This is a genomic window from Streptomyces sp. NPDC019396, assembly GCF_040632375.1.
Lineage (GTDB): Bacteria > Actinomycetota > Actinomycetes > Streptomycetales > Streptomycetaceae > Streptomyces.
In genome coordinates, this window is record NZ_JBEYBS010000005.1 from 281,376 (window position 1) to 329,004 (window position 47,629).

Genomic DNA, 47,629 nt, shown 5'->3' on the forward strand with positions numbered 1-47,629 from the left:
CGTGGATCTCGTACTGCCTGGTCTGCTCCTCCTGGAGGGCCACAGGGGTGACGTGGTCCCGGTCGGGGGAGGGGGCGGAAGCGGCGGTGGCGGTGAAGGGCGCGGCCACGGCGAGCGCGAGCAAAGTCGCGAAGGCGGCGGACCGTGTGGCTGACCTTCTGCCACTGCCGCGGATACGAAGTCGCATGCTGGCTCCTGGGTAGGGAGTGTGGGGGTTGCTCTGCGACGTGCGGGTGTGACGGGCACATGGTGAGGGCGTGGCATGCTCCGGTCAAGGCTCTCCGCCGGACGTTCGACGCATTCGGCCATTGGGCCATGAGCCCGACGACGAGTGGGGAAGGCGGAATCTCGACCATGACGGACACCCAGGCGGAAGGCGCGCGGACACCGGCGGCCCGGACCCGGACCCGCAAGGCGAGTTGGCAGCATATCGGCGCCGGCATCGCTGTCGCGGCAACCGGCGCGCCGGTGCTGAGGGTGCGACAGGGGCATGAACAGCCCAGGCGGTAGGACCGTCATACTGGCGCTCATGACGTACGGCGGCGCCCACCACCCGGACCAGCAGCACCCCCAGGGCTTCGGCCCCCCGATCCCGCCGCAGCCGGGATACGGAGCGGGCTACGGGCCGGGCGCGCCGCACGGTGCACCGCATCCTCCCGTCCCGCGGGCGCCCGTGCCGGACGGCCCGGAGTTCATCGCACACGACCGCCGGAACTCCGTAATCGTCGACATCAACGGCGTGGCGCTCGAGATCCAGGGCCAGATCATGGAGTTCCCCTGGTCCGCGATCGCCACGGTCCACTTCGCCCCCGCACCGTTCGGCACGGTCCTGATGGTGGCCGTCTCACACGCGAGCGGCCTGCTCTACGAGTGCCGCGTCACCGCCCGCCGCCAGCCGCAGCTCCAGCAGTGGCTGGCCGGGATCGGCCCCGTGCTGCACTACTACCTGGCGAACCGGCCCCCCGCCTACTGACCCGCCTCCCGGCCTGCCGGCCGCCTGCCCTCTGTCGTTCGCCGCCTCCGCCCTCCGCCTCCGCCCTCCGCCGTCCGGGTGTCCTCGTCACGCCGGTACGCGGCATTTCATACCGCCGTGCGCGCCGCCGGCCGCGGATGGCGAGACGTAAAAAGAGGAATCGTTAATTCGCGCGCGCATTACAGGAGTTAACTCGTGACGCCTTCGTCCGGCTTTGCCTGTGTGCAAGTCGTGAGTGTCCACCCTTGGAGATCAAAGGGTGTTCTCTGCGCCGTGTGACGTCGATAGAGTGCGGGGGCAGGAGCACGAACAGAGAGCCAGCGAGCACGGCAGTTGCCGGGAGTTCCGGCGGCTGGAGCCGAACGGGGAATGAGCGTGCCGACCGCAATAGCCGTAACCAGTGCTGACCTGGTGCTGCCGCCAACGGATCAGCACACGCCCACGGCGGCGCTGGTGCCGCCGCCCGATGTGCAGCCACTGGACGCGGCGCTCGCGGACACGCAGGTGCTTCTCGAACAGCACGGCCATCTCATCGTGCTCTACCCCGACTCGATTCCGGCCGCTCATGAGCGAAGACTGCACACCGTGCGTTCCGTACTGGAAAGCGATCGTGTCGCCCTGCTGAAACTGGAGCTGCCGCCCCTCGGGATCGCCGTCCTGGTGCGGCAGCTGAGGCAGCTCTCCATCTGCGACTTCGGTGCCGGAGTCGTGGCCTCCGCCGCACGGCTGCTCTCGCACTACGTCTACGCGGGCGCGGTGCTCAACTCGGTCGCCCGGCTCGACCGGGTGCCGGTGAGCCTCAGGTCGCACGCCAAGTCCTGGGTTCCCGGGACACAGTTCGGCGTGCTCGCCAACCCCGTCCCCCAGGTGATCAGGATCGGCGGCCAGGACAAGCTTCCGGGCCCCGAGTTCGGTACCGAGCTCCTGGTCGCGCCGGGACAACTGCAAAGTGACTGGGTCACCTCGACCCTGGCTCCCGAGTGGCGTGTCCTGAACGTCAAGCAGGCCGTTTTACCTGCTGATTCGGCACGTTGGTGGGGCACCGCAAGGATGATCGAATTTGCTGCGTTTCTTCCGGACATCTCCGTCGTCTACCAGCTCGTTGCGTCCGTCCGGCGGGAGAGGTGCTCCTGGTGCGGAATCGAACTCATCGGGGATCGCTGCGGATTCTGTTCCGCGCCTCTTCTACGACCGGAGAACCAAGCGCACGGGCAGAGTGTCATGAACCACGGAACACCTTTGCCACACGGGTCGTAGCTGCCCGCGGCGGGGCGTTCGGGCAGGTGACGGGACAGCCCCGGACCCGGCCCGTACCCGGTCCGCCAGCACCGTCTGCTCCGTCAGTCCACGTCTCCCATCGAGGTTGTCCCGCCCATGAATTCACGGCAACGCCGCGGTGTCATTCTTCTCCTCCTCTCGATCATCTGTGCTTTCGCCGCGTTCATCGGCGTGGTGTCGGTGATCAGCGATGTGAATTCGAAGGTCGGACCCGAGGTCACGGCGTATCGCGTCAAGTCGGACGTTCCTCCGTACACGGCGCTCCAGGCGGTTCAATTCGAAAAGATCTCGATGCCGAAGCGCTGGCTGTCGCAGAACGCCGTGACCGACATATCGGTGATCGACGGCAAGATCGCCGTCACCCAGCTCAGGCAGGGCTCGCTGCTCCAGGAAGACATGATCGTCAACCGGCCCGAGCTGAAGCCCGGTGAGCAGGAGATCGCCATCATGATCGACGCAGCGACCGGTGTCGCCGGAAAGATCACTCCGGGCGACCTGGTCAACATCTACGCCACGTTCGGCGGCGAGGGCGGCCAGGGCGAGAACAAGGCGCAGTCCGCCGAATCCCGCCTCATCGTCCCCAACGCCAAGGTCATCGACGTCGGCAAGCTGACGGCCCTGGAACCGAGGGGGGACGACCGCGACCGAGCGGTCACCGAGGCGGTGCCCATCACCTTCGCCCTGAGCACCGTGGACGCCCAGCGCGTCGCCTACGCCGAGTCGTTCGCCGTACACGTACGACTCGCGCTCCTCGCCAAGGGCAGCCCGACCACGCTCCGGCCGGGTGACGGCAAATACACCCTGGACGAGGACAGGGACAAGTGAGGACCGCATGAGTACCAGAATCCTCCCGGCCGTCTCGGACGCCGACGCCGCCCGGTCCATCACCACGCTGCTCAGCCAGCTCCCCGAGGCGGATCCGGCGGGGCCGGTCGGTGATTCCACCTCACTGCTGGACTCCCTCGCCCGGCTCGCGGCCGAGTCGGTCGAGGAGCTCCCCGAGGTCGTGCTGGTGCACGAACGGATCGGCCCGGTACCGGCACTTGAGCTGATCCGGGAGGTGGCCCTGCGCTTTCCTTCGGTCGGGGTGGTCCTGGTCACCGCTGACGCGAGCCCCAGCCTCTACTCGGCGGCCATGGACTCGGGAGCACGGGGCCTGGCGGGGCTGCCGCTCTCGTACGAGGAACTCGCCCAGCGCGTGCAGGCCGCCGCGTCCTGGTCCGTGGGCGTCCGCCGCCACCTCGGTCAGGGCGGTGAGGCGTTCACCGGGCCCGGCGGAACGGTGGTCACGGTCACCGGAGCCAAGGGAGGCGTGGGCACCACACTCACCGCCGTCCAGCTCGCCCTGGCCGCCCGGGCTTCGGGCATGACCACGGCGCTGGTCGACATGGATCTGCAGGCGGGCGATGTGGCGTCCTACCTGGACGTCCAGTTCCGCCGCTCGGTCGTCGACCTGGCGAGCATCCAGGACATCTCACCCCGGGTGCTCCAGGACGTCGTCTTCAGCCATCAGACCGGCATCGGCCTGCTGCTGGCCCCCGGCGAGGGCGAACGGGGCGAAGAGGTCAGCGACCGTGCCGTGCGCCAGATCGTGAGCGCTCTGCGAAGCCGGTACGAGGTCGTGGTCATCGACTGCGGCACACAGCTGAACGGTGCGAACGCGGCGGCCATCGAGATGGCCGACATCACCCTCCTGGTGACCACCCCGGACGTGGTGTCCGTGCGGGCGGCCAAGAGGATGACCAGGCTCTGGGGCCGACTCCAGATCCGCAAGGCCGAGGAGACGGTCACGGTGGTCAACCGGTTCATCCGGAACACGGAGATCCAGCCACCTCTCGTGGAGCGGATCACCGGAACGCGCGTGGCCCGCACGGTGATCCCGGCCAACTTCAAGGAGCTGCACGCCGCTGTCGACGCCGGCCGTATGCAGGACCTGGAGAGCAAGTCCACGGTGAAGCAGGCCCTGTGGGGCCTGGCCGGGGAGCTGGGAATCGTCAGGGCACCCGAGGGCAGCGAGAAGGCGGGCAAGCTCCGGGGCGACCGGGGTTCCGCCGGGGGCAGGCGCCGGCGCGGCAGCCGGTTCGAGGGGGAGAGTTGACCGATGCGCGTGCTGAGTGCACCACGTGATGTCCACCCCGCCGGAGACGGCCCCCACGGCCCCCACGGCCGCCGGGGGTGGGACCGCGGGCAGATCGCCGTCGAGTTCCTCGGCATGTTCCCGCTGATCGCGATCGTCTGCGTCCTGCTGTGGCAGTGCGCCCTGCTGGGCTACACCTACGTCCTCGCGGGCAACGCGGCCGACGAGGCCGCCCGGGCCGGGGCGGTGGCCGAGTTCGCGGCCGACGCCAAGTGCCAGAGCGCGGCCAGGGAGGACCTGGGCTCCTGGCGGCAGGGCGCGGCGGTGGCGTGCGGCGGCAGCCGGTCCGACGGCCTCTACACGGCCAGCGTCAGGCTGGAGGTGCCGGTCCTCTTCCCCGGCACGGTGAGTTTCCCCCTCAGCGCCGAGGGTGAAGCCGCCTTCGTCAAGGAGGGCTGACAGCCATGCGTTCATCCGACCACCGCCGGCCCGACCGGGGCAGCGTGGCCCTTGAGTTCGCCGGGTTCCTGCCGCTGCTGCTGCTGCTCGGGCTCGCCGCTGTGCAACTCGGCATCGCCGCGTACGCCGCCTCGCAGGCGGGCACCGCCGCCCGGGCCGGCGCGCGCGCCGAGACCGACGCCGACTTCCCGACACAGGGGGCATGGGCAGCGCGGCACGCCGTCAGCGGCTGGCTGCAGGACGGCCACGACGAGTTCTCCTACGCGCGGTCGTCCGGCGGCGGCGAGGTGACGGTCACCGTGTCGATCAGGATCCCCTCGCTGATGCCGGGGATCCAGGACTGGGGGCATGTCGAGCGCAGCTCCACCATGCCCAGCGACTGATCCCGGGAGCACCGGTGCAGAGAACGACCGAGGAGTTACGCACATGAGCCTGCGGGCACGCATCACCGCCCCCGAGGAGCGCGGAGGAGGCCGGGACGACGGCCACCTGGTGGCCACCTACCGGGCCAAGCTCCTCGAGGAGATCGACCTCGCGGAGATGTCGGCGCTGGCCGCGGCCGAGCGGCGGGCCCGGCTCGAGCGGGTGCTCGGTCACATCATCAGCCGGGAAGGCCCCGTCCTCTCCGCGGCCGAGCGGGCGCAGCTCATCCGGCGCGTCGTCGACGAGGCGCTCGGACTGGGTGTCCTGGAACCGCTGCTGGAGGACGCGTCCATCACCGAGATCATGGTGAACGGACCGGACCAGATCTTTGTCGAGCGGGGCGGCAGGGTCGAACTGCTCCCGTTGCGGTTCGCCTCCGGTGAGCAGCTCATGCAGACCATCGAACGCATCGTCTCCACCGTCAACCGCCGCGTGGACGAGGCGAATCCGATGGTCGACGCCCGACTGCCCTCGGGTGAGCGCGTGAATGTGATCATCCCCCCGCTGTCCCTTTCCGGGGCCACCCTCACGATCCGGCGCTTCCCCCGGGCCTTCAACCTGACCGAGATGGTGGGCTTCGGATCGCTGGACGAGTCGATGGTCTATCTGCTCGCGGCGCTGGTGCAGGCCAGGCTGAACATCATCGTCTCGGGAGCCACCGGCACGGGCAAGACGACTCTGCTCAACGCACTGTCCGGGCTGATCCCCGAGGGGGAGCGGGTCATCACCATCGAGGACTCCGCCGAACTCCAGCTGCAGCAGCAGCATGTGATCCGGCTGGAGTCCCGCCCGGCGAACGTCGAGGGCAAGGGCCAGATCACCATCCGGGACCTGGTCCGCAACTCGCTGCGCATGCGTCCCGACCGCATCGTCGTGGGTGAGGTCCGTGGCGGCGAAACGCTTGACATGCTCCAGGCAATGTCAACCGGTCACGACGGTTCGCTGGCCACCGTCCACGCCAACAACGCCGAAGACGCGATCATGAGGCTTCAGACCCTGGCCTCCATGTCCGAGGTGAAGATCCCCTTCGAGGCGCTGAGCGACCAGATCAACAGCGCGGTCGACTGCGTCGTTCAGCTGACACGCAACGCCGACGGGACCCGGAAGATCACCGAGATCGCCCTGCTCGACTCACGCGGCCGGGAACCCTTCAGGCTGGCCACCGTCGCCCGGTTCGACGCCGAGCCGCTGGCCGCCGACGGGCAGGTGCGTGGCGTGTTCCGCCACTTCCCGCTCCCACGACGCCTCGCCGAACGCCTCTACATGGCCGGCCAGCCCATCCCGCAGGCCTTCGGCGTCGCGACGCACGTGGACCAGCTCGCCCTCCGAGAGGCCAGGTAGGAAGACGCGACATGACGAATACCGCTCTGCTGACGATGGGGGCCACGCTGCTGTGCGGCGTGCTCGGAATCATCGGTGTGCACGCCTACGCGACGGGCCGGGCCCAGCGGCAGGCACTGGTCGACCGGCTGTCCCAGACGGGTCAGCCGGCAGCCGTCACCGGGCGGCGCAAGCGGTTCCGGGGCATCGACCGCAGGCTGCGGCGAACGGCCCTGGGCAGGAAGATCGAGTTCCGGCTCGCCGCGACCGGCCTGGACCTCACCCCCGGAGAGTTCCTCGTCTCCATGCTGACCCTCATCGCCGGGCTCTGGATCACCGCCCAGGCGGTGTTCTCCGCATTCTTCGGGCCCATCGCCGGACTGCTGGGCATAGGGGTCGCGTTCGGCTTCCTGAACTGGCAGCGCAACAAGCGCATCGAGAAGTTCATCAACCAGCTGCCGGAACTCTCGCGCATCCTCGCCAACGCCACCCAGGCCGGGCTCGCGCTGCGCACCGCCCTGTCGATGGCCGCGGAGGAACTCGAGGCACCGGCCGGTGAAGAGCTCGGACGGGTCGCCGACCGGCTCGCCGTCGGACAGTCCATCGACGAGGCACTCGACGAGCTGGCACGGCGACTGCCCTCACGCGAACTCGTCGTTCTCGTCACGACCCTGGTCCTGTCCAACCGGGCCGGCGGCACCGTGGTCGGCTCCCTGCGCAACCTCACCGAGACGCTGGAGGAGCGCAAGGAGACACGGCGCGAAGTCCGCACCCAGCTCTCGCAGGTCAACCTGACCGCGTACGCGGTACCCGTCATGGGCCTCGGGGCGCTGCTGCTCCTGGACAGGGTGATGCCCGGCGCGATCGACCGGATGACGGCCTCGTTCCTCGGCCAGGCCGCGGTCGTCGTCGCCCTCGTCCTGTACGGAGTGGGGGTTTTCGTGATCCGACGCCTCTCCAAGATCGACGTCTGACGGGAAGGACCCGAAACCATGATCGGACTCCTCCTCGCCCTCGCGCTGGCACTCGCGGTCGCCGGTGCCTTCCTGGGCCTTCGGATGTACCGGGCCGATGCCAGGCTCCCCGGCGACCTCGCCATCGCCCTGGAGGTAGGCGCCACCCGCACCACGGCCGTCGGCTCCGCCGTCGACCGCCTCGGCATGCGCTATGCGCCCTCGGTGCTGCGCATGATGGGGCCCGACAGGGTCAACAAGGTGCGCCGGCGGATCGACCTCGCGGGCAACCCGGGTGGCCTGACCCTGGACCGGTACGCCGCACGCCGCGCCGTCTACGGATTCCTCGGTCTGCTCGGCGCACTCGTGATGCTGCTGCGCGGCCAGACCTTCCTGGCCCTCTTCATGATCGCCTTCGGTGCCTTCTGGGTGGAGGTCGGGATCTACGCGGCCATCCGCCAGCGCAAGGATGAGATCGAGCGCACCCTCCCCGACTTCCTCGACGTCCTCGCCGTCGTCGTCAGCGCAGGACTCGGATTCCGGGAGGCCCTGGAGCGTGTCGCGGAGAAGTACGCGGGGCCCTGGGCCGACGAACTGCGCATCACCCTGCGCCAGATGGACATGGGAGTGAGCCGCCGGCAGGCCTTCGAGGAGCTTCGCAGGCGCAATGACTCCGAGCAGGTGGCCCAGTTCGTCACCGCGCTCCAGCAGGGCGAGGAGCTCGGCGCCCCGATCGTCGACACCCTCATCCAGATCGCCAACGACATGCGCCGTACCGACGCGCAGAACGCCCGCCGCCGAGCAGCCAAGGCCGTTCCCAAGGCCACGCTCACCATCACATCGGTCATGGTCCCCGCCACCATGATCCTGCTCATCGCGGCGTTCGTGTACGGCGCCAACGCCGACTTCAGCTCCATCGGAGGCTGAACGTGACAGCTGAGGGGGAACAGCAGTGGCGCTGCACTTAGGGAGGATCGGCGCGGGCCTGGGCACGGGCCCACTCGCCCGCGCCGCCGACGGCCCGGAACGCACACCGACCCTGGCGATCCAGGTCAACGCGCTCCAGGCACTGTGCCGTCAGGTCTTCGGCTTCCGGCTGGCGATGATCGCACTTGCCACCCCGCTCGCACTCGGATCGGCGAGCGCCGGACTCGCCACCTATCTCGTCGCATCCGCCGTGCTGGTCACCTTCATGGGCTCATACGTCCTCTTCCGCGACTGGGAACGGTTCGGCCCCCTCCTGCTGCGCCACCCGGCACTGCTGGCAGCCGACGCCCTCTTCGGCTCCCTGCTGCTGATCACGGCAGGGCCCGACAGCACTCTGGGTTATGTCACCATCTGCACGCCCCTGCTGGCCGGGCTGGTCTACGGATGGCGCGGAGCGGGCGTGTTCGCCTGCCTCCAGGCGCTGATCCTGTTCGCCGTCCACGGTGCCGACTCCGGCGCACGGACCACGATCCACACCTCCCTGCTCCTGCCCGGGCTCTGTGTCGTGGCCGGCGCGGCCGGTGTGACACTGCGCAATCTGCTGCTGCGCTTCGGCTCGGCCAGCCAGGCGCTGACCGAGGCGCGGGCCCGCCTCGCCGTCAACGAGGCGGTGGGCGGCGAACGGGCCCGGCTCGCACGCGAGATGCACGACTCCGTGGCCAAGACCCTGCACGGTCTGGCACTCGCCGCCGACGGCCTGGCCACTTCGGCGGACCGGATGGATCCATCCACCGTCAGGCACCAGGCCGAGCTGGTGGCCCGCTCCGCGCGCCGGGCCGCGGCGGAGTCCCGCGAACTGCTCAGCGATCTGCGCCGGCAGGGCGACCTCCAGGGCACGGGCATGGACATCGCCGCCGAACTCGGCACCCGTGCTTCCGACTTCCAGCAGCGCACCGGCATCACCACCGGGCTCCGGCGCACCGGAAACGCGCCGCTGCCACCCGTGCCGTACGCCGTCGCCCGGCAGATGCTCAACATCACCTCCGAGGCGCTGGAGAACGCCCACAGGCATGCCCACGCCACACAGGTGACCGTGGAGACAGGGATCGTCGACCGGGCACTGCGTATCAGCGTCCGGGACGACGGCCACGGCCTGCCGCCCGGCACCACACTCGAACAGCTCCGCAGAGCCGGGCACTTCGGTCTGGTCGGCATGGTGGAACGTGCCGCAGGGATCGGCGCCCGGATACGTATCGGCCGGGGCCGCACCACTTCAGGCACCGAGGTACGTCTCGAGCTGCCCGTCGCCGCGATCCTGCCGGCCGACCCCACGGCGCCCCCCGCTGCCGAGGGGTGAACCCACCCCACCGTCTCCCGAGAATCCCCACGACACCAGGACCACTGAGAGGAGGCCCCAGGATGCCGGACGACGACTCCCGGACTTCGGGGCAGCAGCTCGTCCCCCCACCGGCCCAGTCCTTTCCCGCCCACCCCCGGATGCCCGCTGCCCAGACACCTCTGCGGGTGGTCATAGCCGACGACAACCCCGTGGTCAGGGCGGGCCTGACGGTGCTGCTGGGGGGACGCGACGACATCCAGGTCGTGGCCGAGGCGGTGGACGGCCAGCAGGCCCTGCACGCCGCGGAGCGGCACCGGCCGGACGTGATCCTGCTCGATGTCCGCATGCCCGGTGTCGACGGCATCTCGGCCCTGCCTCATCTCGTGCGGGCGGCACCCGTGATGATGCTGACCTACAGCCGCGAGAGCGAGGTCGTGCGGGAGGCCCTGCGCCTGGGCGCCGGGGGCTACCTGGTGCACGGCGAGTTCACGGCTGATCAGCTCATCGCGGCCGTACGGGACGTGAAGGAGGGCCGCGCCCACTTCACCGCCACCGCCGCCAACGCCCTTCTCGCACAGCTGCGCCGCGGCGACGCCGAAGCGCCGGGGGAGCACCGGCTGCCGGACGGTCTCGGGACGGCTTACCGCGGTGTTCCCCAGGGAGACGGACAGGGTGTGCAGCTGCCGGGTGTACCCCGTCAGCCCATGCCAAGTGTCTTGACTTCCACCAACTCGGGTGAAAGTGCTTCGCATCTGCAATCAAATGTGGCACAGTCTCTGCCGCGGCAGGTGACCGCGCGGGACATCCGGCCCCCGGATCCCCAACCAGCTTGCGTCCAGGCGGAGTTCGGTCTGAGTTCACGGGAGGTGGAGGTGATGGACCTGATCTCGTCGGGTATGAGTAATCAGCAGATCGCCGCCGCATGCTTCATCAGTGAGAAGACCGTGAAGAACCACATCAACCGCATCTTCGCGAAGCTTCATGCCGTGAGCAGGAGCGAGGCCATCGCGGTGTGGCTGGGAACGTCACACACCGGTACCGGATCAGGAAGGGGGTGAGCTGCCGTGGCCGACCGTACGGGCAGCCGGCTGGGCCGCCGGACCCAGACCCCGGCAGCGAGGGCCCAGCTCGTGCTTTGGGTCTGCGATTGGGCCCTGGGGCCCTCTCCTGGGTCCCCTTCCCCGGCGTACGTTTCCCGTGTCGAAAGCGGCACCGGCCAGGAGGAAGCCGGTAACGCCGAGTACACCCGAGAGACTTACGCGTCGGCCGGCATGCGGTCGGCCGAACCCGGAGGGGAGCACCATGTCGAACGAGACGCTGCTGAAGGCCGCCGTCGGCACCCAGATCCGCATCAACGGGTGGAAGAACACCGTCGTCAGCCGCATGACCGACCGCGAGCGGTCCAAGGGCCAGACGGCGCTGGAGTACCTGGGCATCATCATGGTGGTCGTGGTGATCATCGGCGCGATCGTCGGTACCGGGATCGGCGGCAAGATCACGCAGAAGATCAACGAGCAGATCGACAAGATCAAGGCCGGCTGAGCCGACTGCCGAACCGCACGTCGCAGGACCGAGGGCAGGCCTTCCCCATCTATGTCGTGATGGTGGCGGGCCTGCTCTTCCTTGCGTTCGCCTTCTTTGCGGTCGGCCAGGCATCCGCGAACCGCAACGGCGCGCAGGGCGCCGCGGACGCCGCCGCTCTGGCCGCGGCCCAGGACGCCAGGGACAAGCTGGCGAGGGCCTGGCTCGACGACTACCTCACCGATCCGACCAAGTGGCAGGACGTCTTCGACGGCAAGCTCGGACTGGAGGGGAGTTCGTGTCCCGCAGCGACGGTGTTCGCCGAAAAGAACGGTGCTGACGTCGATCGCTGCGTCCCGTTCTGGCGCCCCGAGCTGGGTTACCAAGTTCAGGTCAAGTCGCAGCAGCCAGTGGGTAAGTCCATCATTCCGGGGACCGAGGCGACGTTTGGTACGGCCAGTGCCAAAGCCGTGATCAAACCTCTCTGTGATTTCGAGCTCCCGGACGATCTCGAAATCCTTCCCACGCTCAAATGCAAGACGGGTAGCTGGGATCTCGAGGACAGTCTGACGGGTCTGCCCGACGCCAAGGATCTCTTCGACGTCCGGTTGGTTGATTGATGAGCGAACGACAAGCAAAGGAAACGTCAGTCATGAGCATTCGGCATACCTTGAATGCCCGCAGGGGGGTGATTGCCGTGGTGATCACTGGTGCCTTGGCCCTCACAGTCGCCGGTTGCGGCGGTGGTGAGGGGACGAAAGGGGAGTCGGGCTCGTCGGCCAAGCCGGCCGACAACGGACAGCCAAAGCCCGGCAGCTCGAACGCGCAGCCTGAGGCGGACCAGGTCATTGCCACCGTCAAGGGCCGGGACGGCATGGTTCTGACCATCAACTCGATCCAGCGTGACTCCGGTGGCTTCGTCACGGTGAACGGGCAGGTGGAGAACACGGGAAGCGCGGCCTACTACGCCACGACCGAGTGGCGTGGCACCGAGCAGGAGTTGCAGGGGAGCGGTCAGTCCGTCGGTGGCGCCACGCTCGTGGACAAGGTCGGCAAGAAGCGCTACTACGTCCTGCGGGACACCGAGGGACGCTGCCTGTGCACAGCCGGATTCACTCAGGTCGACGCGGGTAAGAAACTCCCCGTGTTCATGCAGTTCCCCGCCCCGCCGGATTCCACATCCGAAGTGGACTTCCAGCTACCGTCGTTCCCTTCCGCCACCCTCAAGATCGTCGGATGAGTGGCGAGATGACATACCCCGGAATGCATAGAACATCCTCGCGTCTCTTCGTGAGTGCTCTCAGCGCCACCGCCTTTCTGGCGGCATCACACGTCCTGATGGCCACTCAGGCGCGTGCCGATGACAATCCGAGTGTCCCGCCCGGCACCGACACCTCCGCAGAACCGCCGGTCAAGGTCGACCCCGACTCCCCGGGCCTGAGAATGGTGGACGGCGCCACCCTCGCCCCATCGAAGGTCCTGGACATCAAGTCCGTCGTCGAATCCGAGGGGGGAGAGGAGCGTCGCGAGGACACCAACTCGGACGTCAAGTTCGCCCTCCAGGCCGAGGTGCTCTTCGGCAAGGACAGCGCGAAGCTCGGCAGCGCCGCGAACGCCCGGATCCAGGCCATCGCCGATGAGATCAAGGAGCAGGACGCGAAGAAGGTCCGTGTCTTCGGCTTCACGGACAACCTCGGGTCGTCCGAGCACGGGGACGTGCTGTCCAAGCAGCGCGCCAACGCCGTCCACTCCGTGCTGACGAAGGCGCTCAACGACGCGGGAATCACCTACGAGGTCCGCGGCTACGGCGAGCAGTACCCGATCGCGGACAACTCGAACGAGGAAGGCCGGAAGAAGAACCGCCGCGTGGAGGTCTCCTTCCCGCGCGGCGAGGCGGATTCCCCGAGCTGACCCCGGCGCGGCTGTGCTGATGCGGGCCGCCGCTGTGGGTTGCCCTGGCCGGCCCGGCCAGGGCTGCTTCCGCAGGGCGGCCGGGCCCGGCGTTCCCGAGGTCCAGTGGACTCAGACCCAGCCCCGCGACGCCACGAATCCGTACAGCAGCCCCAGCGCGAACACCCCGAGGCCCGCGGCGAACGCCGCCGGCGCCAGTACCGGTCCCCAGGTGCCCGGGCCCGCCACCGTCGCGTGCTTCTCCGGTGCGGCCGGGTCGTAGGAGACACGGACCGGAGCCCCGGGCTCGAAGCCGAAGGGGCCGGGAGCGTCGGTGAATTCGATGTCCCGGCCGTCGCGTGTGCGGAAGGCGAAGACGTACTCCGTGGCGTAGCGGCGGTCCATCCCCGGGCCGCGGTCGACGGTCCGGCGCCCCGCGCACCGGCCTTCGGCGTGTTCGCCGTGGCGGACCAGCCGCAGCACGCGCCGCAACCGCAGTGCGGACCGTACGGCGAACCCGCCGAAGAGGAGTCCGAGCAGCAGCAGGAGTGTGGCCCCGCCGCCCGGGAGGATCTGCATCGCTGCCTTCCTTACGCCCAGGACGGGCTACTTGACGGTGATCGACTCCACGAACGTATCGAGTTCGCCCTCGCTCAGGGAGCCCTTCACCGCATTGATCCGCACCAGGAAGGGCACGCCCTTCGAATCGACCCCGGCGACCATGACCCCCGTCATCCGGGTGCCCTTGCGGGGTGTCCTCTGCTCCCCGCTGGAGGTGAACTCGTAGCCGATGCGACGCGCCTGCCGGGCGCTCTCCTCGCCGCTGAGCCGCACGTCGGTGGTCTCCTCGCGGGTGGCACCGAGGCCGATGACCGCGCCTGCGGCCGTGGCGGCCTCCTCGGCGCTGTCGACCCCGGTCGCGAAGTCGAGTTGGACGGACACCATTCCGGTGCGCAGTCCGCCTTCCTCCTTGAGGGCCACCGCCGCGTTGTGCTTGCTCCGTTCGGCGGCCGGCTGCTCCCGGTACCCCTTCTCCTTCGGGTAGCCGACGCTCAGGCTTGTGGTGTCAAGGCTGCCCCAGCCACCGGGGAGGGCGGCCTTGGCATCCCCCGAGCCCGTGCCGCAGCCGGTGAGGAGGGGCAGTGCCGCTATGGCGAGCGTGATTGCTGCCGGGACGGGGCGGCGGGTGCGGAAGTGCTTCATCGGTCCGGTGTCCTTACTTCGCGCAGTAGCTGTACGGCAGGGAGGAACGCTTGTCGCCCTGAGGCGCGCCGAGGAACTCGGCGTTCGTCAAGGTCTCCTTCTTGTGCTCGTCCGATATGGAGAACCCGAGACTCATGCCCATCGAGACCTCGAAGCCGAACTCCTGGGCGTCCGTGTCGCCGATATAGGTCAGAGAGCTCGACAGGCCGTCCTCGAACATCAGCTGCTTGAAGGGATCGTTCCCCGCGGGCTTCTGCTGGAGCGACTCGTCGCCGAACATGTACTCGAACGGGGTCGTGTTGTCGCCCGATCCGTCGAGCCACTGCTCGGCGGTCGCCCGCTTTCCCTCCGTCGCCGGGTCCGTCTCCTTGCCGAAGACGATCGAGTTCGTCTGCACCTCGATCCCGGTCGGCCCGGAGGAGTCGTTGACGCTGCCCTTGCCCTTCTTCTTGTCGTCGCCGTCCTTGCCGTTGTCGTGACTCACATCGGTCTTGTCCGACGTGGCCGTGCCTTCCTTCGTCCGGGTCATATCGATACGGACCAGCTTGCCCGTCTTCTGGTCGCGGGTGACCGTGATCGTCCCCGTGTAGGTGTCCTTCGCCCCGGACGTCCCGCCGAGCGGCCCGGCCTCGCCGCTCACCTTGCCCTCGACCTCGAGCTTCGCGGTGTACGTGTACGACTCGTTGCCGTTGACGTCGTCCTTGGTGATCGTCACATCGGGGGAGAACTTCGCCTTGCCACCGAGCTTGGCGCCGAGCTTGGCGTCGTCACCCGCGCTGATGCCGAGGCCGCCGTCGGCCTGCGCGTAGAGGCCGATCGTCGAGTAGGAGATCTTCTTGTCGCCGATCTGCTTCTCGATCGCTTCCTTCTTCTCGGCCCACTCCTTTGCGGCGTACCAGTTGCCGCCGCCGTAGCCCGCGCTGTGCTTCATCGAGGTCTCCCACATCTTCATCTCCTCGATGTCGTCACGCATCTGCTCGGCGTCTTCCTCGCTCTTGAAGACCCAGGTGTCGCCGTTGGTGACCTTGATGCCGCCGCCGAGGTCGACATCGGCCCTGCCGTACTTGCCGAGCTTCACGCCGGGGGTGCTCGCGTTGACTCCGGCCGATGCCGCGTCGGTGAAGGTGAGGTACACCAGCTTGTCGTTGCCGTCGACCTTCCCGTCGCCGTTCACATCGGTGTTGGCCTGGGCGACCTTCTGCTGGAAGCCGTACTCCTCGCCCCACTCGAACCAGCCGATCTTCACCTTGCCGCCCGCCGTGTCGGAGACGCTGGAGACCTGGCACAGCTTCGGTTCGTAGTCGGCGTCGGTCTTGGGGTGGGCCATGCCGTCCGGGCCCGTGGTGCAGCCGCCGCCACCGGAGCCCGTGAGGGCCGAGACGGCGCACCGGATGCGGTCCCCGACCCGGCCGCCGATGCCCGCGGCGGACACCGCGAGGATCACGGCCACCACCACGACGGCGACTCCGAGGTACTCGAGCGCGGTGGCGCCGCGGTCCCGCCAGGCGTACGGACGTGGCGCCGGCACCCGGTCGTCCGGGCCGCGTCCCTCCACCAGCCGGTCGAGGACCAGACCCGCGGCGGCGCCGGTCGCGAAGCTCGCGACCGGCATGAAGACGCCTTCAGGGGCCAGGACTTCCCAGGTGACGGCGTAGCCGTAGGCCAGTGCGGCGAGGGGCACCGTGAGGGTGGCGGCGAGCCGGACCGGAAGGGAGTCGCGGCGCGGCTCGGGGAGCAGGCGGGCCGCTGCCAGCACGGTCAGGGTGATGGTGAGGATGCCCGGCACATGCAGGAGCGCGAGACGCCAGGCGAAGGCGTCGAGCCGCTCGGAGGTGGCGAGGGGTTCGAGGAGTGCCCTGGCGAAGAGCAGACCGCAGAGGAAGTACACGATGATGGCGGCGGCCCAGCTGCGTACCAGGGCGAAGAACCACCCGGAGTCACCGGGGTCGTGCCGTCCTGGCGGCGCGATCCCGGCACGTCCGCGGGCGCGTTGCCAGTCGCCCCCGCTTCCGTCCTGGTTGCCCCATGCTCCCCCACCGTTCACCGCGCCACCCCTCCGTGTTACCGGTCCCCGCCGTCGACGGCGCGCCACGGTCCTGCCTCGTACGGTCCGCACAAGAGCCCTGACCCGAGCCCCTGCTGTCTGCGCGCGGCGTGAGCGTATGGGCGTGGTGGAGTGGTGGCATGGGCCCTCGGCCCCAATCCCGGGCCCAATTGACGGCGTCCTGCCAACCGCTTCCGTGCGGGGGCCGGCAGTGGGTCCGCGGCGGAACGCGGTTGGTGGTGGCGGAGCCCCGGCCGGGTGCGGTGGAGAGCGGGTACGGGTCGGGGGGCTGAGCCGCCCGGTGCCGTCGCCCGAGGTGCCCGCGTGAGCCAGTGACCGTCCCGGACATAATCGACCGCATGTCCCACCAGCCCCACTCCCTGACCGCCCGCCTGCGCCGGTTTCCCGCCGCCCCCGCCCTCCTCGGGTACGCGGCCGTCCGGCTGACCGGCATGGTGATCCTCGCCATCGCCGCGACGGCAACCGGCAAGGACGGGTTGCACCGGCTCAAGGGCCGCTGGGACGCCGTCTGGTACGTCCGGATCGCGGAGCACGGATACGGGTACGAGGTGACCCTCCCCGACGGGAGCGTCCACTCCGATCTCGCCTTCTTCCCCTTGCTGCCCGCCCTGGAGCGGGGTGTCTCCGAGGCCTTGCCGTTCCTCGACGCCGCGACCGCCGGGCTGGTGATCGCCTGGGTCGCCGCGTTCGCCGCCGCCTGGGGTGTCTACGCCGTCGGGGCACAGGTCGCGGGTCAGCGGGCCGGGGTGCTGCTGGCCGCGCTGTGGGGGGTGTATCCGACCGCGTTCGTGCAGTCGATGGCGTACACGGAGACGCTGTTCACCGCGTTCGCCGCCTGGTCGCTGTACGCGCTGCTGGGCGGCCGCTGGATCACCGCAGGGGCACTGTGCGCCCTTGCCGGGCTGACCCGGCCGTCGGCCGCAGCGCTCATCGCCGCCGTCGGGATCACCGCGCTCGTACGCCTGGTTCAGGGCGGCCTCGGGGTGCTGAACTGGCGGCTGGCGGCAGGCGTACTGCTGTCACCGCTGGGCTGGCTCGGTTACGTGGTCTTCGTGGCCGTACGCGAAGGCAGCCCGACGGCGTACTTCGAGGTCCAGGCGGCCTGGGGCAACGACATCGACGGCGGCGTGGCCCTCACCCGGTTCGTCGGGCAGCAGCTCACGGGGCCGGCGCCGCTCGCCGGGGTCGGGCTCATCGCCGCGCTCGGCCTGCTCGGCTGGGTGGTGTGGCTGTGCGTGCGCCAGCGGCAGCCGCTGCCCGTGCTGGTCTACGGCATCGGGATCGTGGTGATCTCGCTCGTCGGCGCCGCGTACTTCGGATCCCGGCCGCGCCTGATCATGCCGGCTTTCCCGCTGCTGCTGCCCCCGGCCGCCGCCCTCGCGCGGCTGCGGATGAGCACGGCCGCGGTGGTCATGGCCCTGCTGGCCGTGGCCTCGGGCGTGTACGGGGCTCTCACCCTGCTCGGGTCGGGGCCGCCGTAAGGGAGTCACGGGCCCCAGGCATCGCCTGGGAGGACGACACCCGGGCAGCCCGCGAGCTGCCCTGAGAGCCGTCGGCTCAGCTCCCGACCGACAGTTGGACGCCCGGCCGCAGACCCCAGCGTTCCCACGCCCCCGCCTCGGCCTCCAGCACGTGGCGGGCGCGCATCCGCGGCATGCCCAGCCTGCCCGGCTTCATCGTGCGCATGCTGATGACGCGCAACTGCTTGTCCAGATAGGCCACATCGATGGTGAACCGCATCCGGAAGGTGTGCACACTGCCTGCCGGGGTCAGCATGATCGCACCGTCGATACCGTCCCGGCCCAGCAGGCCGCGGGTCCGTGCCCGGTACGAGGCCGCGATCACCAGGTCCACCGGGGTCTCGCGCCCCGGGATCCTCAACTCGCCTTTGCCGTCACGCCAGATACCCATGGGCGTAGAACGTAGCCCGAGTCTCCCGGTGCCGACAGGGCAGCGACGACAGTGGGTCCCCGGGCCCATGACCGGTGCGCGATCAGGTCCTAGGCTCGGGCCGTGGACATCGGGTACACCATCGCGGTCGTCGCCGCCGCTCTCTGGGGAGCCGGAGCCGGAGCACTGCTGCCGCGCGCCGCGTACCGGCTGTCGGTCGAGCCGGAGGAGGCGTGGCGGGACGCCTGCCCGTCCGGGCATCCGATCACCGGGGTCGCGGGCGGCTGGCTGGGCGCGGCCCGGTGCGCGGACTGCGCCGTGTCCGTGGTGGCTCCGGTGGCCGGGGCCCCCCGCGGCGACGGCTCCGGGGCCGAAGACGTCCGCCACCCCGGGGAACACCGCGGCTCCGCGCTCGTTCCGGCCGTCACCGCCGCCGTCTGCGCCGTACTCACCGCCACGGCCGGCATCCGGCCCGAGACGGCCGTCTGGGTGCTGCTCGCACCCGTCGCCATGCTGCTGGCCCTGGTCGACCGCCGCGTTCACCGGCTACCCGACCAGCTGACCCTGCCCCTCGCGGCCGCCGCCGCGCTGCTGCTCGGGGGCGCGGCGCTGCTACCGGGTGCCGCCGGCTCCTGGACGACGGCGCTGCTCGGCGGACTCGCACTCGGCGGGGCGTATTTCGTGCTCTTCCTGATCAACCCCAACGGCATGGGGTTCGGCGATGTGAAGCTCGCGGTACCCCTCGGGACCGCGCTGGGCTGGTACGGCTGGGAGGTGTTGTTCGCCGGCGCGTTCGCGGGATTCCTCCTGGGGGCGGTCTACGGCTTCGGACTGGTGCTGCTGCGCAGGGCGAGCCGCAAGTCTGCGATCCCGTTCGGGCCGTTCATGATCGGGGGGACACTGATCGGTCTCCTGCTGGGAGCGGTACCGGCCGCGTAGACGACGCCCCCGCTCAGCCCGGGAGGTCCCGACCCAGGTCCGGGGTGAGGGGAAGTGACGCCGCGGGCTGATCCGCGGAGTTGGCCCGGACAGGGCCTAGCATGCGGCCGTATGCGGACATTCTTCGCCAATGCGGCGGTACTGTCGGTGGATACGCGGTCGACCGAGGCCCGTGCCGCACCGCCACGGGAGGGCGCCGGCCGTGCGGCGGGAGTCTCTCTCCGCTGGGGCTGGGCGGCGGCGCTGTTCCTCCTCTACACGACCGTCGCCGTGCGCCGTCATCTGCTGCTGCGTACCACCGGCTACGACCTCGGGATCTTCGAGCAGGCCGTACGCGGCTACGCCCACTTCCGGGCTCCCGTCGTACCGCTCCGCGGAGAGGGCTTCAACCTCCTCGGGGACCACTTCCACCCGCTGGTCGCGGTGCTCGCCCCGCTCTACCGGGTCTGGCCGTCCCCGCTCTGTCTGCTCGTCGCACAGTCCGCGCTGCTCGCCGTCGCCGTCGTCCCTCTCGCCCGCTGGGCGGACCGTTCACTCGGCCGGCGGGCCGCGCACATCGTCGCGTGCGCGTACGGGACGAGCTGGGGCATCGCATCGGCCGCGGCGTTCGACTTCCACGAGGTGGCGCTCGCCGTGCCGCTGCTCTCCTTCGCACTGGAGGCGCTCGGGCGCCGGCGCTGGCGGCAGGCGGTGGTCTGGGCCGCGCCCCTGCTGCTGGTGAAGGAGGACCTCGGGCTGACCCTCGCCGCGGTCGGCGGGTACATCGCCTGGAAGGGGCCGCGCAGGCTGGGCATCCTGACCGCGGCCGTCGGGCTGATCGGCAGCGCGATCGAGATCAAGCTGCTGCTCCCGGCGTTCAACCCCGGCGGCGGCTACGCGCACGGGGCCAACCTGGCCGAGGCGCACGGCTCCCTGCTCGCCACCATCGCGTTCGCGCCGCTTGACGTGCTTCGCCCCGACGTCAAGGCGATGACCCTCGTGCTGGTCTTCGCGCCGAGTGCCCTCGTCGCCCTGCGCTCGCCGCTCTCGCTGATCGCCGTGCCCACCCTGGGCTGGCGGATGCTGTCCGAGAACGTCTTCCACTGGGGCACCGCCTTCCACTACAGCGCCGTGCTGATGCCCGTCGTGTTCGCGGGCCTCGTCGACGCCCTCACCCGCTACCGGGAAGCCGCGCCCGGCCAGCCGCTCGCGGCGCGCCATCTGCGCGCCTCGCTGCTGACGGTCATCGCCGTGACGGTGGTGCTGCTGCCGTCCTTCCCCCTCGCCCAGCTGGCCCAGCGCGCCACCTGGCGCTCCACCCCTCATATCGAGGCCGCGCAGGCGATGCTGGGGCGGATCCCGGACGGTGTCACGGTCGCCGCGTCCAACCGTCTGGTGCCCCAGCTCACTTCGCGCTGCGAGGTGGTGGTGTTCCCGACCTGGCCGGTCGAGGGGCATCTCTACGAATACGAGAAGACGCGGCTGCCCCGCCCCACAGCGCAGTGGATCATCCATGACCGCAGTGCCCCGGAGGCCTGGCCCTACAAGACGGGTCACTGGCCCTACCCGATCGAGCAGCAGCTCGCGGAGCTGGAGGCGGCGAAGCGCTCGTACGGCTATGAGGTCGTCGCCGAACGGGACGGCATCACTCTGTTGCGCCGCCGGTCCTGACCGGGGCTTCCACCTGTCCGGTCCCTCATGAGACTGACCCATCGCCCCCTCGCGACCTCCCCGCGTCAACCGCGCGCCCGGTCCCCGGGGTCCCCCGTCGGGAGTAGTCGCCCCAGCGCCCGGCCGGGGCGCGGGACCGTGCCACGGGCCCGCCACCGGCCGCTTTTCCTCTCCGTAGTGCAGTCCGCCGCTTTCGGAGAGTAGTTGCGGCACGCCGCGGCACGCATCAACCCTCACGAAGGGTTATGGTGGAAACCCCCCCCTCGGGCCGGTCCGTATCCCCCCCACGGACCGGCCCGTTTTCTCTTTCCCCGGCCGCCGTCAGTTCCGGGCGGCCCAGATGTTGGTTCCCGCGGTGTCCACGGCGAAGGTGTCGATCTCCGTCAGCTCCTCGTCGGAGAGCGGCGGCGCGGCGAGCGCGGCCACGTTCTCCTCGAGCTGGCGCACGCTGCTCGCGCCGATCAGCGCGGAGGTCATACGCGGGTCGCGCAGCACCCACGACAACGCCAGCTGGGCCAGGGACTGGCCACGGCGCTGGGCGATCCCGTTCAGACCGTGGAGCCTGCGCAGCACGTCGTCGGAGAGAAGGCCGGGGTCGAGCGACTTGCCCTGTGCGGCCCTCGAATCCTCCGGGATGCCGGTCAGGTACTTGCCGGTGAGCAGGCCCTGCGCGAGCGGTGCGAAGGAGATGCAGCCCATGCCCGCGTTCTCCAGGGTGTCGAGCAGGTTGTCGCCCTCGATCCAGCGGTTGATCATCGAGTACGAGGGCTGGTGGATGAGGGCGGGGACGCCCATCTCCTTCAGCAGCCTGGCCGCCTCGGCCGTCTGCTCCGCGTTGTAGGACGACACGCCGACGTAGAGCGCCTTGCCTTGCTGGACGGCGGACGCCAGCGCGCCCATCGTCTCCTCCAGCGGGGTGTGCGGGTCGAAGCGGTGCGAGTAGAAGATGTCGACATAGTCGAGGCCCATCCGCCACAGCGACGCGTCCAGCGACGACAGCAGGTACTTGCGGGATCCCCACTCGCCGTACGGGCCGGGGTGCATCAGATAGCCGGCCTTGGTGGAGACGAGCAGCTCGTCCCGGTACGCGGCGAAGTCCTGGGCGAAGAGCTTGCCGAAGTTCAGCTCGGCCGAGCCGGGCGGGGGGCCGTAGTTGTTCGCCAGGTCGAAGTGCGTCACACCCAGGTCGAATGCGCGCCGCAGGATCGCACGCTGTGGTTCGAGCGCGCGGTCGTCGCCGAAGTTGTGCCACAGGCCGAGGGAGATCGCGGGGAGCCTGAGCCCGCTGTGTCCGCTGCGGCGGTACTCCATGGCGTCATAGCGGCTCTCGGCGGCACGGTAGGCGGAGCGGGAGCGGGGCGAGTGGGGGGAGGAGCAGGGGGAAACGTTCACGCTTCTCTGCTTATCACGGACTTGTGACAGACCGGGTTGGGCCCCTGCGGGGAGTGCCAAGTAACCTGACGGCATCGGGGGCAGCCGCAGCACGTGAGAGGCGTGCAGCGCGGCGGGCCGGGAGCCACGAGGATGGTGCGTGGCCGGCCCGGACGGAACCGAGAGGGTGGACTACGTGAACCTGCGCGACCTGGTGTACGGCCTCTACGAGCGCCGTGTGGAGGGCCGCCTCGACCACGCCCAGGTGCCGAAGCACATCGGCGTCATCCTGGACGGCAACCGCCGCTGGGCGAAGGCGTCCGGAGGCACGACGGAGCAGGGTCACAAGGCGGGCGCGGACAAGATCCACGAGATGCTCGGCTGGTGCGCCGAGACCGACGTCGAGGTCGTCACCCTCTGGATGCTGTCCACCGACAACCTGGACCGGCCCGAAGAGGAACTGGTCCCGCTGCTCGGCATCATCGAGAACGCGGTGCGCGGGCTCGCGGCGGACGGCCGCTGGCGTGTCCACCATGCCGGCACCATGGATCTGCTGCCCGCCCGCACCCAGGCCGTGCTCAAGGAGGCCCAGCAGACCACCGCCGGCAACAAGGGCATACTCGTCAACGTCGCCGTCGGCTACGGCGGGCGCCAGGAGATCGCCGACGCGGTGCGCTCGCTGCTGACCGAGCACGCCGCCAAGGGCACCACGTTCGAGGAGCTCGCGGAGATCGTCGACACGGATCTCATCGCCTCCCACCTCTACACCCGTGGCCAGCCCGACCCCGACCTGGTGATCCGCACCAGCGGCGAGCAGCGGCTCTCGGGCTTCATGCTCTGGCAGAGCGCCCACTCCGAGTACTACTTCTGCGAGGTCTTCTGGCCCGCCTTCCGTAAGGTCGACTTCCTGCGCGCCCTGCGCGACTACGCGGCCCGTCATCGCCGCTACGGCAGCTGACCGGCGCGCGCGCCGTACGAAGGCGTGCCTCGGAAGGGGCGCCTTGGGACACCCCCGGATGGCCCAACCACCTCACCCGTAATGTCTGTTCTATAGGCTTTCGGGCGGTTTCCTTTCGTTCCGCCTGCCACGCCATTGCCCCCCTGAAGCGGTGATTTCAGGCCGAGAGCCGCCCCTTGGCCGCCTCCTGCGCGGGCCCGGCGGGCCATAATCGCCCGGCCCGCGCGTTCATGGTCATGGCCTGTTCATCGACGCTTCGTCATATGCCCTGGCATGGCGGCGGGTGTTCGAGGGAATATTGCTTCCAGGTCGACATCCGGACAACAGGCCGGATGCCGTTCTGCTGCGGGTGGCGCCGAGCCGCCCGCCCGGGAGGCCCTTTGCGCCAGGACGACCGTGCGTTCGGCACGGAAGGAACGGAGGGCCGGTGCCCGGCCCGCGCATCGCGGCCGGACACCGGCCCCGTCTCCCCGCCTCCGGTGGGGGGAACTCCAACGCGCGACGTCGTCGCACCCCGATCTCAGCCGAGGGGGTACGTCCTTCCGTGGTGAACAGCACTAAGCGCCGCATGCCCGACAGGCGCACATACGTTCTCGACACGAGCGTTCTGCTGGCCGATCCGAACGCCATGGCCCGGTTCGACGAGCACGAGGTCGTGCTCCCGATCGTCGTGGTCACGGAGCTGGAGGCCAAGAGGCACCATCCGGAGCTCGGTTACTTCGCCCGGCAGGCGCTGCGCCTGCTGGACGACTACCGGATCCGGTTCGGCCGGCTGGACGCACCCATCCCCATGGGCGACCTCGGCGGCACCCTCCGCGTGGAGCTCAACCATTCGGACCCCGGTGTGCTCCCCGCGGGCTACCGGCTGGGTGACAACGACACGCGGATCCTCGCGGTGGCCCGGAACCTCCAGGCGGAGGGGTATGACGTCACCGTCGTCTCCAAGGACCTGCCACTGCGGATCAAGGCCTCGTCCGTCGGACTCCTCGCCGAGGAGTACCGGGCTGAGCTCGCCATCACGGACTCCGGCTGGACCGGGATGTCCGAACTGGCGATTTCGGCCGAACAGGTGGACCTTCTCTTCGAAGAGGAGACCCTGTATCTGCCCGAGGCCGCCGAGCTGCCCGTCCACACCGGTCTGGTGCTCCAGTCCGAGCGCGGCAAGGCGCTCGGGCGGATCACGGCCGAGGGGAACGTACGCCTGGTGCGGGGCGAGCGGGAGGCCTTCGGTATTCGCGGGCGCAGCGCCGAGCAGCGCGTCGCCCTCGACCTGCTGCTCGACCCTGAGGTCGGCATCGTCTCGATGGGCGGCCGGGCGGGCACCGGCAAGTCAGCGCTGGCCCTGTGCGCCGGCCTGGAAGCGGTGCTCGAGCGCAGGCAGCACAAGAAGGTGATGGTGTTCCGCCCGCTGTACGCGGTCGGCGGGCAGGATCTCGGCTATCTGCCGGGCACCGAGGCCGAGAAGATGAGCCCGTGGGCGCAGGCGGTCTTCGACACGCTCTCGGCGGTGGCGGGCCGAGAGGTCATCGAGGAGGTGCTCAGGCGCGGCATGCTCGAGGTGCTGCCGCTCACCCATATCCGCGGGCGCTCGCTGCACGACGCCTTCGTCATCGTCGATGAGGCCCAGTCCCTGGAGCGGAATGTCCTGCTGACCGTGCTGTCCAGGATCGGGGCGAACTCCCGGGTCGTCCTCACCCACGATGTGGCGCAACGGGACAATCTGCGCGTGGGTCGCTATGACGGAGTCGTCGCCGTCGTGGAGAAGCTGAAGGGGCATCCGCTGTTCGCCCATGTGACGCTCACCCGTTCGGAGCGCTCTCAGATCGCCGCGCTGGTGACCGAAATGCTCGAGGATGGAGCTACCTGAAAGAGGATGATCCACATTGATGGATTTTAGCCGAATTAGGCAGAGTTCGATCAGGTTTGATCTGGTCTGCTTCGGTTGTCCGTCAAGGTAGTTGGCGCCGCCCGGCGAAGCGAAAAACCTTAGCCGGGCGGCGCCGTGCTGTGCGGGCGTTTCCTTAAAACCCGTGGGGCAAACGGGGTGTGAGCTATCCCACGTAACGAGGAATTGCCTTGCGCCCTCGCCTTCCGGCAGAGTCTTGCTTCCGTCAGGCCCCGCATACGGCACACCTGCATCCTCAGGGATGCGGAAACCAGACAACTCAACAGACTCCGCCGTATGCCGCCCGAGCACCACGCGGCGCTCCCGCAAGGGAGTTGCCCACCGGGCCCGCGCCCCCCGTGACCTAGCAAGTAGGGGTGCCAGTGTCAGGGGCACGATTGCGTCCGTGAGGTCACCTGTGCGGGCGCTGCTGGAAGGAAACCGTGTGAGCCGGATCTCGGTCCGGGGATTCGCGGTGGCGTCAGCCACTGCGGTCACCACTGTCGGCGCCGTCGTTGGCGTGGCCTCGGGTACTCCGCAGACCACGGACAACGACTTCGAGGCCTCCGCCGCGGACGCGACGCTGCTCGCGGACATCCCCGTAGGCGAGCAGGCCCAGGTGCAGGTCGCGTCTCTGTCGCAGCAGGCAGACGCACAGGCCGCCGCCGCGGATGCGGCTGCGAAGAAGTCGGCGGAAGAGTCGGCTCGTGTCCAGGCCGCCAAGGACGCCGAGGCGAAGAAGAAGGCCGCCGACGAGAAGGCCGAGCGCGAGGCTGAGGCACGCGAGAGCGCAAGCCGTTCCGCCGTCCGCTCCGCCTCCAGCTTCGCGAAGCAGTCGTCGTACACCGTGGCCGAAGTCCAGGCGATCGCCCGCCAGATGATGCCGGGCGACCAGTTCCAGTGCTTCAGCAACATCGTGGACCACGAGTCCAGCTGGAACTACCACGCGGACAACCCCACCTCCGATGCCTACGGCCTGGTCCAGGCGAACCCCGGCTCGAAGATGGCCTCGGTCGCCCCCGACTGGCAGACCAACCCGGCCACCCAGATCAAGTGGGGCCTCAACTACATGAACGAGCGCTACGACAGCCCCTGCGGGGCTTGGTCGTTCTGGCAGGCCAACCACTGGTACTAGGCCTTGCGGCAGTAGCTCTCAGCACTCTGGAACCCCCCGCCGTCCTATGGCGGGGGGTTTCGTGCGTGTACGGTCGTGGCGGACCCCGGGGGGAGAGGGAAGCGAGATGTCGAGAATGCCAGGGTGGCTGCGCCGGTTGGGCACCGGGATGAACCGCTGGGGTGAACGCCTCGAAGAACGGCGGGCCGCCGCCGTCCGGGACGACAACGGTCTGATCGTCAACGGCGGTGCGGAGGCGACGGCTCAGGGCTCAGCCGCGCCGGCGGACCATGTGCCGCCGCCCCCGGCGTACGCACCCGCCGTCGCCGCCAAGCCCGACCCTGTCTCCACCATCCCCTGGGGAATGCGCGTCGCGGCCGAAGCGGGCTGGCGGCTGCTGGTGCTCGCGGGCACGGTCTGGGTGCTGATGCGGGTGATCAGCGCCGTTCAGCTGGTGGTGCTGGCCTTCGTCGCCGCCCTGCTGATCACCGCTCTCCTCCAGCCGACCGTGACCCGCGTCAGAAGGCTCGGCCTGCCACGCGGGCTCGCCACCGCCGTCACCGCCGTCCTGGGCTTCGTCATCATGGGGCTGGTCGGCTGGTTCGTGGTGTGGCAGGTGCTGGACAACCTGGACAATCTCGCCGACCGGGTCAAGGACGGGATCGAGGAGCTCAAGCACTGGCTGCTCAACAGCCCCTTCCATGTGACCGAGCAGCAGATCAACGACATCGCCCAGAACCTCCAGAACACCATCGGCACCAACACCGAGGAGATCACCTCCGCCGGACTCCAGGGCGTGAGCGTGATGGTCGAGATCCTCACCGGGATGCTGCTGACGATGTTCTGCACGCTCTTCCTGCTCTACGACGGGAAGCGCATCTGGCAGTGGACCCTGAAGCTGGTCCCCGCTCAGGCGCGGCCCGGTGTCGCCGGGGCGGGCCCGAGGGCCTGGCGGACGCTGACCGCGTATGTGCGCGGCACGGTGGTGGTCGCCCTGATCGACGCGATCTTCATCGGTCTCGGCATCTACTTCCTCGATGTGCCGCTCGCCGTCCCGCTCGCGGTGTTCATCTTCCTGTTCTCGTTCATCCCGCTCGTGGGTGCGGTCGTGTCGGGTGCCCTCGCGGTCATCGTGGCGCTGGTCACCCAGGGCGTGTTCACCGCGCTGATGGTGCTGCTGGTCGTGTTGGCCGTGCAGCAGATCGAGGGCCATGTGCTCCAGCCGTTCATCCTCGGCCGGGCGGTACGGGTCCACCCCCTCGCCGTCGTGCTCGCGGTCGCCGCGGGCGGCCTGACGGCAGGCATCGGAGGAGCGGTGGTGGCCGTACCGCTGGTGGCGGTGACCAACACGGTGGTCGGCTATCTGCGCTCGTACGCCCAGGTGCACCCCGCCCACCAGGGTCCAGGACCGCACGGCGCGACGGCCATCGAAGTGGCTCCCACTCCGCCGCCGTTGCCTCCCTCCGCTCCGCCGTCGCCGCCGACTCCTCCGCCCGGGGACCGGGCTTAGGCGCTGCCGGGGCTCGCCCCCGTCCGCCCGGAGCGGTTCCGTCACTTCGGGGGTTCCTCGTCGGGACCGGGTGGTCGCACGGTACGCGTACACAGCAGGGCGCCCCCACCGGCTCGATGTACGAACCGGGCGGGGGCGCCCTGTGTGGTGATGCCTGTGCGGACTCAGCCGCCCATGACGGCTTCGGCCTCCAGCGTCGTGCCGACCGCCTGGATCACCGAGGCGATCTTGAAGGCCTCCTGGATGACGTCGCGCTCGACGCCCGCCTTGCGGAGCACCTGCTCGTGCGAGTCGAGGCACTGGCCGCAGCCGTTGATCGCGGAGACGGCGAGCGACCACAGCTCGAAGTCGGTCTTCTCGACACCCGGGTTGCCGATGACGTTCATCCGCAGACCGGCGCGCAGCGTCCCGTACTCGGGGTCCGACAGCAGGTGCCGGGTCCGGTAGAAGACGTTGTTCATCGCCATGATCGCGGCGGCCGACTTGGCGGCGGTGTACGCCTCGGCGGACAGGTTGGCCTTGGCCTCCGGCTCCAGCTCGCGCAGCACGATCGGCGAGCGCGAGGCGATCGCGCAGGCCAGCACCGTGCCCCAGAGCTGCTGCTGGGGGAGCTCGCTGTTGCCGATGACCGAGCCGAGGTTCAGCTTGAGGTCCTTGGCGTAGTCCGGCAGCGCGGACTTCAGCTCATCGAGGGCCATGCTCACTCACCGGCCAGCAGCTTGCCCGCGTCCAGGGTGTCCTCGCCCTTGGACCAGTTGCACGGGCAGAGCTCGTCGGTCTGGAGTGCGTCGAGGACCCGCAGGACCTCCTTGGGGTTACGGCCGACGGAGCCGGCGGTCACCATCGTGAACTGGATCTCGTTGTTCGGGTCGACGATGAACACGGCACGCTGAGCGAAGCCGTCCTCGCCCTCGATGCCGAGGTCGCGCATCAGCTCGTGCTTGGAGTCGGCCAGCATCGGGAAGGGCAGGTCACGCAGGTCGGCGTGGTCCTTGCGCCAGGCGTGGTGGACGAACTCGGAGTCGCCGGAGAACCCGAGGACCTGGGCGTCACGGTCGGCGAACTCGTCGTTCAGCTTGCCGAAGGCGGCGATCTCGGTGGGGCAGACGAAGGTGAAGTCCTTGGGCCACGCGAAGACCACCTTCCACTTGCCCTCGTAGGACTTGTGGGTGATCTGCTCGAACTCCTTGCCGCTCTCCAGCGAGACGCAGGCGGTCAGTTCGAAGGTGGGGAACTGGTCACCGACAGTGAGCACGCGCTCTCCTTGCAGTGGGAGGCCCTTTGTGGGGGCTCCGTGGGGTTGGACGGAGCATCAGCCTGTCACGGTGTGATCAATAGGGGGAAATCGAAGATGCCGACCGCATTGATAGCCATGTCCGATAGCCGGATCCCGATGGCCGCTGAGCGCATTGATCGTGGGGGCGGCTAGACTGGCCCGCTGCGATAGGGCTCGCTTATCAGTGGTGGGGGTGAAGTGGTGGCACACGGGGTAAGCCGGGGCAAACAGCCCAGTCTCGCGCAGCTTCGGGCCTTCGCCGCCGTGGCCGAGCATCTGCACTTCCGAGACGCCGCCGCCGCGATCGGGATGAGCCAGCCCGCGCTGTCGGGTGCCGTGTCGGCGCTGGAAGAGGCCCTCGGGGTGCGGCTGCTGGAGCGTACGACCCGGAAGGTGCTGCTGTCCCCGTCCGGGGAGCGGCTGGCGGTGCGGGCCAAGGCGGTGCTCGCCGCGGTGGGTGAGCTGCTGGAGGAGGCCGAGGCGGTACGGGCGCCGTTCACCGGGGTGCTGCGGCTGGGGGTGATACCGACGGTGGCGCCGTATCTGCTGCCGGCGGTGCTGCGGCTGGTGCGCGAGCGGTATCCGGCGCTCGACCTCCAGGTGCACGAGGAGCAGACCTCGTCGCTGCTGGACGGGCTCGGGGCAGGACGGCTCGATCTGCTGCTGCTCGCCGTGCCGCTCGGGGTGGCGGGGGTCAATGAGATCCCGTTGTTCGACGAGGACTTCGTGCTGGTCACCCCGCACGAGCACTGGCTCGGCGGTCGCGCGGACATCCCGCGCGAGGCGCTGCGGGAGCTGCCGCTGCTGCTGCTCGACGAGGGGCACTGCCTGCGCGATCAGGCACTCGACATCTGCCGTGAGGCCGGACGGGTGGAGAGCGCCCCGGTCACCACCACCGCGGCGGGCCTGTCCACGCTGGTCCAGCTGGTCGCGGGAGGACTGGGTGTGACGCTGCTGCCGCGGACCGCCCTCCAGGTGGAGACCGGGCGCAACGACCGCCTGGTCACGGGGTACTTCGCCGACCCCGCGCCCACCCGCACGATCGCCCTGGCGATGCGCTCGGGAGCGGCCCGCCAGGGCGAGTTCGAGGAGTTCGCCGTCGCGCTCCGGGAGGCCCTCGCGGACCTCCCGGTGCGGGTTCTACCTGACGGCGGCTGAACCGGAGAGCACCCGGCCCACTCGATGCTCACTCCGTGCGCAGCCCCTCAGGCCGCATCATCCGCAGCAGCGGTGGCAGGCTGAGCAGCGTCACCAGCAGCACCACCCCGGCGCCGAGTCCCGTCATCGCCGCGACCGTCGCCCAGTCGACCGCGACCGGCACCGCGACCATCTTCAGCAGCACCGCCCCCAGAGCCACGCCCACGGTCGTGGACAGGAACAGACCGAGCATGACCGGAACGGCCGTCTGCCACAGCACGGACAGGCTCAGCGTGGAGCGCCGGGTCCCGAAGGCGAGCAGCGCCGCCAGCAGCTTCCTGCGTTCGCGCAGCTGCTCGAGCTGGGAGACCAGCAGGCTCGCGCCGATCAGCAGCAGGACGCACGCGGCCCCGACGAAGAGCCCGGTGCGGATCGACGCGAAGCGGTTGGCCTGCACGCTGGTCTCGACGTGGAACGGCGTCATCATCGGATCGGCCTTGAGGATGGCCGTACGCGCGTGCTCGATGGCATCCGGCACCGACCTGTCCAACTGGACGTAGATGGTCGCGAAACCGTCCGAGGCGAGGCCCCGGGGCGCCGCGCCTGTCGTGGCCAGGATGCCGCTGCGTTTGACGCCCGTCGGGTCCTCGCGGCTCGCGACCTTCTTCGTGGACGCGGGCAGCGTCCAGGCGACCGGACTGGTCCCCTCGTCACCGTAGATGCGCCCCGTGTACAGCTTCCTGCCGAGCCAGGAGAGGGCGTCGTCCTCCGGAAGGAGGCCGCCCGTCAGGACGAAGGTGTCACCGTCCTTGCAGGACGGGAGGGTCGCGAGCTCGCGCAGTGCCGGGCAGCTGCCGACGGTCAGGGTGACGGACCGCTCAGGGTTCTTGGGGGTGAGCGCGGCATCGGACATGAGGAGCGAGGTCGCCTTGGCCACCCCCTTGGTCTGCCCGATCCGCTCGGCGAGGGCATCGCTGCGGGCAGCGGCCCCGGTCGAGGACGGAACCAGCACGTTGATCGCCGCACGGTCGGGGTCGGCGCCGGTGTTCCTGGTGTACGAGCTCTCCACGCCGGTGAACACCATCTGGAGCGCGATCGCCCCGGCGACGGCGACGCCGATCCCGTTCACCAGCCGGGCCGCGGCTCCACTGTTCAGCTGGAGGCGCCGCACGGCCAGTTGCCAGGACACGGAACCGGCGCCGCCGAGCCGGGTGACGACCGTCTCGACCAGCCACGGCAGCAGCGCGGTGATGCCGAAGAGCAGCAGCACCACCCCGCCGATGACCTGCCACTGGCTGAAATCGCCGCTTTCGTTGCCCTGTCCGACCATCGGGTACAGCAGGGCGAGGCCGACGACCGGCGGCAGCAGCCGGAGCACGATCCGCCGTCGCGGTGGCTTCGCCGTGCGGACCACGCCCAGGGGTTCGATCACCACACTCCGCAGGGCGAACAGGGTCACCATGACGGCCGCCGCGGGTACGGCGAGGGCGACGAGCGCCGCCAGCCAGGGCGCGGGGGTGATGTCCGAGGGGAAGACGCTCACCTGGTACAAGTCGATCCCGGCCGCCGACTGGCGGGCCGCGGCGAAGAAGCCGGCGCCCAGCACCAGACCGATGAGGGCCCCCGCGAGAGCCTCACCCGCCGCGATCCGGTGGGTCATCCGGGCGTCCGCACCGACCAGCCGCAGCGCGGCGAGGCGGCGGTCGCGGCGCTCACCGCCGAAGCGCACGGCGGCGGCGATGAACACGGCGACCGGCATCAGCAGGGCGACGAACACCAGCAGGATGAGCAGCGTGAGGATCGGGTCCAGAGCCTCCGGCTGAGCCGAGTTGTCGAATCCGGTGACCCTGGGCACCTTCCCGTCCACCGGCTTCAGGGTGCCGTCGCCCGCGTAGTAGAGGAGCTCGGCGGGACCGACCAGGCCCTCGTCCCCGATGACGGAGGTGATCCGCTGGTCCAGCCGCTCCCGTAGCAGCGCGCCGTCCTTCGACTTCAACAGGGCGTTGAGCGCCGGGGACACGGCCATCTCACCGTCCCCGGGGAACTCCCGCAGCCCGGGTGGGAGGGGCGCGTCCGGTCCCTCCGGCTTGAGGAGCCTGCCGTAGACCTCGTCCTCGTGGAAGCGGGTGTCGGCCTCGGCGATGAGCAGGGTGTCCCGCCCGGGTGCTTCCGCGGTGGGCGCGGTCGCGTCGCTCCGGGCATCGGTGCGCGCGTCCCGTGCCGCCATCGCGTTCGGGATCGAGGCCGTGACCAGCAGGAGCGCCGCACCGAGACCCACGCCGACACCGGTGAGCAGGGTGCGGGTCCAGCCCTCCCGGCCGCCGCCGATCGCGAACCTCGCTCCCATGAGCAGGTCGCGGATCCAGATCCTCGCGGTCATATGGCCCGCTCCATGTCCCGGGACTTGCCGTCGCGTACGACGATCTCGCGGTCGGAGTAGGCGGCGACCCGCGCCTCGTGGGTGACGAGCACGACCGCGGCGCTGGTGGACCGAGCCGCGTCGGTGAGGAGTTGCATCACCCGCTCGCCGTTGAGGGAGTCGAGCGCTCCGGTCGGCTCGTCCGCGAAGAGCACCCGGGGGCCGGTGACGAGTGAGCGGGCCACGGCGACGCGCTGGCCCTGGCCGCCCGAGACCTCCCCGGGGCGCTTGGCCGCCAGCTCGGCGACCTCGACGCGCTCCATCCACTCCAGCGCGGTGCGTTCGGCGTCCTTGCGCCGGGCGCCGTTCAGCCGCAGCGGAAGCGCCACGTTCTCGACACAGGTCAGTTCGGGCACCAGCTGTCCGAACTGGAAGACGAAGCCGAACTCGCCGCGGCGCAGCGCGCTGCGCCCCGCGTCGTTCATCGCGGACAGCTCACGGCCGTTGTAGGTGATGGTGCCCTCGTCGGGGGTGACGATCCCCGCCAGGCAGTGCAGGAGGGTCGACTTTCCCGAGCCCGACGGGCCCATCACGGCGACGACCTCGCCGGGGTGGATGGAGAAGTCCGCGCCGTCGAGCGCGTGTGTGGGCCCGTACGCCTTGCGCAGGCCGTCGGCCACGAGGAGGGAACCGGCGGGGGTCATGCGGTGACCGCCTTCGCGAGCTGGTCGAGACGTGCGCTGGTCAGCTCGAGCCAGCGCAGATCGGCCTCGAGGTGGAAGAGTGCGTGATCGCAGATGAGCTGGTCGGCGAGGTCGCCCCGGCGCTTGCGGTCGGTGAGTATGCGCATCAGTCGCAGATGCTCCGAGCGCTGGGTGTCCAGCAGTTCGGCGGCGCTGCGACCGGTGAGCAGCGCGAGGACGACCTTGGTGTAGAGGGTCGACTGGAGATACGGCTCCGGCTTCTCGGGCGACGCGAGCCAGCGGCCGACATCGGTGATGCCCGCCTCGGTGATCGCGTAGCGCTTGCGCTCGGGGCCGCCGCCGGCCTCGATGCCGTCGACCTCGACGAGGCCGTTCTTCAGCAGGCGCGACATCGTCGAGTAGACCTGCCCGTAGTGCAGAGGCCGGTCGTGGCCGAACTTCTCGTCGAAGGTGCGCTTGAGGTCGTAGCCGTGGCGTGGGCCGGATTCCAGGAGCCCGAGGAGGGTGTGACCGATGGACATGACGACGACTCTACACACCGCGTATACACGCCATGTATACGCGGTGTGTGTAGTCGCTTCTCGGCCCGTCGTTTCCGCAGGCCAGGCTCGATTGTCACGATTCGGAACCGGCGCTCCCCGAGCCTGCGGAGGTGCTTCAGGACGGCTCGGACTCCGGGCGGGACTTCGGCGGCCGCCCCCGCGGGGGGATCGGCCGGACCCCGCCCGGCAGCCGCCCCGTCTCCGACAGTGCCCGCCGCAGCAGGAACTCGATCTGCGCGTTGGCGCTGCGCAGTTCGTCGGAGGCCCACCGGGCCAGCGCCTCGTAGACCACCGGGTCGAGTCGAAGCAGCACCTGCTTGCGCTCAGGCCTGCCGCGCCCGGGCTTCCCCCGTTCGGGTTCCGCGGGCTCGGGTCCGCCGCGTTCCGGCTGGTCCCGGTCCGGCCTGGGGTCGGTCACTGGTACAGGCTGCCCGTGTTGAGGACGGGCTGCGCGGCGCGATCCCCGCACAGCACCACCATCAGATTCGACACCATGGCCGCCTTGCGCTCCTCGTCCAGCTGGACGAAGCCCTCCTCGCCGATCCGGGCCAGGGCCGCCTCCACCATGCCGACCGCCCCGTCCACGATCTGCCGGCGGGCCGCGACCACGGCGCCGGCCTGCTGGCGCTGGAGCATCGCGGAGGCGATCTCGGGGGCGTACGCGAGGTGCGTGAAGCGGGATTCGATGATCCGTACCCCCGCCGCCTCGACCCGCGCGTGCAGTTCGACCGCGAGCTTCTCGGTGATCTCCTCGGCGTTCCCGCGCAGCGAGAGGCCGTCCTCGTCGTGTGCGTCGTACGGGTACTCGATGGCGATATGCCGTACGGCCGCCTCGGTCTGGGTGGAGACGAACTCCAGGAAGTCGTCCACCTCGAACAGCGCCTGCGCGGTGTCCTCGACCTTCCAGACCACCACCGCGGCGAGTTCGATCGGATTGCCGTAGGCGTCGTTGACCTTGAGGACCGCGGTCTCGTGGTTGCGGACCCGGGTGGAGATCTTCTCCCGCGAGGTCAGCGGGTTCACCCAGCGAAGCCCGTCCGTGCGGATCGTGCCGCGGTAGCGCCCGAAGAGCTGCACCACCCGGGCCTCGCCGGGCGCCACCATGTTCAGCCCCGCCATGGCGAGGAAGGACGCGATGACGACAAGCACCCCGAGCACGATGAGCGCCGCCTTCGCGCCGCCCCCGGCGGCCGCGGCACCCGTGGCGATCAGCCCGACCCCGAGCGCCAGGCCGACGAGTCCGAGCAGCAGCGCGAGTCCGCCGCCGATGCTGTGCGCCGTGAACTCCCGCACCCGTGGTTCGGGCATCTCGGGTGCGTCCGTCGGCAGAGATGTGCTGGTCGCGGGCATGTCCGTCCCCCGTCTCCCCGGTCGCAAGGGCGCCCGGTGTCGCTATCAATGTGATTACACATTATCGGATACAGCAACCCTGCGCACCAGTTGTGAGTCGGTTCCATTGAGGCGGGTGCTGATTCTCACGTCCGGAAAAGACCGGATGACGTGCTCTTTGTCATGAGGAGCGGTGCTAGCTTTCTGAGCTGATTTTCCAGACGACCTTGACGACGTAGAAGAGCGGAGCAACGGGGCCATGGGCCGAGCGGATGCGCGACGAGCCCGGCAGCGCGGGGCGCGCCGGGTCACGAAGAAGGCGGGCATACGCCGCTTCTTCACCTGGAGGAAGGCCCTCGGGACGTTCCTCGGTCTCTGCCTCGCCGTGATGGGGGCGTTCTTCGTCATCTACTGGATGGTCCCGGTGCCCGTCCCGAACGAGCAGGCCCAGCTCCAGAGCAACGTCTACAAGTACAGCGACGGCAAGATCCTCGCCCGTACGGGCAAGGTCAACCGCGAGATCATCCCGTTGAACAGGCTCACCAGGGAGGTGCAGCGCACCTTCGTCGCCGCCGAGAACAAGACCTTCTACGACGACTCCGGCGTCGACCTGAAGGGCACCGCCCGGGGTGTGTTCAACACCGTCACCGGCAAGGGCAAGCAGGGTGGTTCGACCATCACCCAGCAGTACGTCAAGAACTACTACCTCAACCAGGACCAGACGGTCACCCGCAAGCTCAAGGAGCTGGTGATCGCCCTCAAGGTGGACCAGGAGAGCGGCAAGGACGAGATCCTCGCCGGCTACATCAACACCAGCTACTACGGCCGCAACGCCTACGGCATCCAGGCCGCCGCCCAGGCCTACTACCGGGTCGACGCCGAGAAGCTGAACGTCTCCCAGGCCGCGTATCTCGCCGCGCTGCTCCAGGCGCCCAGCCAGTACGACTGGGAGGTCGCCTCCCCGAGGTCCAAGAAGCTGGTGCAGGAACGCTGGAACTACGTGCTGAACAACATGGTCGAGATGGACTGGCTCGACGCGTCCAAGCGGGCCGGTCTGAAGTTCCCCGAACCCCAGAAGACCAAGGCCGCGCCCGGAATGGAGGGCCAGACCGGCTATCTCATCGCGGCGGCCAAGGCCGAGCTGGAGAAGCGTTACGAGGTCACCCCGGAGCAGATCGAGGCCGGTGGCTGGACCATCACGCTCAACATCGACCGGAAGAAGCAGGAAGCCCTCAAGAAGGCCGTCCAAAAGGAGCTCGAGTCCAAGCTCGACCGCACGGGCGACAAGCGCGACGCGACCGTGCAGGCCGGAGCGACCTCCGTCGACCCGAAGACCGGCCATGTCGTGGCGATGTACGGCGGAGTCGGTGCCACCGAGCACTGGCTGTCCAACGCCACCCGGCGTGACTACCAGCCCGCGTCCACCTTCAAGCCCGTGGTGCTCGCCTCCGCTCTGGAGAACGGGGCCGAGACCCAGGACGGCGAGAAGATCACGCTGAAGACCCGCTACGACGGCACCAGCAAACGGCCCGTCGAGGGCAGCGACGTCCCCTTCGCCCCCGAGAACGAGGACGACGAGGACTACGGCTCCATCACCGTCCAGAAGGCCACCAACAACTCGGTCAACTCGGTCTACGCCCAGATGATCGTGGACGTCACTCCGTCGAAGGCGAAGGAAACCGCGCTCGCTCTGGGGATGCAGGACGGCGACGGCTGGCCCGAGCAGCCCGCGATGTCGCTCGGCACGATGGGCGCCTCCACCTGGGACATGGCCGGGGTCTACGCGACCTTCGACAGCCATGGCAAGAAGGTCACACCGTCGATCGTGAAGGCCGCGGCACACAAGGACTGGCCGGACGGGAAGGTCCAGATCCAGGACGGGGTCGGGGACCGGGTGCTGAGCCGGGAGGCGGCCGACAGCGTCACCAAGGTGATGACCGGCGTGGTCAAGAACGGCTCGGGCCGCAACGCCCAGGGCGACTACGCGGCCGCAGGCAAGACCGGTACCTCGGAGAACAACAAATCGGCGTGGTTCGTGGGCTACACGCCCGAACTGGTCACCGCCGTCGGACTCTTCGGTGAGAAGCCCGACGGCACCGGACAGGTCACGCTGACCGACACCGTCAACGAGGGCCGCGCCAACGGTGGTGGCGTGCCGGCCCTGGTCTGGCAGCAGTACACGACCGACGCTCTCGGCGGTGGCTCCGACGAGCAGTTCGACCTTGACGTCCCCGACCTCGTCGCCGATGAGCCCGAGCCGTCCGGCTCGCCGAGCGACAAGGGCGACAAGAAGGACAAGGGCGACAAGGAAAAGGACAAGGACAAGAACAAGGACGAGAAGCCCGACCGGGACCGTCCGAGCGACGACCCCGACAAGCCGGGTGACAACGCCGGTACGGACGACGGTGGGACCGACAACGGCGGTACGGACGACGGTGGGACCGACAACGGCGGTACGGACGACGGTGGGACCGACAACGGCGGCACGGACGACGGTGGGACCGACAACGGCGGCACGGACGACGGTGGGACCGACAACGGCGGCACGGACGACGGTGGGACCAGCGACGGGGTGACGACCGGTGCGTCCGGTGGCCGCAAGCCGTCGACGACGGGATAGCAGACGGTCAGGGCCGAGTACGTGAGCGGGGCCAGGCGCATCGGCGCCTGGCCCCGCTCACGTACTGCCGCCCGTCAGCCGGGCGTCGCCAGCTCGAACCACACCACCTTGCCGGTCGACAGCCGCGTCGCTCCCCACCGTCGGGCCAGCCGGTTCACCAGGAACAGTCCACGGCCGCCCTCGTCCGTGTCGCGCGCCCGCCGCTGCCGGGGCAACTGAGGCGAGTCGTCGCCCACTTCACAGCGCAGCACATCCGTACGCAGCAGCCGCAAGGTGACCGGCCGCTCCGCATAGCGCACGGCATTGGTGACCACCTCGCTGACCAGCAGCTCCACGGAGTCGGACAGCTCCTCCAGATCCCACCGGGCCAGTGCCCTGCGGGCGAGCCTGCGGGCCCGGCCTGGAGCCTGTTCCTCCGGCTCCAGGTACCAGTAGGCGACATCGCTCGGCGCGATCCCGTCGAAGCGGGCCGCGAGCAGGGCGATGTCGTCGTCGCGGTCGCCGGGACCGAGCACGTCCAGCACGTCGTCGCAGAGCGCCTCGAGCGGCGGGGAGTGGTCCGGACCGGTGAGCTGGGCGGTCGCGGCCAGCCGCTCCCTGAGCTGCTCGATCCCGGTCCACACGTCCCGCAGTCGCGACTCGACCAGCCCGTCCGTGTAGAGCAGCAGCGTGGCTCCGGCGGGCGCGTCCAGCTCGACGGCCTCGAAGTCGACCCCGCCGACGCCGATCGGGGCTCCCGGAGGCACCCGCAGCACCTCGGCCCGGCCGCCGAGGTGCAGCAGTATCGGCGGCGGATGGCCCGCGTTCGCGATGGTGATCCGGTGCGAGACCGGGTCGTACACCGCGTACAGACAGGTCGCCATGCGGTCGCTGCCCAGCCGCTGGGCCTGCTCGTCCAGGTGGTGCAGCACCTCCTGCGGCGGCAGGTCGAGACCCGCGAGGGTCTGGGCCGTGGTGCGGAGCTGGCCCATGATCGCCGCCGAGGTCATCGAGTGGCCCATCACGTCCCCGACGACCAGCGCCACCCGGCTCCCCGGCAACGGGATCGCGTCGTACCAGTCACCGCCGACCCGGGCGGTCTCGGCCGCCGGGAGATAGCGGGAAGCGAGCCGCACACCGGTCGGCTGGGGCAGGCCCTCGGGGAGCATGGTGCGCTGGAGTTCGTCGGCGATGTACGCCTCACGGCCGTACAGCACCGCCTTGTCGATGCCGAGCGCGGTGTGGGTGGCCAGCTGGGCGGCCACCAGGAGGTCGTTCGGTTCGAAGGCCGGCCGGTCCGGCCTGCGCAGGAAGATCGCCGCGCCGGTGACCCGGCGCCTGCCGCGCAGCGGGGCGAGGATCGCGCGATGGCCGGTCGGGAGGGTCTTGCCGTCGCCGAGCAGCTCCGGCAGGGCGGCGCGGGCCGCCGCGGAGTCCCCGAAGACGGGCCGTACGCCCCGCAGCACCTCGGCGAGTGCCCCGCCGGCCTGCACCTCGCACAGCTCGGCCGCAGGCAGATCCGCCTGCGGATTGAGCACCGGCACCTGGACGGCGTTGGTGACCAGCGCGTTCTCAGTGTCCTCTTCTGTTAAACGCAGCCGGTCGGTGCGGCGCAGCCGCAGCACGAACGGCGAGACCGGTCGCTCGTCGCCGACCGGCAGCGGATCGCGCAGATAGACCAGGATCGCGTCCGAGAACGTCGGCACGGTGGCCCGGCACAGCCCCAGCACGATCTCGTCCAGGTCGATACCGCGCGCGATACGCCGGGTCGCGGCGCCCACGAAACGCAGCCGGTCGCCCTCGCGCCGGGCGACACCGGCCGGGTCCTGCGGCGGGCCCGACGCGCCCGACGGCCCCGGGGGGCCCGCCTTGCCGCCCGGGCCCGGTGCGGCGAGCGGGGCCGGGACTGAGGCCGCGGGCGGCGTCGTGGAGGCGGTCTGGGGCGCCGAGGCGGCCGGGTTCGCAGGGGTGGCCGGGTTCTGGGAGGCGGCCTGTACCGGCGACTGGGCGGGCACGCTCCCGCCCGACGGCGTGGCGGCGTGCGCCCCCGCCTCATGCCGTGGCCGGGTGCGCTCCTGAGGCCGGGCAGCGAAGGGCTGCCGGCCTTCATGGGAGGTGGGATGCTCCGTCACGCGTGGGATTCCGTCCGTCCGGGCCGGTGGTACGAGGGCAGGGCCGGTCTTCCGGATCGTGCCGGACACGTCAGGTAGCCGGACCGTGGCATCTCGGGTGCCGCTGTGGGTGTCCCCATGGCCCGGGGCGACAACGTCCCAGGGCCTTCGCTATACCCCATACCCACTCCGGGCGGGGCGTCGACACATCGGGGGAGATCCGGGCCCACATCAAGCACGGTCTGCTCCCCCTCGTGATGACTTGCGGTCAGTTCCAGTGCGGTGCTGAGTCGTTGCCGATTCGTCGTGCCGTCGTCGTTCCGGTTCGCTGTGCGATCGCTGTGCGATTCCCTGCGATGCGTTGTGGCGAGGTGACCTTGCGGAGGACGATCCTACGTTTGAACCCCGGGGGCGCATCAAGGGTCTCACGACGACGTCATGCCGACCTGTACTCCGGCGTGTGATTCCAGTCGGCGGGCAGCTCGGGGACCGCCCACCCCGGATCGGGCCGCCAGTCCTCCCAGCCGTCCGAGAACGGCGGCCCCCATGAACGGATCACCTCGACGGCCGACTGCCCGGCCGCCCGCACCCGCAGTGCCTGCCGGGCGTCCATCAGCCCGGCCTGCTGCGCCTGCGCGAACTCGTCCTCGTCCAGCCAGCACCAGCTCCGGTCCGGGCGGACCGCGATATCGAGGAAGTGGTCCTCCGAGTCGACCCCGCCGGCCCACCGGGTGCGCGGTTCCTCGAGGTTCACGTACCAGTTCTTGAACTGCCAGTCGCTGTCCCAGAACAGCCAGACCGACCAGGGCTCCTGCGGCCTGGCCAGCTTCAGCACCCCCATACCGGACCAGCGTCCCCGGGCCGTGGTGCGGGGCGCGGTGTAGCGGGTGGCGAGCGGCTCCTGGTGCACCGGACTGCCGTCGCTGAGCACAGGCCGTACGCACTCGGTGTCCGGCGCCATCCACACGGCCAGCACCTCGTCGGTGTCCTCGACCACGGTCACGGGGCGGCAGATGTGGACGTCGCCGGAGGAGTTGCCGCGGTAGCGCCAGAGGATGTGGTCCCCGGGCGCCCAGTGCGGGAAGTCTGCCGTACCTGTCATGCGCAGATCTTAGGGGTACGGTGCGGGGCGCGCTGCGGTGCAGGTCACGGGCCTTCACGTCAGGGATGCGTCATCCGCAGCACGTCCAGCGCCTCGTCCAGCTGCTCCAGTGTCAGATCTCCGCGCTCCACATACCCGGACTCCAGCACCACCTGACGGATCGTCTTCCGCTCGGCGAGGGACTTCTTGGCGACCTTCGCGGCCTCCTCGTAGCCGATGTACTTGTTCAGCGGAGTGACCACGGACGGCGAGGACTCGGCGTACTCCCGGGCCCGCTCCTCGTTGGCGGTGATGCCGTCGACGGTGCGGTCGGCCAGCAGCCTGGAGGAGTTCGCGAGCAGCCGTACGGACTCCAGTACGTTCCTGGCGATCACCGGCAGCATCACGTTCAGCTCGAAGTTCCCCGCTGCTCCCGCGATGGCGACGGTCGCGTCATTGCCCATCACCTGGGCCGCCACCATCAGCACCGCCTCGGGGACCACCGGATTGACCTTGCCCGGCATGATCGAGGAGCCCGGCTGGAGGTCGGGCAGGGCGATCTCGGCGAGTCCGGTGCGGGGACCGCTCGCCATCCAGCGCAGATCGTTTGCGATCTTGGTGAGGGAGACGGCGATGGTACGGAGCTGCCCCGAGGTCTCCACCAGACCGTCCCGGGCGCCCTGGGCCTCGAAGTGGTCACGGGCCTCGGTCAGCGGCAGCCCGGTCGACCGCGCGACCTCGGCGATGACGGCCGCGGAGAAGCCGGCGGGGGTGTTGATCCCGGTCCCCACCGCCGTACCGCCGAGTGGCAGCTCGGCCAGCCGGGGTAGCGAGGCCCGCAGGCGCTCGGCACCGTAGCGGATCTGGGCGGCGTAGCCCCCGAACTCCTGACCGAGGGTGACGGGCGTCGCGTCCATCAGATGGGTGCGCCCGGACTTGACCACCCCCGAGAACGCGGCGGCCTTGCGCTCCAGCGACGCGGCGAGGTGCTCCAGGGCCGGGATCAGGTCGCGGGTCACCGCGGCCGTGGCGGCGATGTGGATGGAGGACGGAAAGACGTCGTTGGACGACTGCGAGGCGTTGACGTGGTCATTCGGGTGAACGGGGCGTCCGAGGCGCTCACCGGCCAGGGTGGCCAGGACCTCGTTGGTGTTCATGTTGGAGGAGGTGCCCGAGCCCGTCTGGAAGACATCGACCGGGAAATGCTCGTCCCAGCGCCCCTCGGCGACCTCCTCCGCCGCGTCCTGGACGGCCTCGGCGATGTCCTTGTCGAGCACCCCGAGCTCCGCGTTGATCTTGGCCGCGGCGGCCTTGATACGGGCGAGGGCCTCGATATGGGCCCTCTCGAGACGCTGCCCCGAGACCGGGAAGTTCTCCACGGCCCGCTGGGTCTGCGCCCGCCACTTCGCATGCGCGGGGACCTTCACCTCGCCCATGGAGTCGTGCTCGATCCGGTAGCCCCGGTCGTCCTGGGCTTCGCCTGCGGTCTTGCGGGTGTCAGACATCTCCAAACCTCCTGAAAGGCTGAGCACTTGCCGGGACAGGGTGTATTCCCGGTTTCCCGGCAAGTGCTCAGCCGGAACTCAGAAGCCCGGAGCTCAGCCCGGTGCCGTCGCCCGAGGTCAGCCCAGACCGGGACCCCGCACCGGGATGCTGGCGAAGGTCGGCGCGGGTGCCGGGTTCTGGAAGAAGTCGTTGCCCTTGTCATCCACCACGATGAACGCGGGGAAGTCCTCGACCTCGATCTTCCAGACGGCCTCCATGCCGAGCTCCTCGTACTCGACGACCTCGACCTTCTTGATGCAGTCCTGGGCGAGCCGGGCCGCCGGGCCGCCGATCGAGCCCAGGTAGAAGCCGCCGTGCGCCGCGCACGCGTCCGTGACCTGCTTGCTGCGGTTGCCCTTGGCCAGCATGACCTTGGAGCCGCCCGCCGCCTGGAACTGCTCGACATACGAGTCCATACGTCCCGCCGTCGTGGGACCGAAGGAGCCGGACGCGTAACCCTCGGGGGTCTTGGCCGGGCCCGCGTAGTAGACCGGGTGGTCCTTGAGGTACTGCGGCATCTCCTCGCCCGCGTCCAGCCGCTCCTTGATCTTGGCGTGCGCGATGTCCCGCGCCACGACCAGCGGGCCGGTGAGCGAGAGCCGGGTCTTGACCGGATACCTGGTCAGCTCGGTGAGGATCTCGTCCATCGGCTGGTTGAGGTCGATCCTGACGACGTCTCCCTCCGACTCCAGGTGCTCGTCCGTGGTCTCCGGCAGGAAGCGCGCCGGGTCCGTCTCCAGCTGTTCCAGGAAGACACCCTCGGCCGTGATCTTCGCGACGGCCTGGCGGTCCGCCGAGCAGGACACGGCGATGGCGACGGGCAGCGAGGCGCCGTGCCGCGGCAGGCGCACCACGCGCACGTCGTGGCAGAAGTACTTGCCGCCGAACTGCGCACCGATGCCGATCTTCTGCGTCAGCTCGAAGACCTTCTTCTCCAGCTCCTCGTCACGGAAGCCGTGACCCAGCTCCGAGCCCTCGGACGGCAGCTCGTCCAGGTAGTGCGCGGAGGCGTACTTCGCGGTCTTCAGGGCGAACTCGGCCGACGTACCGCCGACCACGATCGCGAGGTGGTACGGCGGGCACGCGGCGGTGCCCAGCGAGCGGATCTTCTCCTCCAGGAACTTCATCATGGAGGTCTCGTTCAGGACCGCCTTGGTCTCCTGGTAGAGGAAGGACTTGTTGGCCGAGCCGCCGCCCTTGGCCATGAAGAGGAACTTGTACGCGCCGCCGTCGGTCGCGTACAGCTCGATCTGCGCGGGCAGGTTCGAGCCGGTGTTCTTCTCCTCCCACATGGTCAGCGGGGCCATCTGGGAGTAACGCAGGTTGAGCCGGGTGTACGCGTCGAAGATGCCGCGCGACAGGGCCTCCTCGTCGCCGCCCTGCGTCAGTACGTTCTGTCCGCGCTTGCCCATGACGATCGCCGTGCCGGTGTCCTGGCACATGGGGAGCACGCCCGCGGCCGCGATGTTCGCGTTCTTCAGCAGGTCCAGCGCGACGAACTTGTCGTTGGACGAGGCCTCGGGGTCGTCGATGATCTTGCGAAGCTGGGCGAGGTGCGCCGGGCGCAGATAGTGCTGGATGTCGTGGACGGCCTCTTCGGCCAGCTTGCGCAGCGCTTCCGGCTCGACCTTGAGGAACGTACGCCCGTCCGCCTCGAAGGTGGAGACGCCCTCGGCGGTCACCAGGCGGTAGGGCGTGGCGTCCTCTCCCAGCGGGAGCAGATCGGAGTACTGGAACTCAGGGCTGGGCATGACGGCCATTCCTCACTCGGCAGACTGCGGCGCGGCCTCCGTTGGCGCGCGCGCCCACAAGCGTAAGACGCCCGTTGTCGTCCGGGCCTGTGAGGTAAGGCTCAGTTGGCGGGCCCGGTGGCGGAGGCGACCCGTCGACGGGGATCGCCCGGACAGGGCCTAGTCGCGATCTATCGCGTTTCGCTAGGCTGGTCACGTGGACCTCGAGAAGCGTGCATCAGCGGACTCCGGCCCGGTTCAGCCCCGGCCGCCCGTCGCTCCGGCCGGTACCGCGGACGCCGGAGCGATCCGTGCCTCCGACGCCGACCGCGACCGGATCGCGGACATCCTCCGCGAGGCGCTGGCCGAGGGGCGGCTCGACCCTGAGGAGCACGCCGAGCGGATCGACGCGGTCTACCGCGCCAAGACCGTCGGTGAACTCGAACCGATCGTGCGGGACCTGCCGTCGGCGCGGACCCGCCCAGAGCCGACGGCGTACGACTACGGCCCCGACGCGCCGGCAGGCCCGGTCGACAACCTGGTCGCGGTGTTCTCCAGCTCCACCCGCAAGGGCCGGTGGCGTGTGGGTGCGCGGACCAACGCCTTCGCGTTCTTCGGCAATGTCGAGATCGATCTGACCGAGGCCATGTTCGGGCAGCGCCTCACGGTCATCAACGCGACATCGATCTTCGGCAATGTCGAGGTGCGTGTCCCGGAGAACATCTCGCTGCGCGGCGGCGGCACCGGCATCCTCGGCAATTTCGAGGTGGTCGCACTCGAAGGCGCCGACCCGCAGGCCCCCGTGGTCGTGATCAACGGCTACTCCGTGTTCGGCAACGTGGAGGCGAAGCCGAAGCGCGGCAAGCGCGTGGCCGATCTCCACGACAGGCTCCGCGGGCACCTGGGGCACTGACGGCCCTCCCGGCTGCGGCGGTGGCCGGTGTCCCGCCGGCCCGGGGCGGGCTCTGAGGGCCCGTCAGCGCGGTACACGGATCTCGGCGCCACTCAGTGCATAGGCGCGCGTACAGCGGGTAGGCCTTGCTGCATCGTCTCCCGCTCGATCGCTTGACGTTCGCTCGATCCCTCGCGAAGCCGTCAGCCCAGCCGTCGTCAGTCGTCAGGAGTAGACCGTGCTGCAACTGCCGCATCAGCCCATGCAGGTAGCCGCCGTTCCGCCCCAGCGCACCTCTGCTCGGGAAGATCAGGACGCGCCCTGGCATACGGCGGCGGTGTGCCGCCGGGACGAAGCCGGGCTGTTCTTCGCCCCTTCCAAGGAACCGACCGCCGCGCGGCTCTCCCGCGAGGAGGCCGCCAAGCGCGTCTGCGCCCGCTGCCCGGTCATGGTGGAGTGCCGCGAGCACGCGCTGCTCCAGCCCGAGCCGTACGGGGTGTGGGGCGGACTCACCGCGGCCGAGCGCCGTGTGGTGCTGGCCCGTCGCAGGCGGCGTGAGACCGAGCTGAAGAAGCCCGCCTCTTCGGTGGCCTGACCGGCTGGTCGCTGACGCCTGACGCGCCGCGCGTGCGGAAGGGGCGTCTCCCGCCACGTCTGTGCGTGGTGGGAGACGCCCCTTCCCAGGGCTGCGGCCCCTACTGGGCGCGGTCGAAGTCGACGGCGCTGTACGCGCGCAGCTTCGACAGCCGGTGCCACGAGTCGATCTGCCGGATCGTGCCGGACTTGGACCGCATCACCAGTGACTGCGTGGTCGCGGTCTCCGCGCGGTAGCGCACACCACGCAGCAGCTCGCCGTCGGTGATGCCGGTGGCGACGAAGAACACGTTGTCCCCGCTGACCAGGTCATTGGTGTAGAGAACCCGGTCGAGGTCGTGACCGGCGTCGATGGCGCGCTGTCGCTCCTCCTCGTCCTTCGGCCACAGCTTGCCCTGGATCGTGCCGCCGAGGCACCTGATGGCACAGGCGGCGATGATGCCCTCCGGCGTACCGCCGATGCCCATCAGCATGTCGACACCGGTGCCGTCCCGCACGGCCATGATCGCGCCCGCGACATCGCCGTCCGAGATGAACTTGATACGCGCGCCGGTCTCCCGGATCTCCTTGACGATGCCCTCGTGGCGGGGCCGGTCCAGGATGACGACGGTGACGTCCTCGGGGGAGGAGTTCTTGGCCTTGGCGACCCGGCGGATGTTCACCGCGACCGGTGCGTTGATGTCGACGAAGTCGGCGGCCTCGGGCCCGGTGACCAGCTTGTCCATGTAGAACACGGCGGACGGGTCGAACATGGTGCCCCGGTCGGCGGCGGCGAGCACCGCGATCGCGTTGGGCATGCCCTTGGCGGTGAGGGTCGTGCCGTCGATGGGATCCACGGCGATGTCGCACTCCGCGCCGGTCCCGTCGCCGATGCGCTCTCCGTTGAAGAGCATCGGGGCTTCGTCCTTCTCGCCCTCCCCGATCACGACGATCCCGTTCATGGACACCGTGTGCACAAGGGTCCGCATGGCCTTGACGGCTGCGCCGTCGGCGCCGTTCTTGTCGCCCCGGCCCACCCAGCGGCCGGCGGCCATGGCGGCGGCCTCGGTGACCCGGACGAGCTCCAGGGCGAGGTTGCGGTCGGGAGCCTCGGGGGAGACCTCAAGCTGGGAGGGGAGATTGTGCTCGGTCATCGGAGCGCACCTTCCTGTACGACGACGGCCGGAAAAAGCGAGGGTGATGTGACTCTATCGGTACGTCGACAAAATGAGCAGTGGGGCCCACGTTTGAGCGCTCAACCTTGATGCGACCATAGTGCCGTGGCAGGTATGCGAGGCAAGCAGACGGTACGGGGAATGATCCAGTCGCTGGCGGTGGTTCTGGGCGCCGCCTTCGTGGTCTATCTCTTCGTCCCGCACGACGACAGCGGGGATCCGGTCAAGGCGGTCGACTACCGCGTCGAGCTGCTCACGGCGCAGCGTGCCGCGCCCTACCCGGTGGTGGCGCCCGCGGGGCTGGAGGGCTGGAAGGCGACCTCGGTCTCGTACAAGCGACAGAGCGACGACAGGTGGCATCTCGGGTTCCTCGACCCCGACGGGCGGTATGTCGCGGTCGAGCAGTCCACCGCCCCGTCCGGCAAGTACATCCCGAGCGTGACCCAGCGGGCCCGGAAGACCGACCGCACCCAGCAGGTGGCCGGGGTGGCCTGGGAACGCTGGGAGGGCCCCAAGTACGACGCGCTCGTGCGGACCGGCGAGAAGGGGGCCACGACCGTCGTCACGGGGACGGCGTCGTTCGAGCGGCTCGCCGAGATGGCGGCGGCGCTGGAGTCCAGGAAGCCCTGACGCGCGGCGCCGGTGACCGGTGCGCGTGCGGCGGGGCGAAACGTATGGCCAGGCCGCGGCGCGTACGGCGAGGCCGCAGCACCTACGGCGGGGGGGGGGGGCCCCCCCCCGGGGGGGGGGGGGGGGGCGGGGGGGGGGGGGGGGGAGACAGCCCGGCCGGGGGGGGACGTCGGCCCCGGAGGCCCCCCGGCGGCGGCGGGG

45 protein-coding genes (1 of these 45 running past the window's edge) are annotated in these 47,629 nt (G+C 69.8%); 27 read left to right on the plus strand and 18 right to left on the minus strand.

What is annotated here, in order from left to right:
* Positions 1–187 carry the 5' end (the start) of a M14 family metallopeptidase gene (locus ABZ532_RS08280; RefSeq protein WP_361280411.1) on the minus strand. Its footprint begins 1,181 nt before the window's first position, so 187 of the gene's 1,368 nt are visible here — the first part of the coding sequence; the start codon lies at positions 185–187; its stop codon lies beyond the left edge, outside the window.
* A gap of 342 nt (positions 188–529) precedes the next feature.
* Between ABZ532_RS08280 and ABZ532_RS08285 the strand changes: the two genes are divergently transcribed.
* From ABZ532_RS08285 to ABZ532_RS08355, 15 genes are all read left to right on the plus strand, one after another.
* Positions 530–973 carry a hypothetical protein gene (locus ABZ532_RS08285; RefSeq protein ID WP_361280412.1) on the plus strand — a complete coding sequence of 148 codons (444 nt, stop codon included), beginning with the start codon at positions 530–532 and terminating at the stop codon, positions 971–973.
* Between the two features lie 369 nt (positions 974–1,342).
* Positions 1,343–2,230 (plus strand): hypothetical protein, encoded by an 888-nt coding sequence (locus ABZ532_RS08290; protein WP_361280413.1) that lies wholly within the window; start codon positions 1,343–1,345, stop codon positions 2,228–2,230.
* Positions 2,231–2,347: 117 nt separating this feature from the next.
* Positions 2,348–3,076: a Flp pilus assembly protein CpaB gene (gene cpaB / locus ABZ532_RS08295; protein WP_361280414.1), complete on the plus strand. Its 729-nt coding sequence runs from the start codon at positions 2,348–2,350 to the stop codon at positions 3,074–3,076.
* 7 nt (positions 3,077–3,083) lie between these two features.
* Positions 3,084–4,349, plus strand: a complete 1,266-nt coding sequence (locus ABZ532_RS08300) for an AAA family ATPase (RefSeq protein ID WP_361280415.1) — start codon at positions 3,084–3,086, stop codon at positions 4,347–4,349.
* Positions 4,350–4,352: 3 nt separating this feature from the next.
* Positions 4,353–4,787, plus strand: coding sequence for a TadE/TadG family type IV pilus assembly protein (locus ABZ532_RS08305; RefSeq protein ID WP_361280416.1), 435 nt, complete (start codon positions 4,353–4,355; stop codon positions 4,785–4,787).
* Between the two features lie 5 nt (positions 4,788–4,792).
* Positions 4,793–5,170 carry a TadE/TadG family type IV pilus assembly protein gene (locus ABZ532_RS08310; protein WP_361280418.1) on the plus strand — a complete coding sequence of 126 codons (378 nt, stop codon included), beginning with the start codon at positions 4,793–4,795 and terminating at the stop codon, positions 5,168–5,170.
* Positions 5,171–5,213: 43 nt separating this feature from the next.
* On the plus strand, positions 5,214–6,551 hold the full coding sequence (locus ABZ532_RS08315) for a CpaF family protein (RefSeq protein WP_361280419.1): 1,338 nt from the start codon (positions 5,214–5,216) through the stop codon (positions 6,549–6,551).
* An 11-nt stretch (positions 6,552–6,562) separates the two neighbouring features.
* Complete coding sequence (locus tag ABZ532_RS08320) at positions 6,563–7,504, plus strand: type II secretion system F family protein (protein WP_361280420.1); 942 nt, start codon at positions 6,563–6,565, stop codon at positions 7,502–7,504.
* Between the two features lie 21 nt (positions 7,505–7,525).
* Positions 7,526–8,410 carry a DUF5936 domain-containing protein gene (locus ABZ532_RS08325; RefSeq protein ID WP_361280483.1) on the plus strand — a complete coding sequence of 295 codons (885 nt, stop codon included), beginning with the start codon at positions 7,526–7,528 and terminating at the stop codon, positions 8,408–8,410.
* A 58-nt stretch (positions 8,411–8,468) separates the two neighbouring features.
* Complete coding sequence (locus ABZ532_RS08330) at positions 8,469–9,767, plus strand: histidine kinase (protein ID WP_361280484.1); 1,299 nt, start codon at positions 8,469–8,471, stop codon at positions 9,765–9,767.
* Between the two features lie 62 nt (positions 9,768–9,829).
* Positions 9,830–10,807 (plus strand): response regulator transcription factor, encoded by a 978-nt coding sequence (locus ABZ532_RS08335; protein ID WP_361280421.1) that lies wholly within the window; start codon positions 9,830–9,832, stop codon positions 10,805–10,807.
* A 244-nt stretch (positions 10,808–11,051) separates the two neighbouring features.
* Positions 11,052–11,291 carry a hypothetical protein gene (locus ABZ532_RS08340; RefSeq protein ID WP_361280423.1) on the plus strand — a complete coding sequence of 80 codons (240 nt, stop codon included), beginning with the start codon at positions 11,052–11,054 and terminating at the stop codon, positions 11,289–11,291.
* 5 nt (positions 11,292–11,296) lie between these two features.
* On the plus strand, positions 11,297–11,890 hold the full coding sequence (locus tag ABZ532_RS08345; RefSeq protein ID WP_361280485.1) for a pilus assembly protein TadG-related protein: 594 nt from the start codon (positions 11,297–11,299) through the stop codon (positions 11,888–11,890).
* 32 nt (positions 11,891–11,922) lie between these two features.
* A complete protein-coding gene (locus tag ABZ532_RS08350; protein WP_361280425.1) occupies positions 11,923–12,510 on the plus strand; it encodes a hypothetical protein in 588 nt (195 codons plus the stop codon).
* A 23-nt stretch (positions 12,511–12,533) separates the two neighbouring features.
* Positions 12,534–13,181, plus strand: coding sequence for an OmpA family protein (locus ABZ532_RS08355; protein WP_361280427.1), 648 nt, complete (start codon positions 12,534–12,536; stop codon positions 13,179–13,181).
* A 111-nt stretch (positions 13,182–13,292) separates the two neighbouring features.
* Here ABZ532_RS08355 and ABZ532_RS08360 read toward each other — a convergent pair whose 3' ends face one another.
* From ABZ532_RS08360 to ABZ532_RS08370, 3 genes are read right to left on the minus strand one after another with little or no spacing between them, the layout of a single operon-like run.
* Positions 13,293–13,739 (minus strand): DUF3592 domain-containing protein, encoded by a 447-nt coding sequence (locus ABZ532_RS08360; RefSeq protein WP_361280428.1) that lies wholly within the window; start codon positions 13,737–13,739, stop codon positions 13,293–13,295.
* Between the two features lie 27 nt (positions 13,740–13,766).
* The gene (locus ABZ532_RS08365; RefSeq protein WP_361280429.1) at positions 13,767–14,363 is read right to left on the minus strand and encodes a hypothetical protein; all 597 of its coding nucleotides are present in this window, start codon (positions 14,361–14,363) and stop codon (positions 13,767–13,769) included.
* A 13-nt stretch (positions 14,364–14,376) separates the two neighbouring features.
* Positions 14,377–16,407 (minus strand): hypothetical protein, encoded by a 2,031-nt coding sequence (locus ABZ532_RS08370; protein WP_361280430.1) that lies wholly within the window; start codon positions 16,405–16,407, stop codon positions 14,377–14,379.
* A gap of 359 nt (positions 16,408–16,766) precedes the next feature.
* Here ABZ532_RS08370 and ABZ532_RS08375 point away from each other — a divergent pair, with 359 nt between their 5' ends.
* Positions 16,767–17,909, plus strand: coding sequence for a mannosyltransferase family protein (locus ABZ532_RS08375; protein ID WP_361280431.1), 1,143 nt, complete (start codon positions 16,767–16,769; stop codon positions 17,907–17,909).
* Positions 17,910–17,985: 76 nt separating this feature from the next.
* Here ABZ532_RS08375 and ABZ532_RS08380 read toward each other — a convergent pair whose 3' ends face one another.
* The gene (locus ABZ532_RS08380) at positions 17,986–18,339 is read right to left on the minus strand and encodes a DUF192 domain-containing protein (protein WP_361280432.1); all 354 of its coding nucleotides are present in this window, start codon (positions 18,337–18,339) and stop codon (positions 17,986–17,988) included.
* A 102-nt stretch (positions 18,340–18,441) separates the two neighbouring features.
* Here ABZ532_RS08380 and ABZ532_RS08385 point away from each other — a divergent pair, with 102 nt between their 5' ends.
* Positions 18,442–19,257 carry a prepilin peptidase gene (locus ABZ532_RS08385; RefSeq protein ID WP_361280433.1) on the plus strand — a complete coding sequence of 272 codons (816 nt, stop codon included), beginning with the start codon at positions 18,442–18,444 and terminating at the stop codon, positions 19,255–19,257.
* Between the two features lie 111 nt (positions 19,258–19,368).
* Complete coding sequence (locus tag ABZ532_RS08390; protein ID WP_361280434.1) at positions 19,369–20,907, plus strand: DUF2079 domain-containing protein; 1,539 nt, start codon at positions 19,369–19,371, stop codon at positions 20,905–20,907.
* A 321-nt stretch (positions 20,908–21,228) separates the two neighbouring features.
* On the opposite strand, the gene mgrA is transcribed toward ABZ532_RS08390, so the two are convergent.
* Positions 21,229–22,299 (minus strand): L-glyceraldehyde 3-phosphate reductase, encoded by a 1,071-nt coding sequence (gene mgrA, locus ABZ532_RS08395; RefSeq protein WP_361280435.1) that lies wholly within the window; start codon positions 22,297–22,299, stop codon positions 21,229–21,231.
* 175 nt (positions 22,300–22,474) lie between these two features.
* Between mgrA and ABZ532_RS08400 the strand changes: the two genes are divergently transcribed.
* The 4 genes from ABZ532_RS08400 (at position 22,475) to ABZ532_RS08415 (ending at position 27,745) form a co-directional block, all read left to right on the plus strand.
* Entirely contained in the window at positions 22,475–23,236 is a 762-nt protein-coding gene (locus ABZ532_RS08400; protein WP_361280486.1) for an isoprenyl transferase, read from the plus strand.
* Positions 23,237–23,780: 544 nt separating this feature from the next.
* On the plus strand, positions 23,781–25,103 hold the full coding sequence (locus ABZ532_RS08405; protein WP_361280436.1) for a PhoH family protein: 1,323 nt from the start codon (positions 23,781–23,783) through the stop codon (positions 25,101–25,103).
* 463 nt (positions 25,104–25,566) lie between these two features.
* Positions 25,567–26,256, plus strand: coding sequence for a transglycosylase SLT domain-containing protein (locus ABZ532_RS08410; protein ID WP_361280487.1), 690 nt, complete (start codon positions 25,567–25,569; stop codon positions 26,254–26,256).
* Positions 26,257–26,362: 106 nt separating this feature from the next.
* On the plus strand, positions 26,363–27,745 hold the full coding sequence (locus ABZ532_RS08415; protein ID WP_361280437.1) for an AI-2E family transporter: 1,383 nt from the start codon (positions 26,363–26,365) through the stop codon (positions 27,743–27,745).
* A gap of 164 nt (positions 27,746–27,909) precedes the next feature.
* Here ABZ532_RS08415 and ABZ532_RS08420 read toward each other — a convergent pair whose 3' ends face one another.
* Positions 27,910–28,443, minus strand: coding sequence for an alkyl hydroperoxide reductase (locus ABZ532_RS08420; protein ID WP_361280438.1), 534 nt, complete (start codon positions 28,441–28,443; stop codon positions 27,910–27,912).
* Positions 28,444–28,445: 2 nt separating this feature from the next.
* Entirely contained in the window at positions 28,446–29,000 is a 555-nt protein-coding gene (locus ABZ532_RS08425) for a peroxiredoxin (protein ID WP_361280440.1), read from the minus strand.
* Between the two features lie 222 nt (positions 29,001–29,222).
* On the opposite strand from ABZ532_RS08425, the gene ABZ532_RS08430 reads away from it, so the two are divergent.
* Positions 29,223–30,179 carry a LysR substrate-binding domain-containing protein gene (locus ABZ532_RS08430; protein ID WP_361280441.1) on the plus strand — a complete coding sequence of 319 codons (957 nt, stop codon included), beginning with the start codon at positions 29,223–29,225 and terminating at the stop codon, positions 30,177–30,179.
* Positions 30,180–30,207: 28 nt separating this feature from the next.
* On the opposite strand, the gene ABZ532_RS08435 is transcribed toward ABZ532_RS08430, so the two are convergent.
* The 5 genes from ABZ532_RS08435 to ABZ532_RS08455 all read right to left on the minus strand — a co-directional run bounded on the left by ABZ532_RS08435 (position 30,208) and on the right by ABZ532_RS08455 (position 35,113).
* Positions 30,208–32,538 carry an FtsX-like permease family protein gene (locus tag ABZ532_RS08435; protein WP_361280442.1) on the minus strand — a complete coding sequence of 777 codons (2,331 nt, stop codon included), beginning with the start codon at positions 32,536–32,538 and terminating at the stop codon, positions 30,208–30,210.
* Positions 32,535–33,221, minus strand: coding sequence for an ABC transporter ATP-binding protein (locus ABZ532_RS08440; RefSeq protein WP_361280443.1), 687 nt, complete (start codon positions 33,219–33,221; stop codon positions 32,535–32,537). The genes ABZ532_RS08435 and ABZ532_RS08440 overlap by 4 nt, the downstream gene beginning before the upstream one ends.
* Positions 33,218–33,742 (minus strand): PadR family transcriptional regulator, encoded by a 525-nt coding sequence (locus ABZ532_RS08445; protein ID WP_361280444.1) that lies wholly within the window; start codon positions 33,740–33,742, stop codon positions 33,218–33,220. Before ABZ532_RS08445 ends, ABZ532_RS08440 begins: the two co-directional genes overlap by 4 nt.
* Before the next feature lie 136 nt (positions 33,743–33,878).
* Positions 33,879–34,181 (minus strand): hypothetical protein, encoded by a 303-nt coding sequence (locus ABZ532_RS08450; protein ID WP_361280445.1) that lies wholly within the window; start codon positions 34,179–34,181, stop codon positions 33,879–33,881.
* On the minus strand, positions 34,178–35,113 hold the full coding sequence (locus tag ABZ532_RS08455) for an SPFH domain-containing protein (RefSeq protein ID WP_361280447.1): 936 nt from the start codon (positions 35,111–35,113) through the stop codon (positions 34,178–34,180). Before ABZ532_RS08455 ends, ABZ532_RS08450 begins: the two co-directional genes overlap by 4 nt.
* 238 nt (positions 35,114–35,351) lie before the next feature.
* Here ABZ532_RS08455 and ABZ532_RS08460 point away from each other — a divergent pair, with 238 nt between their 5' ends.
* Positions 35,352–37,712, plus strand: a complete 2,361-nt coding sequence (locus ABZ532_RS08460; RefSeq protein WP_361280448.1) for a transglycosylase domain-containing protein — start codon at positions 35,352–35,354, stop codon at positions 37,710–37,712.
* A gap of 74 nt (positions 37,713–37,786) precedes the next feature.
* Here ABZ532_RS08460 and ABZ532_RS08465 read toward each other — a convergent pair whose 3' ends face one another.
* From ABZ532_RS08465 to ABZ532_RS08480, 4 genes are all read right to left on the minus strand, one after another.
* Positions 37,787–39,823, minus strand: a complete 2,037-nt coding sequence (locus ABZ532_RS08465) for a SpoIIE family protein phosphatase (RefSeq protein WP_361280449.1) — start codon at positions 39,821–39,823, stop codon at positions 37,787–37,789.
* Positions 39,824–40,238: 415 nt separating this feature from the next.
* A complete protein-coding gene (locus tag ABZ532_RS08470) occupies positions 40,239–40,904 on the minus strand; it encodes a DUF402 domain-containing protein (protein ID WP_361280450.1) in 666 nt (221 codons plus the stop codon).
* Positions 40,905–40,963: 59 nt separating this feature from the next.
* The gene (locus ABZ532_RS08475; RefSeq protein ID WP_361280452.1) at positions 40,964–42,388 is read right to left on the minus strand and encodes a class II fumarate hydratase; all 1,425 of its coding nucleotides are present in this window, start codon (positions 42,386–42,388) and stop codon (positions 40,964–40,966) included.
* Positions 42,389–42,505: 117 nt separating this feature from the next.
* Positions 42,506–44,188, minus strand: a complete 1,683-nt coding sequence (locus ABZ532_RS08480) for a fumarate hydratase (protein WP_361280453.1) — start codon at positions 44,186–44,188, stop codon at positions 42,506–42,508.
* A gap of 187 nt (positions 44,189–44,375) precedes the next feature.
* On the opposite strand from ABZ532_RS08480, the gene ABZ532_RS08485 reads away from it, so the two are divergent.
* Both ABZ532_RS08485 and ABZ532_RS08490 read left to right on the plus strand, forming a co-directional pair.
* Complete coding sequence (locus ABZ532_RS08485) at positions 44,376–45,071, plus strand: DUF1707 domain-containing protein (protein WP_361280454.1); 696 nt, start codon at positions 44,376–44,378, stop codon at positions 45,069–45,071.
* Positions 45,072–45,288: 217 nt separating this feature from the next.
* Positions 45,289–45,645: a WhiB family transcriptional regulator gene (locus ABZ532_RS08490; protein ID WP_361280455.1), complete on the plus strand. Its 357-nt coding sequence runs from the start codon at positions 45,289–45,291 to the stop codon at positions 45,643–45,645.
* Between the two features lie 100 nt (positions 45,646–45,745).
* On the opposite strand, the gene glpX is transcribed toward ABZ532_RS08490, so the two are convergent.
* Positions 45,746–46,777, minus strand: coding sequence for a class II fructose-bisphosphatase (glpX, locus tag ABZ532_RS08495; protein WP_361280456.1), 1,032 nt, complete (start codon positions 46,775–46,777; stop codon positions 45,746–45,748).
* A 126-nt stretch (positions 46,778–46,903) separates the two neighbouring features.
* Between glpX and ABZ532_RS08500 the strand changes: the two genes are divergently transcribed.
* Complete coding sequence (locus tag ABZ532_RS08500) at positions 46,904–47,428, plus strand: DUF4245 domain-containing protein (protein WP_361280457.1); 525 nt, start codon at positions 46,904–46,906, stop codon at positions 47,426–47,428.
* The last annotated feature ends 201 nt before the right edge of the window (positions 47,429–47,629 follow it).

Excerpts from the sequence above, each read along its gene's own strand:
- ABZ532_RS08335 (WP_361280421.1), top strand. The coding sequence starts at position 9,830 with ATGCCGGACGACGACTCCCGGACTTCGGGGCAGCAGCTCGTCCCCCCA.
- ABZ532_RS08315 (WP_361280419.1), top strand. The coding sequence starts at position 5,214 with ATGAGCCTGCGGGCACGCATCACCGCCCCCGAGGAGCGCGGAGGAGGC.
- ABZ532_RS08415 (WP_361280437.1), top strand. The coding sequence starts at position 26,363 with ATGTCGAGAATGCCAGGGTGGCTGCGCCGGTTGGGCACCGGGATGAAC.
- ABZ532_RS08455 (WP_361280447.1), bottom strand. The coding sequence starts at position 35,113 with ATGCCCGCGACCAGCACATCTCTGCCGACGGACGCACCCGAGATGCCC.
- ABZ532_RS08390 (WP_361280434.1), top strand. The coding sequence starts at position 19,369 with ATGCGGACATTCTTCGCCAATGCGGCGGTACTGTCGGTGGATACGCGG.
- ABZ532_RS08350 (WP_361280425.1), top strand. The coding sequence starts at position 11,923 with ATGAGCATTCGGCATACCTTGAATGCCCGCAGGGGGGTGATTGCCGTG.
- ABZ532_RS08340 (WP_361280423.1), top strand. The coding sequence starts at position 11,052 with ATGTCGAACGAGACGCTGCTGAAGGCCGCCGTCGGCACCCAGATCCGC.
- ABZ532_RS08375 (WP_361280431.1), top strand. The coding sequence starts at position 16,767 with ATGTCCCACCAGCCCCACTCCCTGACCGCCCGCCTGCGCCGGTTTCCC.
- ABZ532_RS08420 (WP_361280438.1), bottom strand. The coding sequence starts at position 28,443 with ATGGCCCTCGATGAGCTGAAGTCCGCGCTGCCGGACTACGCCAAGGAC.
- ABZ532_RS08460 (WP_361280448.1), top strand. The coding sequence starts at position 35,352 with ATGGGCCGAGCGGATGCGCGACGAGCCCGGCAGCGCGGGGCGCGCCGG.
- glpX (WP_361280456.1), bottom strand. The coding sequence starts at position 46,777 with ATGACCGAGCACAATCTCCCCTCCCAGCTTGAGGTCTCCCCCGAGGCT.
- ABZ532_RS08475 (WP_361280452.1), bottom strand. The coding sequence starts at position 42,388 with ATGTCTGACACCCGCAAGACCGCAGGCGAAGCCCAGGACGACCGGGGC.
- ABZ532_RS08290 (WP_361280413.1), top strand. The coding sequence starts at position 1,343 with ATGAGCGTGCCGACCGCAATAGCCGTAACCAGTGCTGACCTGGTGCTG.
- ABZ532_RS08285 (WP_361280412.1), top strand. The coding sequence starts at position 530 with ATGACGTACGGCGGCGCCCACCACCCGGACCAGCAGCACCCCCAGGGC.
- ABZ532_RS08355 (WP_361280427.1), top strand. The coding sequence starts at position 12,534 with ATGCATAGAACATCCTCGCGTCTCTTCGTGAGTGCTCTCAGCGCCACC.
- ABZ532_RS08320 (WP_361280420.1), top strand. The coding sequence starts at position 6,563 with ATGACGAATACCGCTCTGCTGACGATGGGGGCCACGCTGCTGTGCGGC.
- ABZ532_RS08305 (WP_361280416.1), top strand. The coding sequence starts at position 4,353 with ATGCGCGTGCTGAGTGCACCACGTGATGTCCACCCCGCCGGAGACGGC.
- ABZ532_RS08300 (WP_361280415.1), top strand. The coding sequence starts at position 3,084 with ATGAGTACCAGAATCCTCCCGGCCGTCTCGGACGCCGACGCCGCCCGG.
- ABZ532_RS08440 (WP_361280443.1), bottom strand. The coding sequence starts at position 33,221 with ATGACCCCCGCCGGTTCCCTCCTCGTGGCCGACGGCCTGCGCAAGGCG.
- ABZ532_RS08480 (WP_361280453.1), bottom strand. The coding sequence starts at position 44,188 with ATGGCCGTCATGCCCAGCCCTGAGTTCCAGTACTCCGATCTGCTCCCG.
- ABZ532_RS08360 (WP_361280428.1), bottom strand. The coding sequence starts at position 13,739 with ATGCAGATCCTCCCGGGCGGCGGGGCCACACTCCTGCTGCTGCTCGGA.
- ABZ532_RS08365 (WP_361280429.1), bottom strand. The coding sequence starts at position 14,363 with ATGAAGCACTTCCGCACCCGCCGCCCCGTCCCGGCAGCAATCACGCTC.
- ABZ532_RS08435 (WP_361280442.1), bottom strand. The coding sequence starts at position 32,538 with ATGACCGCGAGGATCTGGATCCGCGACCTGCTCATGGGAGCGAGGTTC.
- ABZ532_RS08380 (WP_361280432.1), bottom strand. The coding sequence starts at position 18,339 with ATGGGTATCTGGCGTGACGGCAAAGGCGAGTTGAGGATCCCGGGGCGC.
- cpaB (WP_361280414.1), top strand. The coding sequence starts at position 2,348 with ATGAATTCACGGCAACGCCGCGGTGTCATTCTTCTCCTCCTCTCGATC.
- ABZ532_RS08470 (WP_361280450.1), bottom strand. The coding sequence starts at position 40,904 with ATGACAGGTACGGCAGACTTCCCGCACTGGGCGCCCGGGGACCACATC.
- ABZ532_RS08445 (WP_361280444.1), bottom strand. The coding sequence starts at position 33,742 with ATGTCCATCGGTCACACCCTCCTCGGGCTCCTGGAATCCGGCCCACGC.
- ABZ532_RS08310 (WP_361280418.1), top strand. The coding sequence starts at position 4,793 with ATGCGTTCATCCGACCACCGCCGGCCCGACCGGGGCAGCGTGGCCCTT.